The following is a 57671-nucleotide window of genomic DNA, read 5'->3' as shown; positions in this document are numbered from 1 at the left end:
CTCCAGTACTACGACCAGGAGGCCGGCGAGCGCTGGACGCCGTACGTCATCGAGCCCGCGGCCGGTGTCGGCCGCGCGATGCTGGCGTTCCTGCTCGACGCCTACATCGAGGACGAGGCGCCCAACGCCAAGGGCGTCATGGAGAAGCGCACCGTGATGCGCCTGGACCCGCGCCTGGCTCCGGTCAAGGTCGCGGTCCTGCCGCTCTCCCGCAACCCGCAGCTCTCGCCGAAGGCCAAGGGCCTGGCGGCCGACCTGCGCAAGAACTGGAACATCGAGTTCGACGACGCCGGCGCCATCGGCCGCCGCTACCGCCGTCAGGACGAGATCGGCACCCCGTTCTGCGTCACCGTCGACTTCGACACCCTCGACGACAACGCGGTGACCGTGCGCGAGCGCGACACGATGAAGCAGGAGCGCGTCTCCCTGGACCAGATCCAGGCGTACCTCGGCGCCCGTCTGATCGGCTGCTGACACCTCGTACGCTCCGTACGCTCGTACACGAGTGAGGCCCCCGGTTCCGGGTACAGAACCGGGGGCTTCGTCGTCCACCGGAGCCCCGCCGGTCCCGGAGGTACGCGATGTCGCACCTGGCCGATGCCCATCGGGCGACGGTCGGTCCGACGGACTGAAATTCCGGTGCGGGGCGCACCGGCAGCGGGGTACGGTCTCCGCATGTCTTCGTTCTTCCAGATCTACGAGTGAGAGCGCGGCGGGCCCCGACCGCCCGCCGCCCACCGGATCGATCTCGATCACCCGATCACTTCCTTCCTCATTTCTCACCATGAAAGGGAGAACACCGTGGCCAAGAGCCGCAACAACCTCCTCGGCGTCGGCGGACAGCGCAAGAAGCTGTCCCGCGCCGAACAGCAGGGCGCGGGTTCCGTGCGCGACGCCGACCGCAAGGCCGCCGAGGACAAGAAGCAGGAGCTGGTGCGCAAGATGCGCGAGCGCGCCGAGGCCCAGGCGGCCACGACCGCCGAGCCGGGCGAGCAGGACGCTCCCGCGCAGAGCTGACACCCGAGCGGTACCCGTACCGCCCCGTACGACCGTGGGCCCGGATCATCCGTGATCCGGGCCCACGCGCGTGTCCCGGTCGACCACGCCCGGACGACGCGAAGCCCCCGGCTCCGGCCCAGCCGCACCTGCCCGCCGGCCGTTCTCGCCCGCGGCCGTCCGGCGTCCCTGGGTATCGTGCAGACTCCCGCGGCTGTTCCGATCTTGGCGGGAATCCGAGCGGAGGGCGTGAAGGTGATCGCAGAGCTGGAGGCGGGGGACCCGCGTCAGGTGGGCCGGTACCGGATCGTGGCCCGGCTCGGCGCGGGCGGTATGGGCCGGGTCTTCCTGGCGCGTACCCCCGGCGGCCGGTCGCTCGCGGTGAAGGTGGTGCGCGCGGAGCTCGCCGAGGACACCGGGTTCCGGCAGCGGTTCGCCCGCGAGGTGGCCACCGCCCGCCGCGTGACGGGCGTCTTCACGGCCTCGGTGGTCGATGCCGACCCGGAGGGGACTCCCGCGTGGCTGGCCACCGAGTACGTACCGGGGATGTCGCTGGGAGAGGCGATAGCGGAGCACGGCGCGTGGCCCGGACCGGCTGTACTCGCGCTCGGTGCGGGGCTGGCCGAGGCGATGGAGGCGATCCATGACGCCGGGGTCGTCCACCGGGATCTCAAGCCGTCGAACGTCCTGCTGGCGTCGGACGGCCCGCGAGTGATCGACTTCGGGATCTCGCTGACGGACGGGACGAGCGTCCTCACCCAGACCGGCACGGTCGTCGGGACCCCCGGGTTCATGTCCCCGGAGCAGCTGGTGTCGGGCGGTCAGGTCGGCCCGGCGAGCGACGTGTTCTCGCTGGGTGCGGTGCTGACCTACGCCGCGACCGGCTCGGGACCGTTCGGCGCCGGCGCGCCGCACGCCCTGCACTACCGCATCGTCCATGAGCGGCCCGACCTGAGCGCCCTGCCCCCGGTGCTCGGCGCGGTGGTGGCCCGATGCCTGGCCAAGGACCCGGAGGAGCGGCCCGCCGTGGCGGACCTGCTGGCGGAGCTGGCCCGGGCACTGCGGGACGAGGGGCAGGAGGCGCCCCAGCCGCACTCCGAGCACGGCTGGCTGCCGCTGCCGGTGGCGCGGGCGCTCCAGGAGCACGTCCGGGGCGGAATCGCGCCGCCTCCACCGCAACCGGGGGAGGCCGGTGCCGAGGCCGGCCAGGCCGCCCACCACGCCCCCACACGGACCGGCAGGGCGCCACGGCCGGCTCCGGCCCACCCGCCGACGGCCCTTGCCGCACCGGCGCCCGCCCCCGAGGCGGTCCCCGCGCCGGTACCGGCGGCTCCGCCCCCGGCAGCTCCGTCGTCCCCGGGCGCACCCCTCACCGACGGGGCCCCCGGCCGCACCCGCCGCCAACTGCTCATCGCCGCCGCCGCGCTGGGCACCGCGGGCATCGGCTTCGCCGGCTGGCAGCTCGCCGGCGACTCCGGAGGCGGCACGGGCGAGGAGTCCTCGGGCGACTCGTCCCCCAAGGGCTCCGGCGGCAACCGGTCCTCCGGCGGTTCCTCCGGCGGCAAGGTCGCGAGCGGCACCCTGCGCTGGTCCGTTCCCGAGTTCAACGCGCCGTCCCCCGCGTCGGTCGCCGACGGCACCGTCTACATGGGCCATTGGGGCGGCAGCAGCTCCGAAGAGGCATCCCTCCGCGCCCTCGACGCCTCCAACGGCAGGCAGCGCTGGAGGGTGACCATGCCCGACCAGGCGTCGGGCGCGTCCCCGGTTTTCGCCGGCGGCACCGTCTTCATGGCCGGTGACGGCGGGTTGCAGGCCCTCGACGCCGCCGACGGGAGCCGGCGCTGGTCCTTCCCGCTGCCCGACGAGCCCCTGGCCACGTCACCGGTGTTCGCCGACGGCACCGTCTGCGTCGGCGGCAGCCGGGGCACGCTGTACGCCGTCGACGCCGGGACCGGGCGGCGGCGCTGGCGCTACCGCTACCCGGGGAACGGGCACAACTCCGGGCCCGCCCCGGTGATCGCCGATGGCATCGTCTACATCGGCGACGGCCAGGGCGAACTGCACGCGGTCGACGCCGCCACCGGGCGAAGGCGCTGGACCAGCCCGACGAAGCCGGACCGGGCGGTGCTCCATCCCGCGGCGGTCACGGACGGCACGGTCTGTCTCAGCAACGACGACATGCTGTACGGCTTCGACGCCGCCGGCGGAAAGCGCCTCTGGGACTTTCCCACCATGCGCGAGTACTCCACGCCGGTCGCCGCCGACGGCGTCGTCTACGTGCACGAGTCCGACGGCTACCTGTACGCCGTCGACGGCGCGAACGGAAAGCAGCCCTGGCGCTTCCCCCTCAACGGCAGGGTGGAGGGAGCCCCGTCCGTCGGTGAGGGCACGGTCTGCTTCGGCGGCAAGGACGGCACGGTGTACGCGGTCGACACCGCCACCGGGCGGGAACGCTGGGTCTTCGACACCCGCGGCGAGGCCCGGGACGACAGCGTCGTACTCCAGGTCCCTCCGGTCATCGCCGACGGCACGGTCTACTTCACCGCCGGCGACGATCTGATGCTGGAGCTCCCCGCTCTGTACGCGGTGGCCCTCTGAGCCATCGGCTCCGCCCGACGACAGCCGCCGCTCCTTCGCCGCCGCCCGCAGGACGTGACCCGGGACACTCGGGGCCGAGACGGCGGCGGGCAGGGCGGCCCTGGCGGACGGGAGGCGGATCAGTCGAGACAGAACTCGTTGCCCTCGATGTCCCGCATCACGATGCAGGACTCGTTCTCACCGTCGGCACGCATCGTCCGCAGATGTACCGCGCCCAGCGCGACCAGCCGTGCGCATTCGGCTTCGAGCGTGGCCAGCCGCTCCTCACCCACGAGCCCGAGACCGGCCCGCACGTCGAGGTGCAGCCGGTTCTTGACGACCTTCCCTTCGGGCACGCGCTGGAAGAGCAGGCGCGGGCCGGCCCCCGAGGGATCACTGCACGCGAAGTAGACCACCTGCTCCTCGGGCGGCAGGGAACGGTGGTAGTCCTCCCAGGTGGTGAAACCCCTCGGGACCGGGGGGACGACATACCCGAGCACCTCGCACCAGAAGTCGGCGAGACGGGCGGGTTCCGCGCAGTCGATGGTCACTTGGAGCTGCCTGATCGTTGACATCGGCGCACGATAACAGGGCTCCCGCTCACCCTCCCGGGTGGGTCGACGGGGCGGCGGGGGCCCCAGCACCGGTCGCGGGCCACCCTGACGAGGCCCCCGAAGCGGGGAAGCCGGCGGGGGCGCCGTCGCGTGAGATCCCGCGCACCGGCCCCGTCGACGGGGTCAGTGACCTTCCGGTCGTTCGCCGGGCGGGCGCAGGCGAACAGCCGGAGCCCCGGCCCCCGGGCAAGCGTCCGGCGCGGGCGGTGCGAGGGTCTTCTTGGCCCCTTCGCGGGGGGAGGTCCAGACTGTGGACGGTCCCCCGCCTCGACCCCGCCCGCCGGGCCTTCTCGCTCCTCTCGTCGTCAGGAACTGCCGTGTCCCACCCCTCCGCCGCCCTTCGGGCGGACAACGCCACTCCGCAGCCCGGCACGCACCGCTTCAGCGATGTCATCAGCCGCATCGCGGAGGAGATGGCCGCACTGCCCGACCACGGCACTCCCGCCGACTACATTCCGATGCTCGCCGGGGCCGACCCCCGGCGGTTCGGCATGGCCGTCGCGGAGCCGGACGGAACCGTCTACGGTGTCGGCGACTGGCGGCACCCGTTCTCGACGCAGTCCATCTCCAAGGTGTTCGCCCTCGCCCTGGCGCTCTCCCTGGACGGCGAGCAGATATGGCGGGGCGTGGGGCGCGAGCCCTCGGGCAACCCCTTCAACTCCCTGGTGCAGCTGGAGTACGAGAACGGGATTCCCCGTAACCCGTTCATCAACGCCGGCGCCCTGGTGGTGACCGACCGGCTCCAGGCCCTGACCGGGGACGCCGCCGGCCGGGTGCGGGAGCTGCTGCGCTCGGAGAGCGGCAACGCCGCCATCGACTTCATCCCGGAAGTCGCCGCGTCCGAGGCCGCCTACGGGGACCGCAACGCCGCGCTGGCGCACTTCATGGCCGCCTACGGCAACATCACGCTCCCGGTCTCCGAGCTGCTCTCCGCCTACTTCCGCCAGTGCTCGATCGAGGCGTCGTGCGCGGACCTGGCCCTCGCCGCGGGGTTTCTGGCCCGGCACGGTGTCCGGGCCGACGGGTCGGCGCTGTTGTCCCGCAGGCAGGCGAAGCAGGTCAACGCGGTCATGCTCACCTGCGGGACGTACGACGCGGCCGGGGAGTTCGCCTACCGGGTGGGGCTGCCGGGCAAGAGCGGCGTCGGCGGGGGGATCATCGCCATCGTGCCCGGGGTGTGCACCCTGTGCGTATGGAGCCCGGGGCTCGACCGGCGCGGCAACTCGGTGGCGGGCGTGTCGGCCCTGGACCGCTTCACCACGCTGACCGGGCTGTCCGTCTTCTGAGGCGTCCCCGCGGACTGAGGCGTCCCCGTGGAGGAGGGCGCCGCCCGGCCGCCGGCCGATGCCGGCGAGCCGGCCGGCGCGGTGCCGCGCGCTCGGGGCGACGGGACGGTGCGGACGCGCCGCGCGGACGCGCTGGCCGCCGCGAGCGCCGCCGGTCTCGGCGTATCCGGGACGCCGACGGCCCGCCGGGGCCCGCGTCCGCTCCGTGACCGCCGGTGCGGGCCCCCGGGCCGGGGCTCACGCCACCGTGCGCGGCAGCCGCAGGCTCAGCCCGGTCGTCAGCGCCACCGCCGCCAACTGCACCAGCAGGGTCGCCACCAGCGCGTCCCGCATGCCCCGGCCGGGCACCAGGGCCAGGAACAGGGTGCCCAGCGTGGCCACCCCGAGCGCCAGCGCCGCCTGCTGCGTCGTCGTCATCACGCCGCCGCCCACCCCGGCCTTCTCCGGCGGTACGTCGGACAGCACGATCCGGAACAGGACGGGCAGTTGGAGGCCCTGCCCGAGGCCCGCGATCGCGACCCCGGGCAGCAGGCCCAACGGGCCGAGCCCCTGCCAGGCGAAGTGCACGGTGAGCGCCAGGACCACCACGCCGGCCGCCTGGATCAGTCCGCCCGCCGTCACGACCCGGCTGCCGTACCGGCGTACCAGGCGCGGCCCGGCCAGCGAGGCGCCGAAGAACGCGAGGGCCATCGGGGCCAGCGAGAGGCCGGCCGCCGCCGGGCCCAGCCGCAGGCCCGACTGGAGCACCACGGCGATCACGAACATGAAGCCGCCGAAGCCGAGCGAGAACGGCACCACCAGCGCCAGGCCCCGCCGCAGCGAGTCCAGCCGGAGCAGGCTCGGCGGGACCAGCGGCACCAGGCCCCGCCGGTCGGCCCGCCGCTCCACCCGGTAGAAGGCGTACGCGGAGAGGGGGAACAGCCCCAGCGAGATCCAGGTCCACAGCGGCCACCCGGCGGCCCGCCCCTCCGTCAGCGGGGCCAGCAGCGTCACCAGCGACAGCGCCAGGAGGAGCGTTCCGGGCACGTCCACGGGGGCCGGGCGGTCCGAGCGGGTCTCCGGTACCGCGCGGGCGGCCAGGATCAGGCCCACCGCCGCCACCGGCACGTTCACCAGGAAAACCGACCGCCAGCCCGCGCTCTCGCCGAACACGGAGGACATCGGGGCGGCGGCGACCAGCACCCCGCCCAGGATCTGGCCCGCGACCATGGACAGCCCGACCGTCGCCCCGTACAGGCTCATCGCCCGCGCCCGGCGCGGGCCCCGGGTCGTCGCCTGGATCGTGGCCAGCACCTGCGGCAGCATCAGAGCGGCGGCCGCGCCCTGCGCCACCCGGGCGCCGACCAGCGTCCAGGCGTCCGGGGCGAGCCCGCAGGCCAGCGAGGTGATGCCGAAGGCCGCCATCCCGACGAGGAACAGTTTCCGGCGCCCCGCCATGTCGCCGAGCCGGCCGCCGAGGACCAGCAGGACGGCGTACGCGAGGCCGTAGCCCGCGACCACGAGTTCGAGCATGGCCGGGCCCGCGTCGAGGTCCCGGCCGATCGCGGGCAGCGCGACGTTGACGATGAAGAAGTCGATGAGGGGGAGCGCCGCGCCCAGCAGCACGGTGAAGAGTCCCAGCGCGCCCAGCTCGGGCGCGGGGTGGTCGTGGCGGATCTCCCCCGGGGCGGTGACGCGGGCCGACCGTGCCGCGGCGGGGGAGGGGAGGGTCTGGTGTACGGAGGATTCACTCACGCCGTCGACTCTCCCGCCCGTCCCAGCCTGGTACCAGAGTGTCTTTATCCTGGTACAAGCGGTACCTGGCAACAGGCCGGGGCGCCCGGCACCCTGGAGGCATGACGAGCATGGCAGTCGACCCGCTGACCGCGCCGGGCGGCACGGAATCCGCGTCCGCCGTCCGGCGGCACGAACTCGCCGCCTTCCTGCGCAGCCGCCGCGAGCGCATCACCCCCGAACAGGCCGGCCTCGTCCGGGGCCGACGACGCCGCACCCCCGGGCTGCGCCGCGAGGAGGTCGCCCAGCTCTCCGCCGTCGGGGTCACCTGGTACACCTGGCTCGAACAGGCCCGGGACATCCACGTCTCCTCCCAGGTGCTGGACGCCCTCTCCCGCGCCCTGCTGCTCGACCCGAGCGAGCGCGCCCACCTCTTCGCGCTCGCCGGAACCCCGGACCCGGCCCCCGGCACCGAGTGCCCGTCCGTCACCCCGGCGATCCGGACCATGCTGGAGCAGCTGGACCCCATCCCGGCCTGCGTCCAGAACAGCCGGTACGACGTCCTCGCGTACAACCGCACCTACGCCCTGCTGCTCTGCGACCTGGACGCCCTGCCGCCCGAGGAGCGCAACTGCCTGCTGCTGGCCTTCACCCACGACGACTGGCGGGCCTCGGTCGTCGATCTGCCCGAGGTCACCCGGATGATGGCCGCCAAGTTCCGCGCCTCGATGGCCGGGCACCTCGCCGAACCCGCGTGGAAGGCGCTGCTGCACCGGCTGGAGAGCCGGTCGCCGGAGTTCCGGGAGGTGTGGGAACGCCACGAGGTGGTCGACCAGCGGGGCCGCACCAAGTACATCCGCAACGCCCACGTGGGCCTGCTGCACGTCGAGCACACCAACCTCTGGCTCGGCCCGGCCAGCGGCCCCCGCCTGGTCAGCTACCCGCCGATGGACGCCGAGACCCGCGCCCGGATGGAGCGGCTGCACCGGATCGCCCTGGGCGCCGCGCCGCGCGGAACCGCCCGCGCCGGGTCCGGCGGCCCCACGGCCCCCGGCGGAACCGCTCACGCCACGGCCCCCGGCGGCCCGACGGCTCCCGAGGGCGCCCCGGGCCCCGGTGGCGCCCCGGGCCCCGCCGGGACCGGGGCCGCCACCCGTCCGGCGTACGCGACAATGGGGCCATGACCACGCTCGCCCCCGCCCTCCCGCAGCTCTCCATCGGCCCGCACACCGTGCGGCCGCCGGTCGTGCTGGCCCCGATGGCCGGCATCACCAACGCCCCGTTCCGGACGCTGTGCCGGGAGTTCTCCGGCGGCAAGGGGCTGTTCGTCAGCGAGATGATCACCACCCGGGCTCTGGTCGAGCGCAACGAGAAGACCATGCAGCTCATCCACTTCGACGCGGCCGAGACCCCGCGCTCGATCCAGCTGTACGGGGTGGACCCGGCCACCGTCGGCAAGGCGGTCCGCATGATCGTCGACGAGGACCTCGCCGACCACATCGACCTGAACTTCGGCTGCCCCGTCCCCAAGGTCACCCGCAAGGGCGGCGGCTCCGCGCTCCCGTACAAGCGGCCCCTGCTGCGGGCCATCCTCAACCAGGCGGTCTCCAACGCCGGTGGCCTCCCGGTCACCATCAAGATGCGCAAGGGCATCGACGACGACCACATCACCTTCCTCGACGCCGGCCGCATCGCCGTCGAGGAGGGCGTCACCGCCGTCGCCCTGCACGGGCGCACCGCCGCCCAGCACTACGGCGGCACCGCCGACTGGGACGCCATCGCCCGGCTCAAGGAGCACGTCCCGGAGATCCCCGTCCTCGGCAACGGCGACATCTGGTGCGCCGACGACGCCCTGCGGATGATGCGGGAGACCGGCTGCGACGGCGTCGTCGTCGGGCGCGGCTGCCTGGGGCGGCCCTGGCTCTTCTCCGACCTGGTGAACGCCATGGAGGGCAGCCCGACCCGGCACGCGCCCGCCCTGCGCGAGGTCGCGGACGTCATGGTCCGCCACGCGACGCTGCTGGGGGAGTGGATCGGCGACGAGGCCCGTGGCGTGATCGACTTCCGCAAGCACGTGGCCTGGTATCTGAAGGGCTTCGCGGTCGGCTCCGAGATGCGCAAGAAGCTGGCGGTCACCTCCTCGCTGGAGGAGCTGAGCGGGCAGCTGCACGAACTGGACCTCGACCAGCCCTGGCCGGACGGCGCGGACGGCCCGCGCGGCCGGACCTCGGGCAACAACCGGGTCGTCCTGCCGGACGGCTGGCTGAAGGACCCGTACGACTGCTCGGGCGTCAGCGCCGACGCCGAGCTGGACACCTCCGGCGGCTGATCCCGCAGGGGGCGGCCGGGAAGCCGCCCCCCGGTACCGCCCCCGGGGCCTCCCGCCCGGCCGGCGCGGCCGCAGCACGTACGGAGGACGGGGGCCCTTCCCCGACTGTGCGCAGATCTGCGCCCACTTCATGATCGGACCGTGCGCGCCAGGCCCCCCGATCCCTGGCCCCGTCAGGTTCTGTACCTGCGACAACCCCGACATGACCGGCTTTTCTCTTCCTCGTCTCTTGCGGCACGAGACATCGGACGTTCACGCACCGGACATTCGGGGCGGGCGAACTGATGCCAGCTTGTATGAACAAGTTGCCTCACTTCGCTCCCGGGAGACACACCGTGCGCAGAGCCCGACCCCGCCCCCGCGTCCGCACATCCGGCCGTGCGGCCGCCGCCGTCGCCTTCGGAACGGCCGCGCTCACCGCCCTCACCGCGTGCGGCGCCGCACCCGAGAAGCAGGTCGCGACCGGGGTGAGGGGGGTCAAGTTCACCGAAGCCGCCTCGGTCGCCGACTTCGGCGGGATGGAGAAGCTGGTCGCCGCCGCCGAGAAGGAGGGCGAACTGAACGTGATCGCCCTGCCGCCGGACTGGGCGAACTACGGCGAGCTGATCGCAGCCTTCCAGGACAAGTACAAGGTGAAGATCAAGAGCGAGACCCCGGACGCCTCCAGCTCCGACGAGATAGCCGCCGTCAAGGCCCGCAAGGGCCAGGAGCGCGCCCCCGACGTCCTCGACCTCGGCATCGCCTTCGCCCGCAGCGGCGCGGCCGAGAACCTCTTCGCCCCGTACAAGGTCGCCTCCTGGGACAAGATCCCCGACAGCCAGAAGGACGCGGACGGCCGCTGGTACAACGACTACGGCGGCTACGTCTCCATCGGCTGCGACGCCGCCCGCATCAAGGTCTGCCCCGAAACCTTCGCTGACCTGCTCAAGCCCGCGTACAAGGGCAAGGTCGCCCTCAACGGCAACCCGACCAAGTCCGGTTCCGCCTTCGGCGGCGTGTACGCGGCCTCCCTCGCCAACAAGGGCTCGTTCGGGGACATCCAGCCCGGCATCGACTTCTTCGGCAAGCTGAAGAAGAGCGGCAACTTCATCCCCGTCGAGTCCACCCCGGCGACCGTCGAGAAGGGCGAGACGCCGATCAGCGTCGACTGGGACTACCTGAACGCCGGGTACGCCGACCAGTTCAAGGGCAAGGGCGTCGACTGGAAGGTCTCCGTGCCGGCCGACGGCGTGTACGCCCAGTTCTACTCGCAGGCCATCAACAAGGACGCCCCGCACCCGGCCGCCGCCCGCCTGTGGATGGAGTACCTGTACAGCGCCGAGGGCCAGAACCTCTGGCTCAAGGGCTACGCCCGCCCCGTGCTGCTGCCCGCCATGACCGAGGAAGGCACCGCCGACAAGACCTTCGTCGCCAAGCTGCCCGAGGTCACCGGCACGCCGGCCTTCCCCAGCTCCGACGACCTCGACCGGGCCAACGCCACGCTCGCCGAGAACTGGGACAAGGCCGTCTCCTGATGACCGTCCCCCATCCGCCCGCCGCCCCGGGACCCGGGGCGGCCGCCGCGAAGGCCGGAGGCCGCACCCCCCGCCGCCGGCCGCCCCGCGCCTGGCTCGGCGCACTCCCGCTGCTCGTCTTCGCCGGGCTCTGCTTCGGACTGCCCGCCGGAGCCCTGCTGTACGGGGCCCTCACCCGCACCGACCCGGTGGCCGGCACCACCCGGCTCACCGGCGAGCACCTGGCGCGCTCGCTCCAGGGCCCCTACCTCACCTCGCTCACCGGCAGCGTCGAACTGTCCGCCCTGACCGCCGCGCTCGCCACCGTGCTCGGCGTGCTGATCGCCCAGGCCGTCGTCGCCTCCCGGCGCGGCGCCCTGCGCGGCGCGGTGCTCACCGCCTCCGGCGTCCTCGCCAACTTCGGCGGGATCCCGCTCGCCTTCGCCTTCGTCGCGACCCTCGGCATCTCCGGGGTCGTCACGGAGATCGGGCACCTGGACGCGCTCGACTGGAACCTCTACTCCTTCACCGGACTCACCGTCATCTACCTCTACTTCCTCATCCCGCTCATGGTGCTCGTCGTCATCCCCGCGCTGGACGGGCTGCGCCCGCAGTGGCGGGAGGCCGCACTCAACACCGGGGCCACCACCTGGCAGTTCTGGCGCCACGTCGGCCTGCCGGTCCTCGCGCCCGCGCTGCTCGGCGGCTTCGTCCTGCTCTTCGGCAGCGCCTTCGCCGCGCACGCCACCGCCGCCGCCCTGGTCGGCGGCTCCGTCCCGCTCGTCACCCTGAAGATCGCCGACGCGCTGTCGGGCAACGTGCTGGTCGGCCAGGAGAACGTGGCCCTGGCGCTGAGCCTCGACATGATCGTGATCGCCGGACTGGTGATGGCGGTCTATCTGCCCCTCCAGCGACGGAGTTCCCGATGGCTGCTCTGACGACTCCCGCCGCCCCGACCGCCCCGGCTCCGGGCTCGGCTCCGGGCCCGGCGCCGGCCTCCGCCGGGGCGAAGGCGGCCCGCCGCCGGCCGCGCCTTCTGCGCGGAGCGGTGCTCGCGGTCGCTGGGCTGTACTTCCTCGCGCCGCTGGTCTCCTCGTTCGTGTTCACCGTCCACGTGCCGGGGCAGGGCCTCACATTCGCCGCGTACAGCGGAATCCTGTCGGCCGACGGCTTCACGGAGAGCCTCCTCCTCTCGCTCTCCCTCGCCGCCGCGACGATCGCGCTGGCCCTGCTGCTCGTCGTGCCCGCCCTGGTCGCGGTCCGGCTCGGGACGCCCCGGCTGCGCGCCGCCGTCGAGATCGTCTGCATGCTGCCGCTGGTGGTGCCGCCGATCGCCCTGGTCACCGGGATCGCCACGGTGCTGCGCTGGGGGCCCGACCACCTCTCCCGCACCCCGCTCTACCAGACCTTCCTCGCCGTGCAGAACGAGTCGTTCCCGGTGGTGCTGGTGCTCGCCCACACCGTGCTGGCCCTGCCGTTCGTGCACCGCTCGCTGGACGCCGGACTGCGCGCGGTCGACGTGCCGACGCTGGTGGAGGCGGCCCGGAACTGCGGGGCGGGGCGGCTGTACGTGATCCTCCGCGTCATCCTGCCCAACCTGCGCTCCTCGCTCGCCGGCGCCTCCTTCCTGACCCTGGCGCTGGTGCTGGGCGAATACACGGTCGCCTCGCTGCTGGGTTTCCGCCCGTTCGCCGTGTGGATCGTCTCCGTCTCCGGCTCCGAGGCCCGGATGTCGGTCGCGGTGTCCCTGCTCAGTCTGCTCATCACCTGGGCCCTGCTGCTCGTCCTCTCCCGCGCCGGAACCGGCTCGGCCACCGCCGTCCCCGCCGCCGCCCCCACCTCCGTACCCGGCAAGGAGTAGCCACCCATGTCAGCCCTGCCCACCGCCACCGCCCCCACCGGACGCCCCGGGCCTGCCGGGGCCGACGCCCCGGCCGGGCGGACCGCCGCCGGAGCCCGGGTGGAGTTCCGCTCGCTGCGCCGTGCGTTCGGCCCGACCGTGGCCCTCGACGGCCTCGACCTCACCGCCGAACCCGGTGAACTGCTCGCCCTGCTCGGTCCGTCCGGCTGCGGCAAGACCACCGCGCTGCGGGTGCTCGCCGGATTCGAGCAGCCCGACTCCGGCGAGGTCCTGGTGGACGGCGAGGACATCACACCGGTCCCCGCCAACCGGCGCGACGCCGGCATGGTCTTCCAGTCCTACAGCCTCTTCCCGCATCTGAACGTTCGCGACAACGTGGCCTTCGGCCTGCGCGTGCGGAAGGCGCCCGCCGCCGAGCGGCACGCCACCGCCGCCGAGCTCCTCGACCTCGTCGGCCTGCCCGACCACGGCGGGCGCTTCCCGCACCAGCTGTCCGGCGGCCAGCAGCAGCGGGTCGCCCTGGCCCGCGCGCTCGCGCTGCGGCCCCGGGTCCTGCTGCTCGACGAACCGCTCTCGGCACTGGATGCCAAGGTGCGGCTCGCCCTCCGCGAGGAGATCCGCCGCCTCCAGCTGTCCCTCGGGATCACCACCGTCTTCGTCACCCACGACCAGGAGGAGGCCCTCTCCATGGCCGACCGGGTCGCCGTCCTCAACGCGGGCCGCCTGGAGCAGTGCGCGCCCCCGGCCGAGCTGTACGAACGCCCCGCCACCGCGTTCGTCGCGGAGTTCGTCGGCACGATGAACCGGCTGCCGGGCCGTCTCACCGGGACCGGTTCGGTCGAGGTCGCGGGCAGCACCCTGCCCGTCGACGGCGAGGCCCCGGCGGGCAGCGGGCCCGTCGGTGTGCTGCTCCGGCCCGAGAGCGTCCGCGCCGAGGCCGACCCCGACGGCACCGCCACCGTCGTCTCCGCCTCGTTCCTCGGCTCGGTCACCCGGGTGCTGCTCGACCTCCCGGGCGGCACCGCGGTCAAGGCCGACCTGCCCTCGCGGGACGCCGCCGAACTGCTGCCCGGCGTACGGGCCCGGGTCACGCCGGTGCCGCGCCCGGTGCTCGTCGTCCCCGCAGCGCCCGTACGCGGACCGGCGGCCGGAAAGGCGGGGGTGTGACGAGGCCCGCTGCCGTGCTCCTCGACATGGACGGCACCCTCGTCGACACCGAGGTGCTGTGGTGGGACACGGCGGACGAGGTGGCCGCCGGGCTGGGCCACCGGCTGTCCGTCGCGGACGCCCCGCAGGTCGTCGGCCGGGCCGTCGCGGACACCGCCGCTCATCTGATCGAGGTGACGGGCGGGGCCGCCGCCGCGCTGCCCGCCGTGGCCGCCGCGCTGACCGAGTCCTTCTTCCGCAAGGTCGACGCGGGCGCCCCGCTGCGTCCCGGGGCCGCCGCGCTGCTCACCGCGCTGGAGCGGTCCGAGGTGCCGTTCGCCCTGGTCAGCGCCTCACCCAGGAGCGTGGTGGACGCGGTGGTGGCGGGGTCGCTGGCCGGCGTGGGCTTCGCCTTCACGCTGTCGGCCGACGACACCGTACGGACGAAGCCGCACCCCGATCCGTACCGGGCGGCGGCGGCCCGGGTGGGCGTCCCGGCCGCGGCCTGCGTGGCCGTCGAGGACTCCCCGGACGGCACCGCCTCCGCGCACGCCGCGGGCTGCGCGGTCCTGGTGGTGCCCTCGCTGCTGACGGTGGAGCCCGCGCGGGGGCGGACCTTCGCCCGTAGCCTGGAGGAGGTGGATCTCGGGGTGCTCAGCGACTGCCTGAGGACCTCCGGGACGTCCGAATCCTGAAATACGGGGTCCGTGACGAGCGTGATTCGCGCCACCCTTGATCAGGGTTGCGCTCACATGAGCGAAATAGGCATGGCTGCACTTCTGGAAGGCGTGGCACTCAGTGCCACCTTGCTGGCTTCGAGAAGTTGACTCACCTGGCAGGAGGGCTGCTCATGTGAGCGTCTAGGGTCAAGATTCGGCCATGCCGCCTTCAGGAGGTGAAGGCGGAAGTTCACCTGCCTCGGCCGGGCGACCCTTTCGATCCGCTGGCGGACGGGTGGTTGCGGCCGCATGACGACCAAGTGGACGTACCCATACACCTTCGATCTGGGTATGTTCCTCGCCGTCAGGGCAGCCACCGCGTCCTCGAGGAGTCGAGACCCGTGTCGGAAAACAAAGATCCCCAGAAGTTCGTCTACGACTTCACCGAGGGCAACAAGGATCTGAAGGATCTTCTGGGCGGCAAGGGTGCGAACCTCGCCGAGATGACCAACCTCGGGTTGCCCGTCCCTCCGGGCTTCACGATCACCACCGAGGCGTGCAAGGTCTACCTCGACAGCGGCGACGCGCCGACCGCGCTGCGCGACGAGGTGAGTGCGCACCTCGCGGCGCTGGAAGCCCGCATGGGCAAGCAGCTCGGCCAGGCCGACGACCCGCTGCTGGTCTCCGTCCGCTCCGGGGCCAAGTTCTCCATGCCCGGCATGATGGACACGGTCCTCAACATCGGCCTCTCCGACGCCTCGGTGGCCGGCCTCGCCACCCAGTCCGGTGACGAGCGGTTCGCCTGGGACTCCTACCGCCGCCTCATCCAGATGTTCGGCAAGACCGTCCTCGGGGTCGACGGAGACCTCTTCGAGGAGGCCCTGGAGGCCGCCAAGCACGCGAAGAAGGTCACGGTCGACACCGACCTCGCCGCGGCCGACCTCAAGAAGCTCGTCAAGCAGTTCAAGAAGATCGTCGAGACCGAGGCCGGACGCGAGTTCCCGCAGGACGCGCGCGAGCAGATGGACCTGGCCATAAACGCGGTCTTCGACTCGTGGAACACCGACCGGGCCAAGCTCTACCGCCGCCAGGAGCGCATCCCCGGCGACCTCGGCACGGCCGTGAACGTCTGCTCCATGGTCTTCGGCAACCTGGGACCCGACTCCGGCACGGGCGTCGCCTTCACCCGCGACCCGGCCAGCGGCCACCAGGGCGTCTACGGCGACTACCTCCAGAACGCGCAGGGCGAGGACGTCGTCGCCGGCATCCGCAACACGGTGCCGCTCGCCGATCTGGAGTCGATCGACAAGAAGTCGTACGACCAGCTGATGCAGATCATGGAGACGCTGGAGAACCACTACAAGGATCTCTGCGACATCGAGTTCACCATCGAGCGCGGCCAGCTGTGGATGCTCCAGACCCGCGTCGGCAAGCGCACCGCCGGCGCCGCCTTCCGGATCGCCACCCAGCTCGTCGACCAGGGCCTGATCGACGAGGCCGAGGCCCTCCAGCGGGTCAACGGCGCCCAGCTCGCCCAGCTGATGTTCCCGCGGTTCGACGACGAGGCGAAGACCGAGCTGCTCGGCCGGGGCATCGCCGCCTCGCCCGGCGCGGCGGTCGGCAAGGCGGTCTTCGACTCGTACACCGCGATCAAGTGGTCCCGCTCCGGCGAGAAGGTCATCCTGATCCGCCGCGAGACCAACCCCGACGACCTCGAAGGCATGATCGCCGCCGAGGGCATCCTGACCTCGCGCGGCGGCAAGACCTCGCACGCGGCGGTCGTGGCGCGCGGCATGGGCAAGACCTGTGTCTGCGGCGCGGAGGACCTGGAGGTCGACACCAAGCGCCGCCGGATGACGGTCGGCGGCCGGGTCGTCGAGGAGGGCGACCTCGTCTCCATCGACGGCTCGACCGGCAAGGTGTACCTGGGCGAGGTACCCGTCGTACCGTCGCCGGTCGTCGAGTACTTCGAGGGCCGGATGCACGCCGGGGCCGACGACGCCGACGAACTCGTCGCCGCCGTGCACCGGATCATGGCCTACGCGGACCGGGTGCGCCGGCTGCGCGTGCGGGCCAACGCCGACAACGCCGAGGACGCGCTCCGGGCCCGCCGCTTCGGCGCCCAGGGCATCGGCCTGTGCCGCACCGAGCACATGTTCCTCGGCGAGCGCCGCGAGATGGTCGAGAAGCTGATCCTCGCGGACACCGACGACGAGCGCGAGAGTGCGCTCGCCGCCCTCCTTCCGCTCCAGAAGGCCGACTTCATCGAGCTGTTCGAATCGATGGACGGACTGCCCGTCACCGTGCGGCTGCTGGACCCGCCGCTGCACGAGTTCCTCCCCGACATCACCGAGCTGTCGGTCCGCGTCGCGCTCGCCGAGTCCCGCAAGGACGCCAACGAGAACGACCTGCGGCTGCTCCAGGCGGTGCACAAGCTGCACGAGCAGAACCCGATGCTGGGGCTGCGCGGTGTACGCCTGGGCCTCGTCATCCCCGGCCTCTTCGCGATGCAGGTCCGGGCGATCGCGGAGGCCGCCGCCCAGCGCAAGAACGCCAAGGGCGACCCGCGCGCCGAGATCATGATTCCGCTCGTCGGCACGGTCCAGGAGCTGGAGATCGTCCGCGAGGAGGCCGACCGGGTCATCGCCGAGGTCCAGGCGGCCACCGGCACCGACCTCAAGCTGACCATCGGCACCATGATCGAGCTGCCGCGCGCCGCGCTGACGGCGGGCCAGATCGCCGAGGCCGCGCAGTTCTTCTCCTTCGGCACGAACGACCTGACCCAGACGGTGTGGGGCTTCTCCCGCGATGACGTGGAGGCGTCGTTCTTCACCGCGTACCTGGAGAAGGGCATCTTCGGGGTCTCCCCGTTCGAGACGATCGACAAGGACGGCGTCGGCGCGCTGGTGCGCAGTGCCGTCGAGGCCGGCCGGGCCACCCGCCCGGACCTCAAGCTGGGCGTCTGCGGCGAGCACGGCGGCGACCCGGAATCCGTGCACTTCTTCCACGAGGTGGGCCTGGACTACGTCTCCTGCTCGCCGTTCCGTATCCCGGTCGCCCGCCTCGAGGCCGGCCGGGCCGCAGCCGAGTCCCGGGGCAGTGACAGCCGCTGACTGGGACTCACCGGCCGGGGCTGCACGAACAGCCCCGGCCTCATGGGCAGGGCTGCACGAACAGCCCTGCCCACCGACCAGGGCCGCGGAGCGGCCCGACCTCCGGGACCGCCGCCGGAAACCGGGTCCGGCCCTCACCGGCTCACCGGCCCGACGGCGGCCCCGGACCACCGAGAAGCGGGGGGGGCCCGGGGGGGGGGGGCCCCCCCGGGGGGGGGCGCCCCCCGCCGGGCGCGGGGGGGGGGGGGGGGGGGGAAAGAAGCGGCGCCCGGGGGCGCCCCCCCGCCCGCGCCCCCCCAAACCCCCGGGGGCCCCCCCCCCCCCGCCCCCCGGCCCCCGGGGCCCCCCCCCCCCCCCCCGCGGGGGGGGCCCGGGGGGGGGGGCCCCCCCCGCTTCTCCGTGCGCCGCCCGGCGGGACGCGGGAGGTGGCCGTGCGCGGAAATGACCGGCGGCAGGGGCAAGCCGACAGGAGCGCGCACCGAATACCGTCCGGAGAATGTGGCGCAGAGCACATTGCTTCGTTTAATGCGCAAAGAAATTCGGGTGACGGCCCGGGGACCGGGGTGCGGTCCATGGATCCCCACCCATGAACCGCACCCGGCTTACCCCCGTCGGGTACGGAGCCGCACCGCCGCCCACCGCCGCCGAACACACAAAGCCCCCCACGGCCTTCACGTGCTCATCCGGTGGGCACCGGATGCGTACCCGACGTCGTACAGCCTTTCGGGTGCGGAGCGGTGGGGCGAGACCTTTCACTTCTGGCCGAAACCCCGTGGTGACCTCCTGTGACGGTCCGCATACCCTTCGGTGGGGGCAATTGCGGATGCAACAGGTGGGGGAGTAGTGCTGCGTATCCATGTGTCCAGGCTGGACCTTTCGCGGGTGCGGATGGCCACGAGACCGGACGCGTTGTGGGAAACGATTCTCAGTTTTCACCGGCTCAGGGACCGGCGGGCTTCGACCGTGTTCGGAAAATGGCGTTCGGAATCCCGAGCGCGGTTGAATGGTGAAGCACAGCTGCTGGCGGCGGTCGTCCCGCCCCGGGGCTATTTCCCGGATTTCCTGACGCCCTCCCAAGAAGGGGCCGAGCCTTTCGGGCTGGACGTCGGAATGGAGGCGCTGCGCGACACCCCCGCCGAGCGCGTCCACGCGGAGCTGGAGCTGCTGGCCGCCGGGCGGATACGGCAGCGGGCCGGCCGGGCGGCCGGCCCGCGTCAACGCGACGACGGGGCGGGAGGATCGGGCGCGGCGCTGCCCGCCGTGCTCATGGAGGGCCGTGCCGAGCCGCTCGCCCGGCTCATCGGGGCCCTCCGCAGCTACCACCACGCGGCCGTCGAGCCCTACTGGCCGCACATCCGGGCCAGCGTCGAGGCGGACCGCGCCGTCCGCGGCCGGGCCCTGCTGGACGGCGGCGCGGACGGGCTCCTGGCTACCCTGCCGCCGATGATCCGCTGGCGCTCACCCGTGCTGGAGGCGGACTACCCGGTCGACCGCGATCTGTACCTGGACGGGCGCGGGCTGCTGCTCCAGCCGTCCTTCTTCTGCCGGGGCACCCCGGTCGTCTACCGCGACCCGTCGCTCCCGCCCGTGCTCGTCTACCCGGTGACCAACCCCGGCGCCCCCGTCTTCGCAGAGCCGGGCCCCTGGCTCGGCCGGCTGGTCGGACACACCCGCTCGGCCGTCCTCCAGGCCATCGGCAACGGCTGCACCACCAGCGAACTCGCCCGCCGGGCCGGGGTGTCGCTGGCCTCGGCGAGTCAGCACGCCTCCGTGCTGCGGGAGGCGGGCCTGGTCCTGACGCTGCGCCACGGCAGCTCCGTCCTGCACACCCTGACCCCGCTCGGCGGCTCGCTGCTGCGGGGCGGGGCCCCGCTCGCCCTGCCCTGAGCCGGGCCGCCCCCCTGCCGGCGGGACGCGGCAATCCGTCCGCCGAACGGCGATGAGTTCCGGGCGGCGAAGCCGTCTGACCATCGACAGCGCCGTGCGGACCACCGCGGGCGCCGCCTACCAGAGGAAGAGGAACGGTCATGGCTCAGATGATCTTCGTGAACCTGCCGGTGAAGGACCTGGAGACCACCGTGGGCTTCTTCGGGAAGCTCGGCTTCACGACCAACCCGGCGTTCACCGACGACAAGACCGCGTGCCTGGTGATCAGCGACACCATCTTCGCCATGCTGATGACGGAGCCGCGCTTCAAGGAGTTCACCGACAAGGACGTCGCCGACGCCTCGAAGGCCACCGAGGTCATCCTCGCCCTCAGCGCCGACAGCCGCGAGAAGGTCGACGAGCTCGCCGACGCGGCGCTGGCCTCCGGCGGGTTCCCGGCCGGCGAGACGCAGGACCTGGGCTTCATGTACGGCCGCTCGTTCCAGGACCCCGACCACCACATCTGGGAGGTCGTGTGGATGGACGAGGCCGCCGCCCAGGGCCAGAGCTGAACCGGGGCGGCCCGCACCGGCCGGCGCGCGGCGGCCCGCGCCGGCCGGCCCGCCGCCCGGCCCGGGCCCACCCGGCGGTCAGCCGCGGAAGGGCCCCTTCACCTCGTAGGTGATGCCCCCGGAGGAGCTTCCGCTCGTCCCGCGCTGCGAGGAGAAGTAGAGCCGGCTGCCGTCCGGGGAGAAAGCGGGCCCGGTGATCTCCGAACCGGACTGGCCGGTGATCCGCAGGAACGGGGCCACCGTGTCGTCCGGCGTGATCAGGCAGATCTCCATGTTCCCGCCGTCCTCCGCGATGTAGAGGTCCCCGGACCCGGACCGCATGACGTTGTCCACGCCGGTCAGCGGGGCGCCGCCGCCCGTCACCAGCGAGTCGTCGTACGCGAGCGAGATCGACGAGGTGGTCGCGTCGTACGCCCACACCCGGTTGTCGCCCTTGGTGGTGAACCAGCAGGTGCCGGCCGCGTAGAAGCAGCCCTCACCGCCGTTGAACACCTTGGCCCCGGGCACCTGGTAGCGGGTCTGGGTGGAGGAGGCGGCCGGGTCCGGCACGTTCGCCCAGGTCACAGGACCGGAGGTGCCGCTGCCCGCGACCAGCACCTGGAGCGTGCCGCTCGCCAGGTTCCCCCAGGTCGTGGGCCGGAAGCGGTAGAAGCGGCCGTTGCTCTCGTCCTCGGTGAGGTAGACGTAGCCGTGGTCCGGGTCGGCGGCGGCGGCCTCGTGCTTGAAGCGGCCCATCGCCGGACGCCGGACCGCCGCGTTCACGCCCCAGGGGTCGGTCTCGTACACGTACCCCCGGGTGACCTCCTCGCAGGACAGCCAGGTGTTCCACGGGGTGGCGCCGCCCGCGCAGTTGTTGTTCGTGCCGGACAGGATCCGGTACGCGGACGTCACCGTCCCCGAGGAGTTGAACTTCACCGCGCTCGCCCCGCCCCCGCTGCTCGGGGACACCTCGGCGTTGGAGACGTAGATCCAGCCCGAGCCGTCGGCGTACGTCGCCCCGCCGTCGGGCGCGCTGTGCCAGCGGTAGGAGGTGCCGGGCACGGTCTGCCCCGAACGGGCGACGACGCGGCTGGTGAAGCCGCTCGGCAGCCGGATGCCGTCGCCGTTGGCCGCCTGGAGCGCGCCGTACGGGCCGGGGGCCGGCTGGGCCGGGTCGGCGAAGGCGGCGCCCCGCCACAGCGTGCCGCCGAAGGCCGCCGCCGAGCTGCCGATCACCGCGGTGCGCAAGAAGGTCCGACGTTCCACGATCACTCCACGTATGAGTGAGGGCCCGCCGCTCCGGACGGACCGGCGGGTCGCGCGTCGAGACTGTAGGCAGACCGCATTGACGGGGCGTCAAGAAAGGGTGAACGGGCGGCGGAGGTGTTGCGCGCGCCCCGCCCCGCCCCGCCGGGAGCTCCCACGCCGGGCGCCCCGACGACGGGCCCCGGCCGGCACCTCGGCGATCAGTCCGCCCGGACGGTGTAGACGGGCACCGCCGCCCCCTCGTCGTCCAGGCACGCGCCCGTCACCAGGTCGAAGCGCTGCTTCAGCAGCGGCGAGGCGACGAACGGCCGCCCGCCCGCGGAGCCGAGCAGCCCGCGCGCCAGGACGTACGCCCCGGTGAACGGGTCCCGGTTGCCGATCGCGTACACCCGGCCGGCCCGGTCCGTGAAGACGGCCGCCTGGTCGCCGTCCGGCAGCAGTACCGCGACGCCCCGCCCGGGGGTCAGCAGCCCCCGCTCGCAGACCGTCAGCCAGTCCTTGCCGTGGGCGAGCCTGACGGACCCGGTGGCCCGTGGTGTCGTGAGTGTGGCGGTGGTCATCAGGATGCGGTCCCTTCGAGGGTGCGGACGGCGAGGACGGGTCCCGCGAGCAGTTCCAGATCGGGCTTGACCTGGCCCCGTTCCGGGACGAACTTCACCGAGGGGTCGGGGGCGTCGGGGGCGTTGACGAAGGTGACGAAGCGCCGCAGCCGTTCCGGGTCGTTGATGGTCTCGGCCCACTCGTCGCGGTAGCCGGCGACATGGTCGGCCATCAGCCGCTCCAGCTCCTCGCAGAGCCCGAGCGAGTCGTGGACGACCACGTCCCGCACGTGCTCCAGGCCGCCGTCGATCCGCTCCAGCCAGGCCGAGGTGCGCTCCAGGCGGTCGGCGGTGCGGATGTAGAACATCAGGAACCGGTCGATCAGCCGCACCAGTTCGGCGTCCGAGAGGTCCTGGGCCAGCAGGTCCGCGTGGCGTGGGGTGGCCCCGCCGTTGCCGCCGACGTACAGATTCCAGCCCTGGGCGGTGGCGATGATCCCGAAGTCCTTGCCCCGCGCCTCCGCGCACTCGCGGGCGCAGCCGGAGACCGCCGACTTCAGCTTGTGCGGGGAGCGCAGGCCCCGGTAGCGCAGCTCCAGGTCGATCGCCATCCTCACGGAGTCCTGTACGCCGTAGCGGCACCAGGTCTGCCCCACGCAGGACTTGACCGTGCGCAGCGACTTCCCGTACGCGTGCCCGGACTCGAAGCCCGCGTCCACCAGCCGGGTCCAGATCAGCGGCAGCTGGTCGACCCGCGCCCCGAAGAGGTCGATGCGCTGGCCGCCGGTGATCTTCGTGTAGAGGCCGAAGTCGCGGGCCACCTCACCGATGACGATGAGCTTCTCCGGGGTGACCTCGCCGCCGGGGATGCGCGGCACGATCGAATACGACCCGTTGCGCTGGAGGTTGGCCAGAAAGTGGTCGTTGGTGTCCTGGAGCGCCGCCTGCTCGCCGTCGAGGACATAGCCGCTCGCGCCGACCGTGGGGGCGAGCGAGGCGATGACCGAGCCGACCGTCGGCTTGCAGACCTCGCAGCCGTCCCCGCCCCGTGCCTCCTCGCGGCCGTGCGAGTCGAGCAGCGCGGTGAACGAGGTGACCTCCAGGGTGCGGACGATCTCGTACAGTTCGCTGCGGCTGTACGGGAAGCAGCCGCACAGGCCCGCGTCCTCGGGCGGCGGCATAAGCTGCCCGATCACCTTCAGACAACTGCCGCAGCCGGTACCGGCCTTGGTGCACTTCTTCACATCGGGAAGCGTGGTGTGCTCGCACACCGCGCCCTTGGTCACGTTGTGGCAGGAGCAGATCACCGCCTCGTCCGGCAGCGCGGAGGGGCCGAGCGCCACCGGGCCGCCCGCCCCGGCCGGCAGCACCAGCTGCTCGGGGGCGACCGGCAGCACGGTGCCCGTCATCGGGCGGAGCATGCCGTACTGGTCCGCGTCCCCGACCAGGACCCCGCCGAGCAGGGTCCCGTCCCGCCCGATCACCAGCTTCTTGTAGACCCCCGACCGGGCGTCGGAGTACACCACGTCGAGCGCCCCCTCGGCCGTCCCGTGCGCGTCTCCGAAGGAGGCCACGTCCACGCCGAGCAGCTTCAGCTTCGTCGACAGGTCCGCCCCGGTGAACGCGGACCGGCCGCCCGCGATCACCTCGGCCGCCGCCTGGGCCATCTCGTAGCCCGGCGCCACCAGCCCGTACACGCGGCCGTCGGCGGCCAGCGCGCACTCGCCGATCGCGAACACCGCCGGGTCCGACGTCCGGCACTGCGCGTCCACGACGATCCCGCCGCGTTCCCCGACCGCCAGGCCGCAGTCCCGGGCCAGCTGGTCCCGGGGCCGCACACCCGCCGAGAAGACCACCAGGTCGACGTCGAGCGAGGAGCCGTCCGACAGGGCCATCCCGGTCGCGGCCCCGTCCTCCCCGGTGGTGACCTCCAGTGTCCCGACCCCCGTATGGACGGCCAGCCCCATCTCCTCGACCGTCCGCAGCAGCGCCGCGCCCCCGCCCTCGTCCACCTGGACGGGCATCAGCCGGGGCGCGAACTCCACCACGTGGGTGTTCAGCCCGAGTCCCTTCAGAGCCCCGGCCGCCTCCAGGCCGAGCAGCCCGCCGCCCACCACCGCACCGGTCGCCGCCCCCTTCGCGTACTCCTCGATCGCGAGGAGGTCCTCGATGGTCCGGTACACGAAACAGCCCCGGGCGTCCTTCCCCGGCACCGGCGGCACGAACGGGTACGAGCCCGTCGCCAGCACCAGCGTGTCGTACGGGAACACCGCCCCGGACCGCGCGGTCACCGTCCGCGCCGCCCGGTCGACGCCGGACGCCGGGTCCCCGACGTACAGCTCGATACCGTGGCGGGCCGTGAAGTCCGGCTCGGCCAACGAGAGGTCCGCGGGGGTGCTGCCGGTGAAGTACGAGCTGAGCCGCACCCGGTCGTAGGCGGGCCGGGGCTCCTCGCAGAGCACGACGATCCGGGCGCGGCCGGCCGCGGGGGTCAGCCCGCGGTCCGCCAGGGCCTCCAGGAACCGCTGGCCGACCATGCCGTGCCCGACGACCACGATCGTCGGAACGGCGGTGTGCGCCTTGGCGTTCGGGGTGGTGGGCTCAGGCATCTCCGTGGCCTCCGTCGGTTGTCCTCATGCCATGAGCCTGGGCGGACGGTGTTACCCGGCCGCATCCCGCCTGTTTCCCGGGCGGAACCTTGCGCTCAGCGAGCGCGCCGAGGCCCTGTGAGGGGGCGGGCCGGCCCGAGCGGACCGGGGGGCGGACCGGGAGGGGGGCCGGACCGGGGAGGGCGCTCCCGCGACAGGCGTCTAATGTCGGGTCGTGCCTGACATAACCCTGACGACCCTCGTTCTGCTCTGCCTCGCCGCGGCCGCCGCGGGCTGGATCGACGCGGTGGTGGGCGGCGGCGGACTGCTGCTCCTGCCCGCGCTGCTGCTCGGCATGCCGCAGGTCCCGGCGGCCCATGTCCTCGGCACCAACAAGGCCGTCGCGATCGTGGGCACCACGGGCGCGGCGGTCACCTTCCTGCGCAAGGCCCCGGTACGGGTGGGGCTGGCTGTGCGCGTCGGGCTGATGGCGCTCGCCGGGTCGATGACCGGGGCGTTCTTCGCCGCCGGGATCAGCAGCGACCTGCTCCGCCCGGTCATCATGGTCGTGCTGCTCGGGGTGGCGGCCTTCGTGCTGCTGCGCCCGTCCTTCGGCACGGCAGCGGCGGGCGACGGCACGGAACGTCCGGTCACCCGGGCCCGGATCATCACGGCGATCGTGCTGGTCGGCGGCGGTATCGGCTTCTACGACGGACTGTTCGGCCCGGGCACGGGCACCTTCCTGGTGCTGGCGCTGACCGCCGTGCTCCATCTGGACCTGGTGACCGCGTCGGCCACCGCGAAGATCGTCAACGTGTGCACCAACGCGGGGGCGCTGGCGATGTTCGCGTACCAGGGCACCGTGCTGTGGCGGCTCGCGGCCGTGATGGCGCTCTTCAACCTGGCGGGCGGGATGGCCGGGGCCCGGATGGCACTGAGCCGGGGGAGCGGCTTCGTCCGGGCGGTCCTGCTGACCGTGGTGCTCTCGCTGGTCGCCAAGCTGGGTTTCGACCAGTGGAACGCGTAGCGCCCGCGGGTCCTTGTCACCGCGGCCGGCTCAGCGCACGTCGGTGAGGTGCGCGTACGCCACCACGTTGCCCTGGTAGCCGGTCTCCTCGGAGAAGCCGCCGCCGCAGGTGATCAGCCGGAGTGAGGCGTGCGGCGTGTCGCCGTAGACGCGCTGGTCGGGGAAGTCGTCGTTGTCGTAGACCTCGATGGCGTCGATCGAGAACACGGCCGTGCGCCCGTCCTCGCGGACCACCTCGACCTCGGTCCCCTTGGTCAGGGCTCCCAGGGCGTAGAAGACGGACGGGCCCTCCGCGTTGTCCACGTGCCCCGCGACGATCGCGGTGCCCAGTGCGCCGGGCGGGACGCCGCCCTCGTACCAGCCCGCCAGGTTGCGGTCCTCGTCCGGCGGTACGTCGAGGCTGCCGTCGGCGGCCAGCCCCAGCCGGGTCATCGGCGCGTCCACCTCGATGCTCGGGATGCGGATGCGGACCGGCTCGGAGGAGTTCAGCGGCTCGGCGACCGGGGAGCCGGGCTGGAGCTGGGGCCCGGCGGCGAACGCCTGGGCGCTGGAGGGCTGCGGCGGGATCAGCTGGCCGCCGGGGCCGTTCTGGATGAGCCAGATGCCGCACAGCACGGCGATGCCCACCAGCCAGCCCCTGGCCTTCTGCGCGCTCGGTGACACGGCGTCGTCCTCGGTCGGTGGTCCGGGGCGGGCGGGGCGCGCTCGGGGACGCGCCCCGCCCGGTCAGGGGGGAAGCGGCGGGTCAGCTTCCTTCGGTGCCCTCGGAGCGGCGGCGCAGCAGCCACAGCCCGCCGACGGCCGCCAGGCCGATCACGCCGACGCCGAGCGCGACCTGCGTGGAGTTCGGTTCGACGCTGCCGCCGACCCCGGTCCGCACATGGCCGGACGGGCGGTCGTGGACGGGCTTCTCGTGCTTGCCGCCGCCGAGCACCTTGAGGTCGCCGACCGCCTCCTTGCCGTTGTCGCAGGAGACGATGATCTCGTAGGTGCCGGGCCGGGTGTCGTGCGGCACGGTGAACCGGCCGACGACGACCTCCTTGTGGGTGCCGGGGCTGACCTCGAAGTCCCCGGCGTCCAGGGAGTTGGCGTCGCCGATGCCCGAGCCCTTCTTGCCGCAGGCGGTGGTGTTCACGGTGACGGTGGCGCCGGGGGCCGCGGTTGCCGGGGTGATCTCCAGACGGCCGAAGTCGCCCGCGTACGCGGACGGAGCGGCGGCGGTGAGACCGAACGCGATGACGGTGAACGCGGCACCGACGGTGCCGGTCACGAGGCGGGCGGGACTGCGCATGGGGATCCTCCGGGCAGACGGCGCGAGCGGGTGTGTCCTGCCCCCGAGCCAACGGGGACACGGGCCGCCGCGCCTCCTGACGTGAAGTCAGCTTTCACCCGTACGGACCGGCGCGGCACCCTTGCCGGGGCGGAACGCCGCAGGTCGCGGCAGCGCGGCTGGGCCGAACGGTCCGCGTCGGCGGCCCGGGTGCCGATCGGGTGAGGCGCGAGGCCCACATGTGATGCAGGTCACATGTGTGGCCCCGGGGGGCGGGGGCACACGCAAGACACCCCCCACGGGACGGATTTCCGCCCCCCACGGCACCCGCCCCCACCGGTCCACCCCCCGGGACCGGTGGGGGCGGTGTCGATCCGCCTCCACGTCCGGCCCGGGGCCGCACCCGCACCCTCCCGGCGGCGCCCCGGCCGTGGCCCACGTGGATCGCGTCCGGCGGCGTTCACACCGGGGCCGCGCCGCCCGTGGCACTCCAGGCGATGCGCGGCGGACGCACCCGGGCGCACAGCGGCTGCCCCTTGGCGTCGGTGAGCCCGAGCCGGCCGGTGAGACGTCCGGAGCGCACGGCGGCTTCGAGGACGGCGGGGTCGATGTCATCGAACATCAGCTTGGCCCGCCGGAACATGGCGAAGACCCCGGCCCCGTCGACCGTGCCCCACGACAGATAGACGAACCGCCCGCCCAGCCGGTTCTGGACGTAGGGCCCGGACACCTCGATCCCGTCCGCCGTCGCGGTGGCCGTGCAGTCGAGGACCCACGAGGCGGAAGGGGCGTCCCCGGGGTGCGGGTCGAGCAGCTCGCCCGGCCGGTCCTTGCGCTGGACGGCGACGTGGATGTTCGCGTACCCGGGGAAGTCGCTGTCCGGACCGCAGCTGCGGCCGGGGAGGGCTGAGCCCTCGATATGGATCTGCATGCCCCCCATGGTCCGGCACAGCGGCCTCCGGCGGCCTCGCCGATCCGTACGGGCCGACTCACACGGCCTCCTCCGGGGCGCTCCCGTACACCGCGTCCAGGTCCCTCATCAACTCCTCGTCCACCGTGAACCCGGTACCGTCGATCCGCCGCACCGGTGCGACGCCCTGCGAGTTGCAGACGAAAGCCGCGCGGTAGCGGCCCACCCCGTCCGGGCCCTCCAGGGTCACCGGGCGGCGCACCGACGGCCGTCCGTCCCGCTCCAGTCCCCGCGCCAGCAGGGTCATCGTGATGCCGGCGAGCGCCGGGGCGTCCGGCCACACCACCGAGGTCCCGTCCCAGAAGCCGATGTTGGTGATCGCTCCCTCGGCCACCATCTGGCCCGGCGCGGTCAGCAGCGCCTCGTCGAACCCCGCCCGCCGGGCGAGAATCCCGTAGTAGGTCTGCCCGAACTCGCCCGGGCGCTTGAGGTGCGGGGCCGTGCGCGTGTACGGCACCGACATCAGGCTCCTCGCCCCGGCAGGCATGACGGCGGGCTCCCGGACCGTGACCATCAGGGTCGTGCGCCTCGCTCCGGGCGGCAGATAGCCGTTCACCCGCACCGAGGCGTCCCGCCGCCCCGCGCCGTCCAGCGCGTGCCGGATCAGCTCCCGGACCCGGTCGCCGTCCACCGGCAGTTCGAACAGTTCCCGGTTCGCGGCGTCCAGGCGGGCGAGGTGGAGCCCCAGGCCCCGCGTCCTGCCGTCGCGCACCTGCAGGGCGGTGAAGTGGCCGAAGCCGTACAGCGCGGGGATCCGCAGGTCCTCCCCGGTGGCCGGCCGGCCGTCGAACTCGATGTGGGGGAGGGGCGGGTGCGTCGTCATGCGGCCACCGTAGACGGGCCGTCCGCTTCCGGGCCGACGGCTCCGGACGGAGGGGCTTGACCTCAACCAAGGTTGAGGCAGAAAGCTCGACGCCATGGACACCGCAGCAGCGACCACATCGCCCACCGCATCCACCACGCCCGCGACCGGGCCCGCCCCCCTCAAGGTGGCCGTCATCCTCGGCAGCAACCGCGACGGCCGCTTCGGACCCGTCGTCGCCGACTGGTTCCTGGCCCGCGCGGCGAGCCACCCCGGCGTCGAGACCGAGCTGATCGACGTCGCCGAGGCCGGCCTCCCCACCGCGATCACCTTCAGCCCCGGGCCCGAGGAGGCGGCGCGGCTCGGCGCGGTCTCCGCGCGGCTGGCGGCAGCCGACGCCTTCGTCGTCCTCACTCCCGAGTACAACCACTCCTACCCCGCACCGCTGAAGAACCTCATCGACTGGCACAACCCGGAATGGCAGGCCAAACCCGTCGCCTTCGTCTCGTACGGCGGCATCTCCGGCGGGCTGCGGGCCGTCGAACACCTCCGCCAGGTCTTCGCCGAACTGCACGCCGTCACCGTCCGCGACACCGTGTCCTTCCACAACGCCGGGGCCCTCTTCGACGACGAGGGGCGCCACCTGGACCCGGGCCCCGCCGACGCGGCGGCCAAGACGCTGCTGGACCAGCTGGTGTGGTGGGGCACCGCCCTGCGCGACGCCAGGAATCTCCGTCCGTACGGCGGCTGACCCGCCGTGGGCCCACAATCGCAGCGAAGGCCCATGGTGCGAAGGCCCGTGGGCGAAGAGCCCGCCGTACTCCGAGGAGACCCACGATGACAGCGCCGCCGGCCGCCTGGCTGACCGTAATGACCACGACCGACAGCGAGGACAAGGCCCACGCCCTCGCCCGGTCGGCGGTGGAGGCCAGGCTGGCGGCCTGCGCACAGGTCTCCGCCCCCGTCGCCTCCGTCTACCGGTGGCAGAACGCCATCGAGACGTCAGAGGAGTGGCAGGTCCTCTTCAAGACGACGGCGGAGCGCTACGACGAGCTGGAGGAACACCTCCAGCGGGAGCACGACTACGACACGCCGGAGATCATCGCGCTGCCGGTGATCCGGGGCAGCGCCCGCTACCTCGGCTGGGTGACGGCGGAGACGGCGCCCCCCGCAGCCCTGTGACGGCGGCCGTGACCACGGCCGGTCCCGGCGGCCCTGGCGCCGGACTGCCCTTCTTCGTGTACGGGACGCTGCTGCCGGGCGAACCCAACCACGACCTGTTCCTCCGGGGCCGCGCGGCGGAGGAGCGGCCGGCCGTGCTGCCCCGGGCCCTGCTCTACGAGGGCCCCGGCTACCCGTACGCCGTCGAGGGCCACGGCCGCGTCCACGGCACGCTGCTCGTCGCCGCGCCGGGGGTGTACGGGGAACTTCTCGGGCTGCTGGACCAGCTGGAGGAGTTCCTCGGCCCCGGGCACCCCCGCAACCTGTACGAACGCGTCGTCCGGGAGGTCGAGCTGCCGGGAGCGGGGGAGTCGGGCGGCGGCGCGCCCGCGTCCGTGCGGGCCTGGGTCTACCTCGCAGCGGCCGCCGTCACCCGTTCGCTGCGGACCGGCGGCGTCCTCGTCCCCGGCGGGCGGTGGACCACCGGACGCGCACCCGGCGGCGCGGGCGCCCCCTGACGTCGGGGGCTACCCGTCCGGTTCCCCGTAGCGTCGGGGGCTACCCGTCCCGTTCCCCCTGGCGTCGGGCGCCACCCGTCCGGCGGACCCGGCCCTCGCGGTGCCCGGGGCGCGGGTGCGGGCGTTCCCGGGCCGCGTCCCCAGGGCCCGTCAGCGCGCGCCGGCCGCCAGCGCCTCCCGCACGCCCGGCTCCTGGGGGCCCAGGAAGCGCGGGTCGGGCCGGAGCAGGGCGTCCAGGGCCGCCTTGCCCGAGGCCGCCAGCTCCCGGGCGCCGCCGTAGTACCAGGTGACGTCCCGTGGTTCGTCGACCCCGACGCCGTACGCGTCGATTCCGGCGGACCGGCAGAGCGTGACCGCCCGGTGGATGTGGAAGCCCTGGCTCACCAGCACCGCCCGGTCGACCCCGAAGATCTTCTTGGCCCGGACGCAGGAGTCCCAGGAGTCGAACCCGGCGTAGTCGCTCACGATCCGCTCGCCGGGCACCCCGCGCCCGGTGAGATACGTGCGCATGGCGTCCGGCTCGTCGTACCCCTCCCGGCTGTTGTCGCCGGTGACCAGGACGACCTTCACCTTCCCGGTGCGGTACAACTCGGCCGCCGCGTCCAGCCGGTGCGCGAGGTACGGGGTCGGCCGGCCCTCCCACAGCCCCGCGCCGAACACCACGGCGACCTCGCGGGCCGGCGCATCGGCCGTCGTGCCCACCCGGTCGCCGGCCTCAAGTCGCATCCAGGTCGCGGGCGCGAGGGCCAGCACGCAGGCCGCCATCAGCCCCTGCGCCAGCCGCCGTTGGGCCCGCCGGGTGCGTGGCCACCGCAGGACGGCGAGCCGCTGCGGCAGCCGGAGGGCGGATCGGACCGGCAGCCGGAGGCCCTCCAGCCACCGCCCGAGCGCCTTCCGTCTTTCCCCGGTGCCGGCCCTGGCCCTGGCCCCGGCCCTCCCGGCTTCCCCGCTTCTCCCGTTTCGCCTGCATTTCCCGTGCACCAGAACCCCCACTCGTCCGCCCGTCGCGCCGTCCGCGCCCCACCCCTCCTGACGACCGGCACGCCGCAAAGGTTCGCCCGCCGCCCTCGCGCGGCATCCGGCACCGGCGCGGGCGCACCGCCGGGAAAGGCGTACGCACACCGCTCCCGCCCCCACCGTGAGGCGGCGGAAAACCCCCGTGACCCTCGCGCAACGGCCCGGCAACCTCCGACCGGCACCCTCGGTGCATGACGCACCGCACCCGGCAGCCCGCCCGCCCCGCAGACGGCGGCGCGCCCGCCCCCGTCCTGGTCGCCGTCGCGCACGGCAGCCGCGACCCGGAGGCCCTGCGCACCGTGCTGGCCCTCGTGGACCGGGTGCGCGACCTGCGCCCCGGCCTCGACGTCCGGCTCGGCCACATCGAACTGAACCGGCCACTGCTCCCGGACACCCTGGACGGCCTGCGCGGGTCCGACGCCGTCCTCGTACCGCTGCTCCTGGGACGCGGCCACCACGTCAAGCGCGACCTGCCCGCCAGGGCGGCCGCCGCCCCCGGCGTACACACCCGGATCGCCGCGCCCCTCGGACCGCACCCCCTGCTCGTCGAGGCGCTGTACGGGCGGCTCGTGGAGGCCGGCTGGGACCCCGCCGACCGGGGCGGGCGGGGCGCCGGCGTGGTCCTCGCCGCCGCCGGCTCCCGCGATCCCGACGCCGCCCGGGACACCCGGCGCACCGCCCGTATGCTCGCCGGACGCCTCGGCGTGCCCGTCGTTCCCGCGTACGCCTCCGCCGCCACGCCCACCGTCCCGGCCGCCCTGCGCGCACTGGCCGCCGACGGCCGCCACCGGGCGTTCGTGGCCTCGTACTTCACCGCCCCCGGCCGCTTCGCGAGCGCCTGTGCCGACGCCGCGCCGGGCCGGGCCGCCGCCCCGCTCGGCGCTCACCCGGCGATGGCCCGCCTCGTGCTGCACCGTTTCGACCGGGCGCTGTCCGCCTCGGCGGACGTCCGGCCGGTCACACCGGCCCCGGGCGCCCCGGCACCCGCCGACGCGGTGAGCCTGCTCGCTTCCGCCTGACACCCGGGCCCGCCCGTGCCGCGTTGTCCGTCCCGGTCGCTACTGTCGGGACCATGGACGGCACACACGGCGCACACGGGGCAGAGCGGACAGCCGCTCCACACGGCACACCGGGCGGGTGGGGGGCGAGCCCCTACGGGCCCGCCGACACCGAGCGCTTCGACACGGAGGAGGACAAGCGCCCCGGCCGCACCGCCTTCCAGCGCGACCGTGCCCGGGTCCTGCACTCCGCCGCCCTGCGCCGGCTTGCCGGGAAGACCCAGGTGGTGACGCCCGGCACCCGCTCCCTCGTCTGGGACGCCAGCCCCCGCACCCGGCTCACCCACTCCCTGGAGTGCGCCCAGGTCGGCCGCGAGCTGGGCGCGGTCCTCGGCTGCGACCCGGACCTGGTGGAGACCGCCTGCCTGGCCCACGACCTGGGCCACCCGCCGTTCGGCCACAACGGTGAACAGGCGATCGACGACTTCGCCTCCGACTGCGGCGGCTTCGAGGGCAACGCCCAGTCGCTGCGGCTGCTGACCCGCCTGGAACCCAAGCGCTTCGTCCACGACCCGCGCACCGGTGACCTGGCCAGCGTCGGCCTCAACCTGACCCGGGCCGCCCTGGACGCCGCCACCAAGTACCCGTGGCCGCGCGCCGCGCACCCCACCGACCCGCACTCCGCCAAGTTCGGGGTGTACACCGACGACCTCCCGGTCTTCGCCTGGGCCCGCGAGCACTCCCCCGAGGACCGCACCTGCTTCGAAGCCCAGGTCATGGACTGGTCCGACGACGTGGCGTACAGCGTGCACGACTTCGAGGACGGGCTGCACGCCGGGCACATCGACCCCAACTGCCTCTACGCCGAGCCGGAGCGCGAGGAGATCTGGGCTGTCGCCATCGGCCGCTACGTCCCGGCCGGCACCGACCCGCAGGAGCTGGCGGAGGCCCTGGACCGGCTGATCGACCAGGACTGGTGGCCGCACGGCTACGACGGCTCCGCCGTGGCCCAGGCCCGGCTGAAGGACGCCACCAGCCAGCTCATCGGCCGCTTCTGCCTGGGCGCCGAGACCGCCACCCGCGCGGTGTACGGACCCGGCCGCCTCGGCCGGTACGGCGCCGAGCTGGTCGTCCCGCGCGCCGTCCGCCACGAGTGCGCGGTGCTCAAGGCGGTGGCCGACCGGTATGTGATGCAGCGCGCCGAGCAGGAGGCCATCCGGGCCGACCAGCGCGTCGTGATCGCCGAGCTGGCCGCCGCCCTCACCGCCCGCGCCCCCGAAGCGCTGGAACCGCACTTCCGCGCCCTGTTCGACCAGGCGCCCGACGACCGCGCCCGCAAGCGCGTCCTCGTCGACCAGATCGCCGCCCTCACCGACGCCTCCGCACGATCCCTGCACGCCGCGCTCACCGCCCGCCGCGGCTGACCGGCAGACTGGACCTGACCACTGGGGGTGACCTGTCCCGGGCACTCCCTCTTTCGTCATCACGCTGCGTGCGGGACGCTCGCAGCTGGGGGCGCCGCGCAGCACAGCACTGAGGAGGCATCAAGTGGTCGACGCACACCAGACGTTCGTCATCGTCGGAGCAGGACTCGCAGGGGCGAAGGCGGCCGAGACACTGCGCGCCGAAGGGTTCACCGGCCGGGTGATCCTCATCGGCGACGAGCGCGACCACCCCTACGAACGGCCGCCGCTCTCCAAGGGCTACCTGGACGGCAAGGCCGACCGCGACAGCGTCTTCACCCACGAACGCGCCTGGTACGCGGGCGCCGACATCGAACTGCACCTCGGCCAGCCGGTCACCGCCCTCGACCGGTACGCCAAGACCGTGCGGCTCGGCGACAACACCGTCATCCACTACGACAAGCTCCTGCTGGCCACCGGCTCCGAACCGCGCCGCCTGGACATCCCCGGCACCGGCCTGGCCGGCGTCCACCACCTGCGCCGCCTCGCCCACGCCGACCGGCTGCGCAACGTGCTCGCCGCCCTCGGCCGCGACAACGGCCACCTGGTCATCGCCGGAGCCGGCTGGATCGGCCTGGAGGTCGCCGCCGCCGCCCGCGGGTACGGGGCCGAGGTCACCGTCGTCGAGGCCGAGCCCACCCCGCTGCACCAGGTCATCGGCCCCGAGCTGGGCCAGATCTTCACCGAACTGCACAGCGCGCACGGCGTCCGCTTCCACTTCGGCGCCCGCCTCACCGAGATCACCGGCCAGGACGGCATGGTGTTCGCCGCCCGCACCGACGACGGCGAGGAGCACCCCGCCCACGACGTGCTCGCCGCGATCGGCGCCGCACCGCGCTCCGCCCTCGCCGAGGCGGCCGGACTGGAGATGGCCGACCGCGCGCACGGCGGCGGCATCGCCGTGGACGCCTCGCTGCGCACCTCCGACCCGCACATCTACGCCGCCGGGGACGTCGCCGCCGCCGCCCACCCGCTGCTGGGCGCCCGGCTGCGCGTGGAGCACTGGGCGAACGCCCTGAACGGCGGACCGGCCGCCGCCCGCGCCATGCTCGGCCAGGACGTGAGCTACGACCGCGTCCCGTACTTCTTCTCCGACCAGTACGACCTGGGCCTCGAATACTCCGGCTGGGCCCCGCCCGGCTCCTACGACGAGGTGATCATCCGGGGAGACGCCGGGAAGCGGGAGTTCATCGCGTTCTGGCTGAAGGACCGCCGCGTCCTGGCCGGGATGAACGTCAACGTGTGGGATGTCACCGAAACGATCCAGGAGCTCGTCCGGGCCCGTCAGCAGCACGACCCGGAAGCCCTCGCCGACCCCTCGGTCCCGCTGGACTCCCTGCTCTGAGGACGGCGCCGGGGCGGCGGGCGGGCCGGCCCGCGCCCCGGCCGGCCGCCGCACCGTGCGTCCCGGCTGTCCGCACCCACCCGTAGACTTCACCCGTGGCTGGCAGGATCAACGACGACGACGTGAAGGCGGTACGGGACGCGGTCCCGATCGACTCCGTCGTGTCCGAATACCTCCAGCTGCGCAACGCGGGCGGCGGAAACCTCAAGGGACTCTGCCCCTTCCACGACGAGAAGTCCCCCTCCTTCCAGGTCAGTCCCGGCAAGGGCCTGTTCCACTGCTTCGGCTGCCAGGAGGGCGGCGACACGATCGCCTTCGTGATGAAGATCGACCACCTCTCCTTCTCGGAGACGGTCGAGCGCCTCGCCGCCAAGGCGGGCATCACCCTGCGCTACGAGGAGGGCGGCTACAACCCCTCCCACCAGCGCGGCGAACGCATCCGGCTGATCGAGGCCCACCAGGCCGCCGCCGAGTTCTACGTACGCGCTCTGGAGAGCCCCGAGGCCGCGATCGGCCGCGCGTTCCTCGCCGAACGCGGCTTCGACCAGGACGCCGCCGCCCACTTCCGCGTCGGCTACAGCCCGGCAGGCTGGGACCACCTCACCCGCTACCTGCGCGGCAAGGGCTTCAGCGACAAGGAACTGATCACCTCCGGACTCTCCCAGGACGGCCGCCGCGGCCCCATCGACCGCTTCCGCGGCCGGCTGATGTGGCCGATCAGCGACACCGCCGGGGAGATCGTCGGCTTCGGCGCCCGCAAGCTGCGCGACGACGACAACGGCCCGAAGTACCTCAACACCCCCGAGACCCCGGTCTACAAGAAGTCCCAGGTGCTGTACGGCATCGACCTGGCGAAGAAGGACATCGCCAAGGCCAGCCGCGCGGTCGTCGTCGAGGGATACACCGACGTCATGGCCTGCCACCTCGCCGGAGTCACCACCGCCATCGCCACCTGCGGCACCGCCTTCGGCAACGACCACATCAAGATCCTGCGCCGCCTCCTCATGGACAACGGCAGCGCCCGCGTGATCTTCACCTTCGACGGCGACTCGGCCGGCCAGAAGGCCGCGCTGCGCGCCTTCGAGGACGACCAGAAGTTCGCCGCCGAGACGTACATCGCCATCGCACCGGACGGCATGGACCCCTGCGACCTGCGGCTCGCCAAGGGCGACGACGCCGTACGCGACCTGGTCGAGCCGCGCACCCCGCTCTTCGAGTTCGCCCTGCGCCAGATCGTCGGCCGGTACGACCTGGAGACCCCCGCCGGCCGGGCCGCCGCCCTCGACGAGGCCGCCGCCGTCGTCGCCAAGATCAAGACGAGCAGCGTCCAGCGCGAGGTCGCGGTGCAGCTCGCCGGGTTCGTCGGAATCCTCGACCAGGAGTTCGTCGTCCACCGCGTCGCCCAGCTCGCCCGCTGGGCCCGGGACAAGGGCGGCGACCACGGGGAGCGCGGCGCACGGCCCGGCGGCCCCCGGGGGACCCGGGGCGGACCGCCACAGCCCGCCGCCCCTGCCCCCGGCTTCTCCGGCCCCGCGCTCAACCTCCGCAGCCCCGCCCATCGCACCGAGCGCGAGCTGCTCAAGCTCGCCCTCCAGAAGCCCGCCCTGGTCTCCCCGGCCTTCGACGCCTACGGCACCGACGAGTTCACCGCCCCGCCCTACGCCGCCGTGCGCCGGTGCATCGAGGAGGCGGGCGGCGCCGAACAGGGCCTCGCGGACAACCGCGAATATCTGGTCGCCGTCATGGACGCCGCCCCCGACGACACCGTCCGCAGCCTCGTCACGGAGCTGGCCGTCGAGGTGTTCCGCGGCAAGAACATCGACGAGACCTACGCCGGCATGCAGCTCGTCCAGGTCCGGCTGCGCGCCGTGGACCGCCGCATCGACGACGTCCAGGGCAGCCTCGCCCGCCTCGGCAGCCACGTGGCCCCCCAGGACCTGGCCGCCGCGCAGAGCGAGGTCTGGGTGCTCCAGCAGTACGCCCAGTCCCTGCGCGCCCACGGCGCCGCCGCCCTCTGAGGCCGCCCCGGGGCGGCGGGGACGGCGCGGCAGGGGCGGTAATCGGCCGGTAACCGCCCGGAATCAAAAAGTCACCGCACGCCCCTCGTGGCAGTCGTGCGTCGTGCCCCACACTGGGGGTGCCTGACAGTCCCGGCGGTGCCTGAGTCATCGGAGCGACCGGTCCGCGAGGCCCTTCCGGGGCCGGACCTCCATCCCGTCAACCGGCAGCGATCACCTGGAGGTCGCCCCCGTGCAGACCCGGACCGTGACGACCACGACCGAGCCCGGCGCGGCCATCCCGGCGCAGAGCAGGGCCCTGCGCCACCCGGAGTCGGCGGCCGGTCCGCCCGGGCACGCGCCCGAGGCCGTCATGGTGGAGGCGACGACGCACCACCCCGACCCTCCGGAGCCGCGGCACCGGGCGGACTCCGGCGGCCCCGCCTCCGACCTGTTCCGGCAGTACCTGCGCGAGATCGGCCGCATCCCGCTGCTCACCGCCGCCGAGGAGGTCGAACTCGCCCGCCGCGTCGAGGCCGGGCTCTTCGCCGAGGAACGCCTCGCGGGCACCCCGGACCTCGACTCCCGCCTCGCCGGGGACCTGGACCGCCTGGTCGTCATGGGCCGCACGGCCAAACGCCGCCTCATCGAGGCCAACCTCCGCCTCGTCGTCTCCGTCGCCAAACGCTACGTGGGCCGCGGGCTGACCATGCTCGACCTGGTCCAGGAGGGGAACCTCGGACTGATCCGGGCCGTGGAGAAGTTCGACTACGCCCGGGGCTACAAGTTCTCCACGTACGCGACCTGGTGGATCCGGCAGGCCATGTCCCGCGCGCTGGCCGACCAGGCCCGCACCATCCGCGTACCCGTCCACGTCGTGGAACTGATCAACCGCGTGGTGCGGGTCCAGCGCCGGATGCTCCAGGAGCACGGCGTCGAGCCCAGCGCCGAGGACGTGGCCGCCGAGCTCGACCTGACGCCCGAGCGGGTCACCGAAATCCGCCGACTGGCCCAGGAACCGGTCTCCCTGCACGCCCCCGTCGGCGAGGAGGACGACGTCTCCTTCGGCGACCTCATCGAGGACGGCGACGCCGCCTCGCCCGTCGAGTCCGCCGCCTTCCTGCTGCTGCGCGAACACCTGGAAGCGGTGCTCTCCACCCTCGGCGAACGCGAACGCAAGGTCGTGCAGCTGCGGTACGGCCTGGACGACGGGCGGCCCCGCACCCTGGAGGAGATCGGCCGGATCTTCGGCGTGACGCGCGAACGCATCCGCCAGATCGAGTCCAAGACCCTCAGCAGGCTGCGGGACCACGCCTTCGCCGACCAGCTCCGCGGCTACCTCGACTGATCCCTCCGGCCGGCGCCCTCAGTCCACCTCGGACAGCGCCTCGGCGAACTGCGCCGCGTACAGCCGGGCGTAGGCCCCGCCGGCCGCCAACAGCGACTCGTGCGTGCCCTGTTCGACGATCGACCCGCTCTCCATCACCAGGATCACGTCCGCGTCCCGGATCGTGGAGAGCCGGTGCGCGATCACGAACGACGTCCGCCCGTGCGCCAGGCGCGCCATCGCCTTCTGGATCAGCACCTCGGTCCGGGTGTCCACCGAGCTGGTCGCCTCGTCGAGGACCAGGATCACCGGGTCGGACAGGAACGCCCGCGCGATGGTGATCAACTGCTTCTCGCCCGCGCTGACCCCGCTGCCCTCGTCGTCGATGACCGACTCGTACCCGTCGGGCAGCGTCCGGATGAACCGGTCCGCGTGCGCCGCCTTCGCCGCCTCCTCGATCTCCTCCCGGGTGACCTCGCGCGAAGCGCCGTACGCGATGTTCTCGGCGATCGTCCCGCCGAACAGCCAGGTGTCCTGGAGGACCATGCCGATCGCGGACCGCAGGTCGTCCCGCGACATCTTCGCCACATCGACCCCGTCGAGGGCGATCCGCCCGCCGGTCACCTCGTAGAACCGCATCAGCAGGTTGACCAGCGTCGTCTTGCCCGCACCGGTCGGACCGACGATCGCGACGGTCTGCCCCGGCTCCACGCTCAACGACAGGTCCTCGATCAGCGGCTTCTCCGGCTCGTAACGGAAGGCCACCTTCTCCAGCGAGACCCGGCCCTCCAACCGCTCCGGGCGCTCACCGTGCTCCGGATCCGCGTCCTGCTCCTCGGCGTCCAGCAGCTCGAAGACCCGCTCGGCCGAGGCGATGCCGGACTGCACCAGGTTCGCCATCGAGGCGACCTGGGTCAGCGGCATCGAGAACTGCCGCGAGTACTGGATGAACGCCTGGACGTCACCGATCGACAGCGAGCCCGAGGCGACCCGCAGCCCGCCGACCACCGCGACCAGCACATAGTTGATGTTGGAGATGAAGAACATCAGCGGCTGCATGAGCCCGCTGGCGAACTGGGCCTTGAAACCCGCCTCGTACAGCGCCTCGTTCTGCTCGGCGAAGTCCCGCGCGGACTCCTCCTGCCGGCCGAAGACCTTCACCAGGGCGTGCCCGGTGTACATCTCCTCGACATGGGCGTTGAGCGTGCCCGTCACCCGCCACTGCTGCACGAACTGCGGCTGCGACCGCTTGCCGACCTGCGTGGCCACGACCACCGACAGCGGCACCGTCACCAGCGCGACCAGGGCCAGCAGCGGCGAGATCCAGAACATCATGACCAGGACGCCGACGATGGTCAGCAGGGAGTTGATGAGCTGCCCCATCGTCTGCTGGAGCGTCTGCGAGATGTTGTCGATGTCGTTCGTCGCCCGGCTCAGCACCTCACCGCGCTTGGACCGGTCGAAATACGACAACGGCAGCCGCGCCAGCTTCGTCTGGAGGTCCTCGCGCAACTGGAACACGATCCGGTTGATCACCCTGATCGACAGCCGCGTCGACGCCAGCATCAGCAGTCCGGCCCCGACGTAGATCACCAGGGCCAGCAGCAGGACGTCCCCCACCGCCCCGAAGTCGATGCCCTCACCCGGGGTGAAGTCCACCCCCGAGAGCATGTCGGCCATGGAGCCGCGGCCCTCCTCGCGCAGCCCGTCGATCGCCTGGGCCTTCGTCGTGCCGTCGGGCATTCCGCGCCCGACCACACCCGCGAAGACCAGGTCGGTCGCCTTCCCGAGGATCTTCGGCCCGGCCACCGACAGGGCGACGCTCGCCGTCACCGCGGCCAGCATCAGATACAGCGACGGCTTCTCCCGGCCGAACCGCCTCAGCAGCCGCTTGCTCGACCCCTTGAAGTCCATCGACCGATCGGTGGGCGCGCCCCCGGCCATCATTCGTCCGCCCGGACCGGCCATTACGCGGCCTCCGCTTCCGTCAGCTGGGAGAGCACGATCTCCCGGTACGTTTCATTGCCGTCCATCAGCTCGTGATGGGTGCCGGTCCCCACGAGCCGGCCCTCGTCCAGCACCAGGATCCGGTCCGCGTCACGGATGGTGGACACCCGCTGCGCCACGATCACCACGGTCGCCCCGGCAGTCTCCCGCCCCAGCGCCGCCCGCAGCGCCGCATCGGTCGCGTAGTCCAGCGCGGAGAACGAGTCGTCGAACAGATAGATCTCCGGGCGCTGCACCAGCGTCCGGGCGATGGCGAGCCGCTGCCGCTGACCGCCCGACACATTGGTGCCGCCCTGCGCGATCGGCGCGTCGAGCCCGTGCTCCAGCGCCTCGACGAACCCCTTGGCCTGCGCCACCTCCAGGGCGTGCCACAGCTCCTCGTCGGTGGCGTCCGGATTGCCGTACCGCAGGTTCGTCGCGACCGTCCCCGAGAAGAGGTACGGCTTCTGCGGCACCAGGCTCACCGTCTTCGCCAGCAGCGCCGGATCCAGCGTCCGGACGTCCTCGCCGTCGACCAGCACCTCGCCGCCCGTCACATCGAACAGCCGGGGTATGAGACCGAGCAGCGTGGACTTCCCGCTGCCCGTCGACCCGATGACCGCGGTCGTCTCGCCCGGCCGGGCCACCAGGTCCACCGCCCGCAGCACCGGCTCCTCCGCACCCGGGTAGCGGAACTCCGCGCCGCGCACCTCCAGATGCCCGTGCCGCCGCAGCTCGGTGACGGGAGAGACCGGCGGCACGACGCTCGAATCGGTCCCGAGCACCTCCTCGACGCGCTCGGCGCACACCTCGGCGCGCGGCACCATCATGAACATGAAGGTCGCCATCATCACGGCCATCACGATCTGCATCAGATAGGCGAGGAACGCCGTCAGCGCACCGATCTGCATCCCGCCGCTGTCGATCCGGTGCGCGCCGAACCACACCACCGCGACCGACGACAGGTTGACCACCGTCATCACGGTCGGGAACATCAGCGCCATCAGCCGCCCGGTCGCCACCGACACATCGGTCAGCTCGGTGTTCGCACCCCGGAACCGCTTCTCCTCGTACGCGTCCCGGACGAAGGCCCGGATGACCCGGTTGCCGGTGATCTGCTCCCGCAGCACCCGGTTCACGCCGTCCAGCCGCTCCTGCATGGTGCGGAACAGCGGCCCCATCTTCCTCACGATGAGGCCGACCGAGACCCCCAGCAGGGGCACGACCGCCAGCAGCACCGCCGAGAGCGGCACGTCCTGGCCGAGCGCCATGATGATGCCGCCGACGCACATGATCGGGGCCGACACCATCAGGGTGAACGCCATCAGCACCAGCATCTGGACCTGCTGGACGTCATTGGTGGTCCGGGTGATCAGCGACGGCGCCCCGAAACGCCCCAGCTCCCGGGCCGAGAAGGACTGCACCCGGTCGAAGACGGCGGCCCGCACGTCACGCCCGAGGGCGGAGGCGGTGCGCGCACCGTAGTACACGGCCCCCACGTTGCACACGACCTGCAACACGCTGACGGCGATCATGAGACCGCCGAACTCCAGGATGTAGCCGGTGTCACCGGTGACGACACCGTTGTCGATGATGTCGGCGTTCAGGCTCGGAAGGTACAGGGTGGCGCAGGTCTGGAGCAGCTGGAGGAACACCAGCAGCGCGATGGGTTTCTTGTACGGGCCCAGATGGGCCCGCAGGAGTTTTATGAGCACGCGGGTCTCTCGGAATCGGCGGAGGGCAGAGGCCGCCCCAGTTTCGCGTACGCCGTACTCCGGAGCGAACCCTTTTCGCCAAGCCCAGGTCAAACCTCCGGCGCCCGGCGGGGCCCGCGCGCCGGAAAGGCCGGCCCCGCCCGCGCCGCCCTGCCGGCCCGCGTCCCGGCAGGACTACTCCGGGTGCGCGCCCCCGAAGGCCCCCGGGTGGATCTGGTTCCGGGTCGCCGTGTACTGCTGACGCACCGCACCGCCCACCGCCAGTTCGTCGCCGGGCTCCAGCACCTGGGCCGCCGCACCCTGCCAGGCCGGGGGAGTGCGCGGGTCGAGGGACCCCTGTGAGACCCCGAGCGCCCAGGCCGCCTGCCGGGCCGCGCCGATCGCCGCGTACTGGGCCGGCTGCGGCACCACGACCTGAGTGCCGAACACGGCCGGGGCCAGAGCCTGTACGGCGGGCAGCTCGGCGGCGGCGCCCAGCAGGAACACCCGCCGCACCGCCACACCCCGCCCGCGCAGCACGTCCAGGGCGTCGGCCAACGAGCACAGCATCCCCTCGAACGCGGCCCGCGCCAGATGCTCCGGCTTCATCGACTCGCGCCGCAGCCCGCTCAGCGTGCCCGCCGTGTGCGGGAGCTGCGGGGTGCGCTCACCCTCCAGATACGGCAGCAGCACCAGCCCGGACGCCCCCGGAGTGGACTTCAGCGCCAGGGCCGACAGCTCCTCCAGCCCGTCCACGCCCAGCATCTCGGCGGTCCCGCGCAGCGCCCGTACGGCATTGGAGAGGTGCACCACCGGCAGATGCAGGCCGGTGGCGTCGGCGAACGAGGTGATCATCCCGTTCGGGTCGGCGAGCGCCTCGTGGTGCACCGCCATCACGGACCCGGAGGCCCCCAGCGACACGACCGCGTCGCCCACCGCGACCCCGAGCCCGAAGGCCGCGGCCATGGTCTCGCCGGTGCCCGCGGAGATCAGCAGCCCTTCGGGCGTCATCCCGGCGGAGTCGGCCGGGCCGAGCACCTCGGGCAGTCCGGCCGCGTGCCCGAGGGCCAGCTCGACCAGATCGGGACGGTAGGAGGCGGACCCGGCCGACCAGTACCCGGTGCCCGAGGCCGCGCCCCGGTCCGTGGTCCGCCGGGCGGGCCGGCCCAGCAACTGCCACACGAGCCAGTCGTGCGGCTGGAGCACCGAGGCCACCCGCTGGGCGTTCTCCGGTTCGGACCGCGCCAGCCAGCGCAGCTTCGCCACCGGCTGCGCGGCACTCGGCACGGCGCCGACGGCCTCCGCCCACGCCTGCCGCCCGCCCAGCGCGTCGATGAGATCGGCCGCGGCGACCTGTGCCCGTCGGTCGTTCCCGAGCAGAGCGGGGCGTACGAGATTGCCCTGCTGGTCCAGCGGTACGAGCCCGTGCTGCTGCGCGGAGACCCCGATGGCCTGCACGCCTTCGAGCAGCCCGCCGGAGGCCGCCTCACCGAGTGAGAGCAGCCATGCCTGCGGATCGACCTCGGTGGCCTTGGCCTCGACCGGGTGGGCGGCGTACCCCTCCCGGAGCACGGCGCCCGAGTCCGTGTCGCAGACGACGATGTGAGTGAAGGCGGAAGAACTGTCCAACCCCGCGACTATGCCCATGGGGAGATTCTGCCGCACACGGCGAATTTCCCGTAACCGCCGCCGTACGCGACGAGGGCCCCGGGTCCCGGGCGGACGAGGGCGCCGGGTCCCGGGACAACCCTCAGGTGTTGGTGGTCCCCCAGTCGTCCTCGCCGTTCTGCCCGCTGCGGTCCCGCAGCGACCGGACCCGCTCGGCGACGGAGGCGGGCACCCTGTCCCCGACCTTGTCGCTGACCGAGTGGTACGCCTTGCCCGCGTAGTCCCGTCCGCTGTGCGCGGCACTCTCGGCGGCGTTGCGCACGGCGGGGTTCTCCGTGAACTGCCGGGCCGACTTCTTCAGCTGCTCGTAACGCTCGCGCCCGGCCCGCGTGCCGAGCACGTAACCGAGCGCCACTCCGGCGATGAACGTGAGCCGGTACCGCATGGCTGCCACCCTTCCTGTGCCTGGTCGACGTGTGCAGCCCGCCTACCCGCGAGCACCCGGGTTCACCCCGGGCGATACCGATTGGCGGAGCACCCCCCTGCTTGCGCTAATGTATGTGTCGCAGCGAACGCGCGCCGCCCGGCAGCCGCCAGGCAGGTACGATTTCGCAGCGACGCAGCAATCCCCTGTAGCTCAATTGGCAGAGCAGCCGGCTGTTAACCGGCAGGTTACTGGTTCGAGTCCAGTCGGGGGAGCGCGATCCCCTGTAGCTCAATTGGCAGAGCATTCGGCTGTTAACCGGAGGGTTACTGGTTCGAGTCCAGTCGGGGGAGCGGAACGGAAGAGGACCCTACGGGGTCCTCTTTCGCATGCCGCCCGTGCGACCGCCGCGCGTGTCCGGGGAGGCCCACCGGACACGCTCGGCGGTCGCACGATCACCCTTTCGGGTCTTCTCGGCGCCGCCCGGAACCGGGCAGCGCGCAGCGGAGTCCTCAAGATCAGGCGAAGTCGGCCATCCGAAGCGAGAGATCGTATGACCGGCTATGCTGCGGCAGACGGGCGCACACGTGTACGCGCCACGCCGAAACGGGGCGGTAGCTCAGCCGGTTAGAGCAGCGGACTCATAATCCGTCGGCCGTGGGTTCGAGTCCCACCCGCCCCACCGAGCGTCCCCAGGCAGAATCGTTCTGACCTGGGGAAACGCGTTTTCTGGGAAACTGCGGGCTCCGCAACGGTGCAGCGAACGTGCAGCGTTCTGATTGCCTGTGAGCTTTCGTGCTGCTGTGACCTGGCGTTTTGGTCATTTCTTCGTGGGGCGCGTGGTGAACGATCCCACGGCCGTTGAGGAAGGGTCCGCCCCCGCCCAGCCCGACCCGCATCGATGCGACATCGGCCGCTTCGTGCGTGACCTGTCGGCTGCCGGCTCGAGGCTCTGACGGATGTTGTCGCAGTGTCCACCCTGCCCTTTGAAGCCTTCGCCCCGCTCCAAGATCCGCACTTTCGCACCTGGGGCTCGCGCACGCTCAAGGACGCCTCTGTGGACCGGCCAGGCGGGTGACCGACTCTGCCCGTTCACGCGGGGTGTTCCGTGAGTTCGGTGGGAAGAAACCCACCGCTCCCCTGTGGTCGACGGGTGTGTCCGACATCACTCGGGCCTCTTCGTGGTGCGCGTGAAACCTGGGCAGATGTCCTGATTTACGCAGATGGACTTACGGCACTCCCGTACCTACCGTCACATCGCTCTCGCAATATGTGAGGGCATGGCGGGGGTGAGGGAGGGGCTGGGGGATGTTGTGTCGTGCCCGTTTGCGCAGAACGATCGGTAGAGCTGCGGCGGGGAGTCTGGTCTGTGTTCTGGTCGCCGGTCTGTCCGGTGGCTCGGGAGCGCCCACGGCCTCGGCCCGTGACGGCGACGGTGCGCAGCCGGCCGCGCAGCAGGCTCCTGCGGGTGTCCCGGGAGCGTCGTCCGAGACGGATGCCCTGAACGAGGCGAAGCGCACGGGCGAGCACGTGGAAGTGATGTCGCTGCGCGGTGAGTCCAGTGAAGTCTTCGCTACACCTGAAGGTCTGCTGGAGGCGCGGGAGCATCTGCGGCCGGTGTGGGCACGCAAGGACGGGACGTGGAAGGCGGTCGACACGTCGCTGGTCGCCTCAGATGGCACGGTGGCTCCCAGGGCGTCCACGACCGAGCTCTCATTCTCGGGGGGAGGCGAGGGGCCGCTGGTCCGTCTCGCACGTGCGGGCCGGGCACTTGAGCTGTCCTGGCCCGGTGCCGTGCCGGCGCCGACTCTCGCTGATGACACGGCGACGTACGCCGACATACTCCCCGGTGTGGACCTGCGTCTCACGGCCACGCCGGACGGTTTCACCCAACTGCTGATCGTCAAGTCCGCCGAAGCCGCCAGCAGCCCACGTCTCGCTGAGCTGCGGCTGCGGCTCGCCGCGAGCGGCATGGAGGTGAGAGAGACATCCGAGGGCGGGATCGAGGCGGTCGACCGGGGAGCGGGTGGCGTGGTGTTCGAAGCACCCACTCCCGTCATGTGGGACTCCAGCCCGGGGGAGGAGGCCACAGATGCCTCGTCCTCGAACGCTTCGGCGCGTTCCGTGCCACAGGCCGGAACCGGGGGATCCGAGGAGCCCGGTGCCGGAGAATCGGGGCAGCTTGCACCGGTCGGCGTGGACGTGCCGGCCGGGGGCGGCGAGTTGGTCCTTACACCGGACCGAGACGTCCTGGTGGGCGAGGACACGGTGTACCCGGTGTTCATCGATCCGCAGTGGTATTCGCCCAAGGCGTCGGCCTGGACGATGGCCTCGAAGTACTGGGCGGGTTCGCCGCAGTGGAAGTTCAACGGGGACTCCGATGCGGGGCTCGGGTACTGCGGGTGGGTGTTCTGCAAGCCCTACGACACCAAGCGGCTCTTCTACCAGATTCCTACGTCCCGGTTCGCAGGGAAGTCGATCCTGTCGGCGGAGTTCGTGGTGCGTGAGACGCATGCCGCTTCCTGTGAGAAGAGGGAGGTCCAGTTGTGGCGGACGAAGGGGATCAACTCCTCGACCACCTGGAACTCGCAGAGCGCATCCGGGTTCTGGGTGGATCACATCGAGAACCGGAGTTTCGCCTACGGCGCCGATGGCTGTGCGGCCGCCGACGCCGAGTTCGACGTGAAGGGCGTGGTCGCGCAGGCAGCGGCCGGGAAGTGGTCGACTCTGACCTTCGGTATGCGGGCCACGAGTGAGTCGGATCCGTACACGTGGAAGCGGTTCTCGGATGACGCGTTCCTGCGGGTGCAGTACAACCGTCCGCCCGCGCAGATCAAGGTGGCGCAGCTGACGCAGAACCCGGGTGGCGCGTGTGGCAGGCCGGGCGCGGCCAAGCGCGTGCGGATCCTGCCGACACTGCGGGCCAACGACGTGACCGACCCGGACAGGGACCGGGTGCGGGTGCAGTTCGAAGCCTCGTGGGACTCAGGAGACGGCAAGGGGTTCGTCAGCCGCTGGACCTCGGCCGTCTCCACCTACAAGACGTCGGGCTCCGACTTCTCTCTGTCGCTGCCCAGCAGTATTCCGAAGAACAGGACGATCGGCTGGTCGGCCCGCTCGAACGACGGGGCGCAGTGGTCGCCCTGGTCGTGGGTCGGCTCCGCGACCGCCTGCAACATGGTCTACGACACCTCCGTACCGGCAGGCCCCTCCATCGCCTCCGGCCAGTACCCACCCTCCGACCCCGAGGATCCCCAGGACCCATGGCTCGACGGCGTGGGCCGGTACGGCACCTTCACGGTCGACTCCTCCTCCACTGACGTGTCGAAGTACTGGTTCGGTGTCAACGGTGATCCGAGCAGCAAGCACGCGCTGACCACCTCGGGCGGTGGCGCGAAGACCATGAAGGTCATGCCGACCAGGCCCGGCGTCAACTTCATCACCGCGCAAGCCTTCGACACGGCGGGCAACGGCAGCGAGATCAGCACCTACCAGTTCCGGGTCAGGGTCGGCCAGCCCGACCGGCTGAGCTGGGACTTCGACGAACCCACCGGGGCAGCCGCGGCCAAGGGCCAGGGCGGTACCTGGCCGGCGCACCTGAACGGCGGTGCACAGCCGGGGTCGGACGGTGTGACCGGTAACGGCCTTCACCTGGACGGCGTGGACGACCACGCGGCCACACTCTCACCGGTGCTGAACACCGGGAAGAGCTTCTCGGTGTCGCTGTGGGCGAGGCTGCCTGCCGACAAGCCGGACGCCGCCACGGTGGCGGTCTCCCAGGCGGGCCACAACACCAGTGGGTTCGAGATCTACCACTCCTCGGCGCTGGGCGGCTGGGCGTTCCTGCGGCACACCGCGGACGCGGCGGGGACCACGACGGTGCGCGCCGTACAGCCCGCGTGCCCGGCGGGCGACACCCTGTGCGCGAGCGGCCGGCTCGGAGTCTGGACCCATCTGGTGGGGGTGTTCGACAACCCGGGCCAGCAGTTGAAGCTGTATGTCGACGGGAAGCTCGTTGGCTCGGCTCCCTTCACGGGGCCGTGGGACGCGCGAGGCAGGACGATCCTGGGGGCGGCCTCGCACTACGGTACGACGGAGAACTTCTTCGGCGGCGATCTGGACGAGGTGCAGCTGTTCGACTACCAGTTGGTCGACGGCCAGGTGGCACGGCTGCACGCGAAGCAGCCGGTGGACACCAACCGTCCGGCCAAGCTCGCATGGCCGCTGGACGAGGACAGTGCGGCGACAGCGGTGACGGGGCGCGCCCAGCAGGCGGATGCCACGCTGAAGGGCGGCGCCAAGAGCGGGGCGGAAGGGGTGGCGGGTACCGGTCTGGAACTGGACGGTGCCGACGACCACGCCGTCACCGGACGTCCCGTGATAGACACCTATCAGAGCTTCGCGGTCTCCGCGTGGGCCCGGGTACCGAAGAACAAACCCAACCGGGCCATGGTGGTGGCCCATCAGAACGGCACCTCCAACCGGGGCTTCGAGCTGTACCACTCCACCACGGGGTGGGTCTTCCAGCGGGCCACCGCCGACACCGCCGACGCCCCTCTCGTACGCGCGGTGGAGACAGCGACCAGTGACCCGAACTGCCCCCTGGCCGCCCCGGGCGAATGGGCCCACGCGGTGGGTGTTTACGACATCGACGCCCAGCAGATCCGCCTCTACGTCAACGGCTGCCTCAAAGCCACCCAGCCCTTCACCACGCCCTGGCTCGCCTTCGGGTCCGTCACCTTGGGAGCCTCCGGCTACAGCAGCGGATTCAGCAACTTCTTCCAGGGCAACCTCGACGACATACAGCTGTACGACCGCACCATCTCCGACGACGAGGTGCGGCAGCTGTTCAAGCAACGCCCGCTGGTCAAGAGCCGTTGGCTGCTGGAGAGCAACCCCGCCGCGCCGGCCACCTCCCCGAACGCGGCCGCCGGCGCGTACCCACTGACGCTGAACGGCAATGCCGCGATCGGGTCCGGCTGGGTCGATGACGGCGGACTCGTCCTGGACGGCGTCGACGACTACGCGGCCACCACCGGTGTCCCACTGGACACCGGTGCCAGCTACACCGTCACCGCGTGGGCCCAGGCAGCGGCAGTCCCCGACGGGCCTGCCACCGTGATCAGCGCCGTAGGCGCTGCCACAAGTGCCTTCGCCGTTCGCTACGTTCCCGACGCACTGGGCATAGGGCGCTGGCAGATCGAAATGGCCGGCGCGGATTCCGCCACCGCAATCCCGGTCAGGGTGGAGAACCAGTCCTTCTACAGCGCCACCGACTGGAATCACCTGGCGCTCGTGTACGACGGCTTCGCCGATCAGGCGCGCCTTTACGTCAACGGCCAGCTGGAGCAGGTGACCTGCCCGGACACTGACGAGGACGGTACTCCGGACGACCCGTCCTGCACGGACCGGGTGTCGTGGGCGGCCAACACTGCGGCCTTCCCGGCGACGAAGTCCCTGCAAGTCGGCCGCGTCCTGGACGGTGCCACCGCCGGTGAGTACTGGCCGGGCGGCATCGACGACATCTGGGCCTTCCAGGGAGCACTGGACGAGACGCAGATCAGCATGCTGGCGCAGGGCTGGCCCGGTCTGCCCACTCGCGTACCGGCCGAGGGCTGACCCGGCCCGGGCCGCCGTACCTCTGCGGACGGCGGCCCAACGCATCGGTCTCCATGCACCACGCGCGACTGCATCACCCACGTGTGTCACCGGGCAGCCGCGCCCGTGGCCGGATCCAGTGAGGACGACGAATGAACGGCAGAGACGGATCTCGCAGATGGATCGTGCTTCGCCGGCGCGTGTGCCTGAGCGTGTCGGCCGTCCTGGTCGGCACACTCCTCCAGGGCATCACCGCCCCGGCGAATGCCGATGGCGGCACGGGGCTGCCCGGGCTGCCGGCCTACGAGAAGCCACTGACCGGACACACCGTCAAGACCGAGCCCCGTATCGACGACGGCGCGCCCACCTCTCCGAGGAGCAAGCCCAGAGCCGCCTGGGCACGGCCCGGCACGGCAACCGTGAAGGCTCCTGGCAGGGGGCAGGCTGCCCGCCAGGCCGGGGACCTGCCCGTCGCCCTCACCGCTCCGTCGCCGACCGCGGCCCGGCAGAAGAACGTGCGGCCGGCCGCAGAATCGGCCGCCGTGCGTGTGCTCGGCCGGGAACAGGCGTCGAAGGCCGGCGTCGAGGGCCTGCTGTTCACTCTCACGCCTGCGGCTCCTTCTGGTGAGAAGCAGGCCGACACGGTCAACACCGGGGTCCGGGTCGACTACGCCTCGTTCGCTCAGGCTTACGGCGGCGCCTACGCCTCACGTATGCGGCTGGTCGAGCTGCCGGCCTGTTCCCTGACGACCCCGGACGCGCCGGCCTGCCGTACCGGTCGGCCCGTCTCGGCCACCAATGACACGGAGAAACACCAGCTCACCGCCAGCGACCTTGCTCTTGAGACAGGTGCCGTGACCGTGCTGGCCGCCGCAGCGGGTGTGTCCAGCGAGGCCGGCGACTACACCGCCACCCCGCTCTCGCCGTCCGCGGCATGGCACACCAACGTGAACACCGGTGACTTCACCTGGTCCTACGACATTCCCGTACCGGACGTTCCCGGCGGTATGCGTCCCATCCTCGGGATGAGCTACTCCTCCGGCAGTATCGACGGCCGCACCGGCACGACCAACAACCAGTCCAGCTGGGTCGGCGACGGATTCGACCTGTGGCCCGGCTCCATCGAACGCCGCTACAAGTCGTGTGCGGACGACGGCATCAAGAACGCCGACGGGAATACTCCCGGCGATCTGTGCTGGGGCTACGACAACGCCTTCATATCCTTCAACGGTAAGGCGGGGGAGCTGGTCCCGACGGGGACCGACACGTTCAGGCTTCAGAGCGACGACGGCACGAAGATCAAGAGACTGACCGATACGGCCCGCGGCAACGGGGACAACGACGGCGAGTACTGGGAGCTGACCACCCCGGAGGGCACCCGCTACTACTTCGGCTACCACAGGCTGCCCGGCTGGGCCACGGGCAAGGAGAGCACCGACTCCACCTGGACCACTCCTGTCTACGGCGACGACAACGGCGACAAGTGCCACGCCACGGCATTCGCCGACTCATGGTGTCAGCAGGCATGGCGGTGGAATCTCGACTACGCCGTCGACCTCCACGGCAACGCCGTCGCGTACTACTACGACAAAGAAGCAAACTCCTACGGCCGCAACCTCGAGGACACCGACGACACCCCCTACACACGCGGCGGTTCCCTCGACCGCATCGAATACGGCCTCAAGTCGGCCGACCTCTACGCGGGCAATGCCTTGGCGAAGGTCGACTTCACCAACGCCGAACGCTGCCTTCCCGTATCAGGCGTGACCTGCGCCGAGGACACCATCGGTGACAAGTCCTTCTACTGGTACGACACCCCGTACGACATGCACTGCGCCTCGGGAACCACCTGCGATCAGGGCCGGTTGTCACCCACCTTCTGGACCCGCAAGCGCCTGGCCTCGATCACCACCCAGGTCCTCAAGAGCGACAGCACCTACGCCGACATCGACTCCTGGAAACTCGGCCACCGCTGGGGTACGGCCGACGTCGACTACCAGCTGCTCCTGGACTCGATCCAGCACACCGGCCACTCAGCGACCCCTGCCATCACCCTGCCGAAGACGACATTCGGCTACGTCCAGGCGGCCAACCGGCTGGACCGAACGGGAGACGGCAAGGCGCCCTTCATCAAGGAACGCCTCTCCGATGTCTTCGACGAGTACGGCGGACAGATCGGCGTCGACTACTCGGCTCCCGCCTGCGCCTGGGACGCGCTGCCCACCCCGCAGGCCAACACCACCCGCTGCTTCCCCCAGTACATCGGCGGCAGTGCCAGTGACGACCCTACCCAGCAGTGGTTCAACAAGTACGTCGTCGACGCCGTCACCCTCACCGACCGGACCGGGAACGCACCGGACCAGATCACCCGTTACACCTACCTCGGTGACGCCGCCTGGCACTTCGACGACGATGACGGGCTGACCAAGGAGAAGTTCAAAACCTGGTCCCAGTGGCGTGGCTACGGTCACGTCCGTGTTCAGGCCGGCGGCGTCGGCGCCATGAAGTCCCAGGAGGAGCACTTCTTCCTGCGCGGCATGCACGGCGACCGGAAAGCTCCCTCGGGTGGCACGAAGGACGTGTCCGTCTCCCTGGGCGCGGGGGAGGGCGAACCGATCATCGACCACGAAGCCGCAGGAGGCTTCGAGTACAAGTCCGCCGTGTACTCCGCCCCGGGTGGCAAGGTCCTGAAAAAGACCGTCAGCAGGCCGTGGCACCACGAGACGGCCAAGCGGACCCGCTCCTGGGGCGCGATCACGGCCAACTTCACCGGCGCGTCGAACACCCGCGTTCTCACCTCTCTCGACAATGGAGCGGGTGACCGCTGGCGCGAGACCAGCACCTTCACCACCTACGACACCGTCGCGGGCCGTGTCGCCCAGGTGAACGACCTCGCCGACACCTCCCTCCCCGGCGACGACCAGTGCACCCGCACCACGTACGCCACCAACACGGCCAAAAACATCCTGTCCCTGCCCGCCCGTGTCGAGACCGTGGCCGCCGCCTGCACCGCGACCGACGTCGACCGCAGCAAAGCGGTCATCGCCGATACCCGCACCGCCTATGACAACGGCGCGCACGGGGCGGCCCCGAGCAAGGGCGACGCCACCAATACCGCCACGCTCAAGGAGCACACCGGCAGCCGCGCCACGTACCTGGAGAACAGCACCACCCACGACGGCTACGGCCGGCCCCTGAAAGCGACCGATCTCACCGCGACGCTCGTCTTCGACGCGGCCGGCGCACAGGTGTCGAAGACCGCACGCACCGACGGCCGCACGACGACCACGGCCTACACGCCCGCGACCGGCCGGGCCACACAGGTCACGGTCACCACACCGCCGGCCAGAACCACCGACGCCGCCTCCGCGCAGACCACCAGGACAACGCTCGATCCGCTGCGCGGCCTGCCCGTCACGAAACTGGACACCAACAACCTGCGCACGGACCTGACCTACGACGCCCTCGGGCGCTCCCTGAAGGTCTGGCTGCCCAACCGTTCCAAGGCAAGCAACCACACCCCGAACCACGAGTACACCTACACGGTCGCCGAGAACCGACCGATCGCCGTAGCTTCCAAGACCTTGGGCAAGAACTCCGTCCAGCTCACCGCCTATACCCTCTACGACGGATTCCTCCGTCCCCGCCAGGCACAACTGCCCGGCCCCGATGGCGGACGCCTGATCACGGAAACCTTCTACGACGACCGGGGCCTGGCCACCAAGACGTTCGCTCCCTACTACACCACCGGTGCGCCGCAAACCGGGCTGTTCCGACTGGACGACGCCATGAGCGTCGAAACTCAGGGCTGGAACACCTACGACGGCTTGGGCCGCCTCACCGAAGCCACCCAGATCGCGGGCAACGGCGACGGAGGGGAGCGCCTCGGCACCACCCGCACCCTCTACGGCGGCGACCGGACGACCGTGATCCCGCCGGTGGGCGGCGCCGCCACGACCACCCTGACAGACGCCCGCGGGATGACGACGGAGATGCGGCAGCACCACTCGCGCAACGCCGACGCCGCCTACGAATCCACCCGCTACGAGTACACCTCCGCAGGGCAGCTGGCCAAGGTCACCGACCCGGCCGACAACATGTGGACCCACACGTACGACCAGCGGGGACAGAACGTCTCCAGCAAGGACCCGGACAGCGGCACCACCACCAGCACCTACGACGACCGCGGCCAGCTCACCTCGACCACCAACACGAGGAAGAGCAGGAACAAGCTCTTCTATGACTACGACAACCTGGGCCGCCGCACCGAACTGCGCGAGGGCTCGGCCACCGGCACCCTGCTGGCCGACTGGACCTACGACACCGTCTCCGGCGCCAAGGGCTTCCTCGCCTCCACCACCCGCTACAGCGGTTCCGCCGCCTACACCACCAAGGTGCTGGACTACGACCCGCTCTACCGTGCCACACGCACCAGCATCACCGTTCCGGCCGCCGAGGGCGCCCTGCAGGGCAGCTACCAGTTCAACACCCGATACAACACCGACGGCACCGTCTCCGGAACGGGCTTCCCCGCGGCCGGGGGACTGCCCGGCGGGGGTGTCACCTACGGCTACGACGACACGCTGCGCCCGGTCCAGATCACCGGCAGCCAGGGCATGAAGGCCGTCACCGGGTACAGCTACACCGGGAAGCCCCTGCAGACGCAGCTGACCAACGGTGCGGCCGGGAAGATCACTCAGGTCGACAACACCTACCAGCGGGGCACCCAGCGGTTGGAGACCAGCAGGGTCGACCGCGAGGACCAGCCCGGCGTCGACAAGTTCGCCACGTACACATACGACGAGGCCGGCAACATCCTCGGCGTCGCGGACGTCAACCGCACCGGCACCGACTCCCAGTGCTTTACCTACGACCACCTCCAGAGGCTCACCACGGAGTGGACACAGGCCACGACCACCTGTGCGGGATCGCCTTCGGGCAGCTCGGTCGGCGGTCCGGCCCCGTACTGGAACTCCTACACCTACGACAAGGCCGGCAACCGCCTCACCGAGACCCGGCACGACATCGCGGGTGACACCTCGAAGGACACCTACCGCACCTACGACTACCCCGACCCGGGCACCGCGCAGCCGCACACCCTGGCCTCGGTCACTGCGGTCGGCCCGAACGGCACGTCACGTGACTCCTACACCTACGACGAGACCGGCAACACCCGGACCCGCACGCTCCAAGGGGACCAGCAGGTCCTCGAATGGGACGCGGAAGGTCATCTCGCCAAGGTCACCAAGCCTGTCGAAGGCTCCGCCGACGAAGTCACCGAATACCTCTACGACACCGAGGGGCAGCGCCTGATCGGCCGCACCCCCACCGAGACCACGCTCTACCTCGGCTCCACCGAGATCACCTTGGCGAAGGGGACCGCCTCACCGAAGGCCACGCGCTACATCGACCTCGGTGGCGGAAACCAGGCGGTCCAGAGCGACGACGGCAGCATCTCGTTCACACTCGGAGACCACCACGGCACCGGACAACTGGCCGTCGACTCGGCGGACATGTCCATCAGTCGACGCGGCACCACTCCCTTCGGCAGCCCACGCGGCCAGACACCCGCCCACTGGCCGGGAACCAAGGGATTCGTCGGTGGCACCACCGACACCAGCACCGGCCTGACCCACCTGGGAGCGCGCGAATACGACCCGTCCACCGGCCGCTTCATCAGCGTCGACCCCATCATGGACCCGGCCAGTCCCCAGCAGATCAATGGCTACGCCTATGCCAACCACTCACCCGTAGCCGGCGCCGACCCCACCGGCCTGTACTGCGACAGTTGCAGCTACAACAATCCCGACAGCGTCTGGGGACCGGGAAGCGGCCCTGGCTGCACGCACTACAACTGCTACAACCAGGACGGCAGCGTCGCCTACGAAGTACGCAAGACAGACTGGTCCCCGCCCAGCGCCAAGTCCTCGGCGGGCCGGGGCGCGAAGCCCACCTCCAAGCCGGTGGCCGAACCCGAACCCATCTTCCTGGCCGGCGTGCGCATCCCCACGCCGAAGGAGATGAACTACCGCTCCGGCTACCAGGACCTGTGGGACGACTACCAGGCCCAGGTGATGCGCTGGTCCGAGGGCCAGTGCCAGTCAGACCCCGGCTCCGAGGTCTGCGCCGCCGCCCACGCCCTCGGCTGGGTGCGGCCCGGTTTCGACCTGTTCGGGATCCAGGACGCTATCGACTGTGCCCATGGCAGTGTGAGCGGCTGTCTGTGGACCGCGGTGGGGATCATCCCCTGGACCAAGATCGGCAAGGCAGCCAAGCTGCTCCTCAAGGGGGGCAAGCACGCCGACGCCGGCAAGCTGGCCACCTGCGCGGTGCGGCACAGCTTCGTGGCGGGCACCGAGGTCGCGATGGCCGACGGCACGAGCAAACCCATCGAACAGGTGGAGGTCGGCGACCACGTCCTTGCCACCGATCCCGTGACCGGCCGGACACAGGCCCGCGAAGTGGTCGCCACCATCACCAAGGACGACGACAAGCACTACACCCGCCTCACGATCGCCACTTCCGACGGCGAAGCCGGCATCACCGCCACCGACCACCACCCCTTCTGGAACCCGGACGCCCAGGCATGGGTGAACGCCGCCGACCTCGAACCCGACACCAGGCTGCTCACCGCTGACGGAACGGTCGCGACCGTCGAGAATGTCCGGCACTACCGTACGACCGGCCGTACCTACGACCTCACGGTCGCCGGGGTGCATACGTACTATGTGCTGGCGGGCAAGACTCCGGTACTCGTTCACAATTCCGGCGGCTGCCCTGATCTGGACGCTCTTTCGCAGAGCGGTATGCGCGCGGCCAAGGGGAAGACGACTCATGCAGGACGCGAGTATCAGAAGCACATGAACCGAGGGGATCTGCCTGTGGTTCCAGGGAAGCAGTTGAAATCGGCCGGTCAGGATCTGCTGGATGACATTCTGACCAACCCGAAAACCGCTACGTCGCCTGTGAATTCTGGCAACTTCGCTGGCGGGTCGCGGTACATCATGCCGGATCCGGCCGGTGGGCGCGGAATCGGGGCGACGTTCGACGCAAATGGTCAGTTCCAATACTTTGGGCGGTATTAGAAATGTTGGCAATCCAGCCGTGGGATGCTCGGGCCCACAATGGTGCCAGTCTTGCTGAACTCCAGGAAGCTATCGCAGGCGAGGTCGTGCGAACGGTCCGCTATGTGGCGGTGCGTGGGAACGGCTGGCCCGAAGGGCATAGAGAAGATCGCGCTCACGAAGTCGACATGGCCGTTGAGCTGGGCATGGAGAGCGGGTCCGTGCTGGTTCTGGCCTGGGCGATGGATGGTTTCAATGAAGGCATGGCGATCGAGTTCAGGGGCCCCGGAGAGTCGGGCGCAAAATCGCTTGGAGACCCTATTGATGTGAGTAATCACATCGATTGGAGCCGGTTCCTCGGTGTGTCGATCGCCAGCCTCGGAGCCGCCTGGCATGTCCCTAACGAGGGATGCCAAGAAATGCCTTGGGCGTACCGCTTCGGGTTCTCCGATAAGTCGAGCCTGGTGATTGCGCTAGGTGAATCCGACGGGGCGGGATTCACCTATATGCCTGATGCGCTAGTCGTGATTTTCGATGAGAGCATTGCGGCCGCCTATAAGATTCCAGCGAGCGGCACTTCTTCGACTGGGTAGATGGAATCGGGCGCTGGGATTGATGCGTTCCGCATACCCTTGGTTTGATTGCGCAATTTCCTGGCGATTGAATTATGGGGGAAATAGAAGAAAGCAAAGGGGCCCCGCCGGAGTGATCTCGAGTTCTAGCGGTCGTTGCAACACTGCTGGCTCAGACGGCGAGTAGATCACGTAGACGCTCGGCTGGTGTATTCCAGCCGAGCGTCTTGCGT

Annotated in this window: 39 protein-coding genes, 3 tRNA genes and 1 pseudogene (1 of these 43 running past the window's edge); 29 read left to right on the top strand and 14 right to left on the bottom strand. The window is 71.7% G+C overall.

Features of this window, described 5'->3' with window-relative positions; all coding sequences use genetic code 11:
* The 3 genes from ACIQMU_RS05535 to ACIQMU_RS05525 form a co-directional block, all read left to right on the top strand.
* A protein-coding gene (locus ACIQMU_RS05535) for a glycine--tRNA ligase (protein WP_352241425.1) crosses the window boundary here: on the top strand, positions 1–474 show its 3' portion. 909 nt of this gene lie to the left of the window's left edge; the window shows 474 of its 1383 coding nt (coding positions 910–1383); its start codon lies off the left edge, out of view; its stop codon occupies positions 472–474.
* A gap of 327 nt (positions 475–801) precedes the next feature.
* On the top strand, positions 802–1017 hold the full coding sequence (locus tag ACIQMU_RS05530) for a DUF6243 family protein (protein WP_352241424.1): 216 nt from the start codon (positions 802–804) through the stop codon (positions 1015–1017).
* Between the two features lie 228 nt (positions 1018–1245).
* Complete coding sequence (locus tag ACIQMU_RS05525; protein WP_402688262.1) at positions 1246–3594, top strand: PQQ-binding-like beta-propeller repeat protein; 2349 nt, start codon at positions 1246–1248, stop codon at positions 3592–3594.
* Positions 3595–3713: 119 nt separating this feature from the next.
* On the opposite strand, the gene ACIQMU_RS05520 is transcribed toward ACIQMU_RS05525, so the two are convergent.
* Entirely contained in the window at positions 3714–4148 is a 435-nt protein-coding gene (locus tag ACIQMU_RS05520) for a VOC family protein (protein WP_402688261.1), read from the bottom strand.
* Between the two features lie 356 nt (positions 4149–4504).
* Here ACIQMU_RS05520 and ACIQMU_RS05515 point away from each other — a divergent pair, with 356 nt between their 5' ends.
* A complete protein-coding gene (locus ACIQMU_RS05515) occupies positions 4505–5473 on the top strand; it encodes a glutaminase (RefSeq protein ID WP_352241420.1) in 969 nt (322 codons plus the stop codon).
* 237 nt (positions 5474–5710) lie between these two features.
* On the opposite strand, the gene ACIQMU_RS05510 is transcribed toward ACIQMU_RS05515, so the two are convergent.
* Positions 5711–7129, bottom strand: coding sequence for an MFS transporter (locus ACIQMU_RS05510; protein WP_352241532.1), 1419 nt, complete (start codon positions 7127–7129; stop codon positions 5711–5713).
* A 179-nt stretch (positions 7130–7308) separates the two neighbouring features.
* Here ACIQMU_RS05510 and ACIQMU_RS05505 point away from each other — a divergent pair.
* The 10 genes and pseudogenes from ACIQMU_RS05505 to ACIQMU_RS05460 form a co-directional block, all read left to right on the top strand.
* Positions 7309–8184 (top strand): annotated as a pseudogene (locus tag ACIQMU_RS05505) (helix-turn-helix transcriptional regulator); the annotation flags it as partial.
* Positions 8185–8366: 182 nt separating this feature from the next.
* Positions 8367–9515: a tRNA dihydrouridine synthase DusB gene (gene dusB / locus ACIQMU_RS05500; RefSeq protein ID WP_352241418.1), complete on the top strand. Its 1149-nt coding sequence runs from the start codon at positions 8367–8369 to the stop codon at positions 9513–9515.
* Between the two features lie 335 nt (positions 9516–9850).
* Positions 9851–11029 carry an extracellular solute-binding protein gene (locus ACIQMU_RS05495; RefSeq protein ID WP_352241417.1) on the top strand — a complete coding sequence of 393 codons (1179 nt, stop codon included), beginning with the start codon at positions 9851–9853 and terminating at the stop codon, positions 11027–11029.
* A complete protein-coding gene (locus ACIQMU_RS05490; RefSeq protein ID WP_352241416.1) occupies positions 11029–11946 on the top strand; it encodes an ABC transporter permease subunit in 918 nt (305 codons plus the stop codon). Before ACIQMU_RS05495 ends, ACIQMU_RS05490 begins: the two co-directional genes overlap by 1 nt.
* Positions 11934–12869 carry an ABC transporter permease subunit gene (locus ACIQMU_RS05485; protein ID WP_352241415.1) on the top strand — a complete coding sequence of 312 codons (936 nt, stop codon included), beginning with the start codon at positions 11934–11936 and terminating at the stop codon, positions 12867–12869. The genes ACIQMU_RS05490 and ACIQMU_RS05485 overlap by 13 nt, the downstream gene beginning before the upstream one ends.
* Positions 12870–12875: 6 nt before the next feature.
* Positions 12876–14036, top strand: coding sequence for an ABC transporter ATP-binding protein (locus tag ACIQMU_RS05480; RefSeq protein ID WP_352241414.1), 1161 nt, complete (start codon positions 12876–12878; stop codon positions 14034–14036).
* Between the two features lie 26 nt (positions 14037–14062).
* Positions 14063–14710 (top strand): HAD family hydrolase, encoded by a 648-nt coding sequence (locus tag ACIQMU_RS05475; protein ID WP_402688416.1) that lies wholly within the window; start codon positions 14063–14065, stop codon positions 14708–14710.
* Between the two features lie 365 nt (positions 14711–15075).
* Complete coding sequence (gene ppdK, locus ACIQMU_RS05470) at positions 15076–17787, top strand: pyruvate, phosphate dikinase (RefSeq protein WP_352241412.1); 2712 nt, start codon at positions 15076–15078, stop codon at positions 17785–17787.
* 843 nt (positions 17788–18630) lie between these two features.
* Entirely contained in the window at positions 18631–19674 is a 1044-nt protein-coding gene (locus ACIQMU_RS05465) for a winged helix-turn-helix domain-containing protein (RefSeq protein WP_352241410.1), read from the top strand.
* Between the two features lie 140 nt (positions 19675–19814).
* Positions 19815–20225, top strand: a complete 411-nt coding sequence (locus tag ACIQMU_RS05460; protein WP_352241409.1) for a VOC family protein — start codon at positions 19815–19817, stop codon at positions 20223–20225.
* Positions 20226–20303: 78 nt separating this feature from the next.
* Here the strand turns inward: ACIQMU_RS05460 and ACIQMU_RS05455 are convergent, their stop codons facing one another.
* From ACIQMU_RS05455 to nirB, 3 genes are all read right to left on the bottom strand, one after another.
* Positions 20304–21470, bottom strand: coding sequence for an alkaline phosphatase PhoX (locus ACIQMU_RS05455; protein WP_352241408.1), 1167 nt, complete (start codon positions 21468–21470; stop codon positions 20304–20306).
* 200 nt (positions 21471–21670) lie between these two features.
* Positions 21671–22030 carry a nitrite reductase small subunit NirD gene (gene nirD, locus ACIQMU_RS05450; RefSeq protein ID WP_352241406.1) on the bottom strand — a complete coding sequence of 120 codons (360 nt, stop codon included), beginning with the start codon at positions 22028–22030 and terminating at the stop codon, positions 21671–21673.
* The gene (nirB, locus tag ACIQMU_RS05445; protein WP_402688260.1) at positions 22030–24618 is read right to left on the bottom strand and encodes a nitrite reductase large subunit NirB; all 2589 of its coding nucleotides are present in this window, start codon (positions 24616–24618) and stop codon (positions 22030–22032) included. The genes nirD and nirB overlap by 1 nt, the downstream gene beginning before the upstream one ends.
* Before the next feature lie 214 nt (positions 24619–24832).
* Here nirB and ACIQMU_RS05440 point away from each other — a divergent pair, with 214 nt between their 5' ends.
* A complete protein-coding gene (locus ACIQMU_RS05440; RefSeq protein ID WP_402688259.1) occupies positions 24833–25624 on the top strand; it encodes a TSUP family transporter in 792 nt (263 codons plus the stop codon).
* 30 nt (positions 25625–25654) lie between these two features.
* Here the strand turns inward: ACIQMU_RS05440 and ACIQMU_RS05435 are convergent, their stop codons facing one another.
* From ACIQMU_RS05435 to ACIQMU_RS05420, 4 genes are all read right to left on the bottom strand, one after another.
* Entirely contained in the window at positions 25655–26287 is a 633-nt protein-coding gene (locus ACIQMU_RS05435; RefSeq protein WP_352241403.1) for a class F sortase, read from the bottom strand.
* 82 nt (positions 26288–26369) lie between these two features.
* Positions 26370–26915 (bottom strand): hypothetical protein, encoded by a 546-nt coding sequence (locus ACIQMU_RS05430; protein ID WP_352241402.1) that lies wholly within the window; start codon positions 26913–26915, stop codon positions 26370–26372.
* 439 nt (positions 26916–27354) lie between these two features.
* The gene (locus tag ACIQMU_RS05425; RefSeq protein ID WP_352241401.1) at positions 27355–27825 is read right to left on the bottom strand and encodes a DUF5990 family protein; all 471 of its coding nucleotides are present in this window, start codon (positions 27823–27825) and stop codon (positions 27355–27357) included.
* Positions 27826–27883: 58 nt separating this feature from the next.
* On the bottom strand, positions 27884–28687 hold the full coding sequence (locus tag ACIQMU_RS05420; protein ID WP_352241400.1) for an aminotransferase class IV family protein: 804 nt from the start codon (positions 28685–28687) through the stop codon (positions 27884–27886).
* A gap of 94 nt (positions 28688–28781) precedes the next feature.
* Between ACIQMU_RS05420 and ACIQMU_RS05415 the strand changes: the two genes are divergently transcribed.
* From ACIQMU_RS05415 to ACIQMU_RS05405, 3 genes are all read left to right on the top strand, one after another.
* Positions 28782–29417: an NAD(P)H-dependent oxidoreductase gene (locus ACIQMU_RS05415; protein WP_352241399.1), complete on the top strand. Its 636-nt coding sequence runs from the start codon at positions 28782–28784 to the stop codon at positions 29415–29417.
* 86 nt (positions 29418–29503) lie between these two features.
* On the top strand, positions 29504–29848 hold the full coding sequence (gene cutA, locus ACIQMU_RS05410) for a divalent-cation tolerance protein CutA (protein ID WP_352241398.1): 345 nt from the start codon (positions 29504–29506) through the stop codon (positions 29846–29848).
* Positions 29845–30345, top strand: a complete 501-nt coding sequence (locus ACIQMU_RS05405; RefSeq protein WP_352241397.1) for a gamma-glutamylcyclotransferase family protein — start codon at positions 29845–29847, stop codon at positions 30343–30345. The genes cutA and ACIQMU_RS05405 overlap by 4 nt, the downstream gene beginning before the upstream one ends.
* Before the next feature lie 150 nt (positions 30346–30495).
* Here the strand turns inward: ACIQMU_RS05405 and ACIQMU_RS05400 are convergent, their stop codons facing one another.
* Positions 30496–31206 (bottom strand): ElyC/SanA/YdcF family protein, encoded by a 711-nt coding sequence (locus tag ACIQMU_RS05400; RefSeq protein WP_352241531.1) that lies wholly within the window; start codon positions 31204–31206, stop codon positions 30496–30498.
* A gap of 347 nt (positions 31207–31553) precedes the next feature.
* Between ACIQMU_RS05400 and ACIQMU_RS05395 the strand changes: the two genes are divergently transcribed.
* From ACIQMU_RS05395 to ACIQMU_RS05375, 5 genes are all read left to right on the top strand, one after another.
* The gene (locus ACIQMU_RS05395) at positions 31554–32381 is read left to right on the top strand and encodes a sirohydrochlorin chelatase (RefSeq protein WP_352241396.1); all 828 of its coding nucleotides are present in this window, start codon (positions 31554–31556) and stop codon (positions 32379–32381) included.
* Positions 32382–32434: 53 nt separating this feature from the next.
* A complete protein-coding gene (locus ACIQMU_RS05390) occupies positions 32435–33784 on the top strand; it encodes a deoxyguanosinetriphosphate triphosphohydrolase (protein ID WP_402688258.1) in 1350 nt (449 codons plus the stop codon).
* A gap of 124 nt (positions 33785–33908) precedes the next feature.
* Positions 33909–35168, top strand: a complete 1260-nt coding sequence (locus tag ACIQMU_RS05385) for an FAD-dependent oxidoreductase (protein WP_352241394.1) — start codon at positions 33909–33911, stop codon at positions 35166–35168.
* Between the two features lie 95 nt (positions 35169–35263).
* Positions 35264–37186 (top strand): DNA primase, encoded by a 1923-nt coding sequence (dnaG, locus tag ACIQMU_RS05380; RefSeq protein ID WP_402688257.1) that lies wholly within the window; start codon positions 35264–35266, stop codon positions 37184–37186.
* A gap of 232 nt (positions 37187–37418) precedes the next feature.
* Complete coding sequence (locus ACIQMU_RS05375; protein ID WP_352241392.1) at positions 37419–38513, top strand: RNA polymerase sigma factor; 1095 nt, start codon at positions 37419–37421, stop codon at positions 38511–38513.
* Positions 38514–38531: 18 nt separating this feature from the next.
* Here the strand turns inward: ACIQMU_RS05375 and ACIQMU_RS05370 are convergent, their stop codons facing one another.
* From ACIQMU_RS05370 to ACIQMU_RS05355, 4 genes are all read right to left on the bottom strand, one after another.
* Entirely contained in the window at positions 38532–40460 is a 1929-nt protein-coding gene (locus ACIQMU_RS05370; protein WP_352241391.1) for an ABC transporter ATP-binding protein, read from the bottom strand.
* The gene (locus ACIQMU_RS05365; RefSeq protein ID WP_352241390.1) at positions 40460–42193 is read right to left on the bottom strand and encodes an ABC transporter ATP-binding protein; all 1734 of its coding nucleotides are present in this window, start codon (positions 42191–42193) and stop codon (positions 40460–40462) included. Before ACIQMU_RS05365 ends, ACIQMU_RS05370 begins: the two co-directional genes overlap by 1 nt.
* 174 nt (positions 42194–42367) lie before the next feature.
* Positions 42368–43819, bottom strand: a complete 1452-nt coding sequence (locus ACIQMU_RS05360) for an FGGY family carbohydrate kinase (protein ID WP_402688256.1) — start codon at positions 43817–43819, stop codon at positions 42368–42370.
* A gap of 103 nt (positions 43820–43922) precedes the next feature.
* Entirely contained in the window at positions 43923–44225 is a 303-nt protein-coding gene (locus ACIQMU_RS05355) for a YtxH domain-containing protein (RefSeq protein WP_352241388.1), read from the bottom strand.
* Positions 44226–44406: 181 nt separating this feature from the next.
* Between ACIQMU_RS05355 and ACIQMU_RS05350 the strand changes: the two genes are divergently transcribed.
* From ACIQMU_RS05350 to ACIQMU_RS05325, 6 genes are all read left to right on the top strand, one after another.
* Positions 44407–44479 (top strand) — tRNA-Asn (locus tag ACIQMU_RS05350).
* Between the two features lie 5 nt (positions 44480–44484).
* Positions 44485–44557 (top strand) — tRNA-Asn (locus ACIQMU_RS05345).
* Between the two features lie 255 nt (positions 44558–44812).
* Positions 44813–44886 (top strand) — tRNA-Ile (locus ACIQMU_RS05340).
* A 1169-nt stretch (positions 44887–46055) separates the two neighbouring features.
* The gene (locus ACIQMU_RS05335) at positions 46056–49823 is read left to right on the top strand and encodes a LamG domain-containing protein (RefSeq protein WP_402688255.1); all 3768 of its coding nucleotides are present in this window, start codon (positions 46056–46058) and stop codon (positions 49821–49823) included.
* A 179-nt stretch (positions 49824–50002) separates the two neighbouring features.
* Positions 50003–56887 carry a polymorphic toxin-type HINT domain-containing protein gene (locus tag ACIQMU_RS05330; protein ID WP_402688254.1) on the top strand — a complete coding sequence of 2295 codons (6885 nt, stop codon included), beginning with the start codon at positions 50003–50005 and terminating at the stop codon, positions 56885–56887.
* 2 nt (positions 56888–56889) lie between these two features.
* Entirely contained in the window at positions 56890–57459 is a 570-nt protein-coding gene (locus ACIQMU_RS05325) for a hypothetical protein (RefSeq protein ID WP_352241385.1), read from the top strand.
* Positions 57460–57671: the final 212 nt, after the last annotated feature.

Origin of the sequence: Streptomyces sp. NPDC091649 (assembly GCF_044756785.1) — a bacterium.
Taxonomy (GTDB): domain Bacteria; phylum Actinomycetota; class Actinomycetes; order Streptomycetales; family Streptomycetaceae; genus Streptomyces.
Note: the sequence above shows the minus strand (reverse complement) of the source record. Positions and strands in the feature narration are given on the sequence as shown.

Excerpts from the sequence above, each read along its gene's own strand:
- ACIQMU_RS05520 (WP_402688261.1), bottom strand. The coding sequence starts at position 4,148 with ATGTCAACGATCAGGCAGCTCCAAGTGACCATCGACTGCGCGGAACCC.
- dusB (WP_352241418.1), top strand. The coding sequence starts at position 8,367 with ATGACCACGCTCGCCCCCGCCCTCCCGCAGCTCTCCATCGGCCCGCAC.
- ACIQMU_RS05490 (WP_352241416.1), top strand. The coding sequence starts at position 11,029 with ATGACCGTCCCCCATCCGCCCGCCGCCCCGGGACCCGGGGCGGCCGCC.
- ACIQMU_RS05485 (WP_352241415.1), top strand. The coding sequence starts at position 11,934 with ATGGCTGCTCTGACGACTCCCGCCGCCCCGACCGCCCCGGCTCCGGGC.
- ACIQMU_RS05480 (WP_352241414.1), top strand. The coding sequence starts at position 12,876 with ATGTCAGCCCTGCCCACCGCCACCGCCCCCACCGGACGCCCCGGGCCT.
- ACIQMU_RS05475 (WP_402688416.1), top strand. The coding sequence starts at position 14,063 with ATGGACGGCACCCTCGTCGACACCGAGGTGCTGTGGTGGGACACGGCG.
- ACIQMU_RS05460 (WP_352241409.1), top strand. The coding sequence starts at position 19,815 with ATGGCTCAGATGATCTTCGTGAACCTGCCGGTGAAGGACCTGGAGACC.
- nirD (WP_352241406.1), bottom strand. The coding sequence starts at position 22,030 with ATGACCACCGCCACACTCACGACACCACGGGCCACCGGGTCCGTCAGG.
- nirB (WP_402688260.1), bottom strand. The coding sequence starts at position 24,618 with ATGCCTGAGCCCACCACCCCGAACGCCAAGGCGCACACCGCCGTTCCG.
- ACIQMU_RS05430 (WP_352241402.1), bottom strand. The coding sequence starts at position 26,915 with ATGCGCAGTCCCGCCCGCCTCGTGACCGGCACCGTCGGTGCCGCGTTC.
- ACIQMU_RS05425 (WP_352241401.1), bottom strand. The coding sequence starts at position 27,825 with ATGCAGATCCATATCGAGGGCTCAGCCCTCCCCGGCCGCAGCTGCGGT.
- ACIQMU_RS05420 (WP_352241400.1), bottom strand. The coding sequence starts at position 28,687 with ATGACGACGCACCCGCCCCTCCCCCACATCGAGTTCGACGGCCGGCCG.
- ACIQMU_RS05415 (WP_352241399.1), top strand. The coding sequence starts at position 28,782 with ATGGACACCGCAGCAGCGACCACATCGCCCACCGCATCCACCACGCCC.
- cutA (WP_352241398.1), top strand. The coding sequence starts at position 29,504 with ATGACAGCGCCGCCGGCCGCCTGGCTGACCGTAATGACCACGACCGAC.
- ACIQMU_RS05395 (WP_352241396.1), top strand. The coding sequence starts at position 31,554 with ATGACGCACCGCACCCGGCAGCCCGCCCGCCCCGCAGACGGCGGCGCG.
- ACIQMU_RS05390 (WP_402688258.1), top strand. The coding sequence starts at position 32,435 with ATGGACGGCACACACGGCGCACACGGGGCAGAGCGGACAGCCGCTCCA.
- ACIQMU_RS05370 (WP_352241391.1), bottom strand. The coding sequence starts at position 40,460 with ATGGCCGGTCCGGGCGGACGAATGATGGCCGGGGGCGCGCCCACCGAT.
- ACIQMU_RS05360 (WP_402688256.1), bottom strand. The coding sequence starts at position 43,819 with ATGGGCATAGTCGCGGGGTTGGACAGTTCTTCCGCCTTCACTCACATC.
- ACIQMU_RS05355 (WP_352241388.1), bottom strand. The coding sequence starts at position 44,225 with ATGCGGTACCGGCTCACGTTCATCGCCGGAGTGGCGCTCGGTTACGTG.
- ACIQMU_RS05325 (WP_352241385.1), top strand. The coding sequence starts at position 56,890 with ATGTTGGCAATCCAGCCGTGGGATGCTCGGGCCCACAATGGTGCCAGT.